This window comes from Mesoterricola sp. JemC181 (assembly GCF_055384585.1).
This window is the reverse complement of record NZ_AP045076.1, coordinates 3,106,917-3,163,080: the sequence shown is the minus strand read 5'-3', so window position 1 is coordinate 3,163,080 and position 56,164 is coordinate 3,106,917. Positions and strand designations below refer to the sequence as shown.

Sequence of the window (56,164 nt, the reverse complement as noted above, 5' to 3'; positions counted from 1 at the left end):
AGAGCTTCTCGGCGGTCTTCTTGCCGACGCCCGGGATGCGGGTGAGGGCCTTGACGTCCCGGGCCCGGATGGCCTGCACCAGGTCCGCCAGGGGCAGGGCCCCCAGGGCCGCCAGGGCGAGCTTGGGGCCCACGCCGTCCACCTTGACCAGCAGGCGGTACAGCTGCTTCTCCTCCCTGGTGGCGAAGCCGAGGAGGCTCAGGTCGTTCTCCCGGAGCAGGGTCTCCACGTGGAGGATGGCCTCCTGGCCCTCCTCCGGCAGCAGGCCGAAGGTGCCCAGGGAAATGGAGCAGAGGTAGCCGACGCCCCCGCATTCCACCATGGCGGAGTTGAGGCTCTTATGGATAAGCAGGCCGCGCAGTCGTCCGATCATGCACCTAGGATAGCCCAGTCGAAGTAGGATTCTTGAAAGGGGTGAAGTATGAAGATCCTGCTCATCGGCTCCGGCGGCCGGGAACATGCCATGGCCATGAAGCTGAAGTCCGGTCCTGATCCCGTGGAGCTCTACGCCGCGCCGGGCAGCGATGCCCTGGCCGGGCTCGGCACCTGCCTCCCCTTCGCGGTGGAGGACGTCTCCGGCATCGCCGCCTGGTGCGCCCTCAACCGCCCCGGGCTGGTGGTGGTGGGACCGGAAGTCCCGCTGGTGGCGGGGCTGGCCGATGCGGTGCGCGGGGAGGGCGTGCCCGTCTTCGGCCATGACGCGGCCACCGCGCGCCTGGAGGGGAGCAAGGCCTTCGCCAAGGACTTCATGGTCCGCCACGGCATCCCCTGCGCGGCGAGCATGACGTTCACGGCCCTGGAACCCGCCGAGGCGGCCATCCGCGCGTGGAGCCTGGGCCTGCCCATCGTCCTGAAGGCCGACGGCCTCGCCGCGGGCAAGGGCGTGGTGCTGGCCGGGAGCCGCGAGGAGGCCCTGGCCACCGTGCGCGCCTTCATGGCCGGCCAGTTCGGCGAGGCCTCGCGCAAGGTCGTGCTGGAAGCGCCGCTGGTGGGCATGGAACTCTCCCTCCACGTGCTGGTGGACGTGGACGCCGATCACGCCGCCTACGCCGTCCTCCCCCCCTGCCAGGACCACAAGCGCATCTTCGACGGGGACCAGGGCCCCAACACCGGCGGCATGGGCGCCTTCGGACCCATCCCCTTCCTCTCCCAAGCCGACCTGGAGCGGCTGCGCCGGGACCTGGTGGAACCCACCGTGGCCGGCCTGCGCAAGGACGGCCTGCGGGCCCGGGGCGTGCTCTTCCTGGGCGTCATGTGGACAGCCCGGGGACCCGAGCTCCTGGAATACAACGTCCGCTTCGGCGACCCCGAGACCCAGGTGCTCATGGAACTCCTCGACGAGGACCTCGCGTCCCTCCTGCTGGAGGTGGCCGAGGGCCGCCTGCGCCGCGATTCCGTGAAGCTCCGCCCCGGCTGCGCCATCGCCGTGGTCCTGGCCGCCGGCGGCTACCCCGAGGGCGCCGAGAAGGACGTCCCCATCGCCCTGGGCGCCCCCGGGGGCGTCAAGGTGGTCCACGCCGGCACCCGGAAGACCCAGGAGGGCTGGGTGACCAGCGGCGGGCGCGTGCTGAACCTGGTGACGACCGCCGCCGACCTGGAGGCCGCACGGGCCAAGGTGGAGGGGGCCGTGGCCGACGTGCACTGGCCCGGCATGCAGAGGCGGCGCGACATCGGGCTGCGGGCGCTGAACCACGCGGCGGCGGGGCGGACGGTGGCGGATCCATTCCTGTAGACTGGCACCATGCTGCGCGCCCTCCTCCCCGCCTTCACCCTCATCCTCCACCTTGCCGCCGCCGACGTCTCCCCCCTGGTCGTCGAGGGGATCATCGAAGCACCGGTGTCCGAGGTGTGGAAGGTCTTCTCCACCCCCGAAGGCTACAAGCTCCTGGGCCCGGCCCAGTGCGACATGGACTTCCGCGTGGGCGGCCTCATCCGCTCCTGCTACAGCGCCACCGCCACCCTGGGCGACCCGTCCACGATCCAGAACCGCATCCTCTCCTTCGAGCCGGGGCGCATGGTCTCGTTCCGCATCGACCGGCCCCCGCAGGGCTTCCCGTTCCCGAACGCCTGGCAGGGGGTGTGGACCGTGGCGACCCTCACCGACCTGGGCGGGCGCACCGGGCTGCGGCTGGCCATGATGGGCTACGCCGCCGACGAGGAGTCCCAGCGCATGCGGGAGTTCTTCAAGTCCGGCAACGCCTGGACGCTCAAGAAGCTCCAGCAGCATTTCAAGTAGGCGGAGGTCCCATGGTGCGATCAACCTTCCTTTTCCTGGCCGCGGTCTGCGCGCTGGCCCAGGCCCCGTTCGGACTCGCCATCCACGGCGGCGCGGGCAACGTCACCACGGCGCGCATCGGGCCCGAGGCGGAGAAGGCGTACCGCGCCGGGCTCGAAAAGGCCCTGGCGGCGGGCTACGCCGTCCTGGACAAGGGCGGCCCGGCCCTGGACGCGGTGGAGGCCGCGGTGCGGTCCATGGAGGAGAACCCCCTCTTCAACGCCGGCGTGGGGGCCACCATCACCCGGGACGGGACCCACGAGCTGGACGCGGCGATCATGGACGGGCGGACCCTCCGGGCCGGCTCCGTGGCCGGCATCCGGCACGTGAAGAGCCCCGTGGGCCTGGCCCGCCTCGTCATGGAGAAGACCCCCCACGTGATGATGATCGGCGAAGGCGCCGAGGCCTTCGGCAGGGCCCAGGGCCTGGAGCTGGTGCCCAACGCCTATTTCCGGACCGCCCACCAGTGGGAGTCCTTCCGCAGCCTGAAGGAGCGCGAGAAGGCCAGGCCCACCACCAAGGACACCGTGGGCGCCGTGGCGCTGGACCGGCACGGCAACCTGGCCTCGGCCACCTCCACGGGAGGCATGCTGGACAAGCTCCCCGGCCGCGTGGGCGACGCCCCCCTCATCGGGGTGGGCACCTACGCCGACAACCGCACCTGCGCCGTGTCCTGCACCGGCTGGGGCGAGTTCTTCATCCGCACGGTGGTCGCCTACGACATCTCCGCGCGCATGGCCTACCAGGGCGCGCCCCTGGAGAAGGCCGCCGCCGCGGCCCTGGACGCAGCCCTCAAGCTGGGCGGCGGGGGCGGCCTCATCGCCATGGACGCGGCGGGCCGCGTCACGCAGCCCTTCAACACCCCGGGCATGTTCCGGGCCGTCAGGATGAGCGACGGCAGGACCTCGGTGGCCCTTTTCGGAAATCAATAATTGTAAAAACCAGATATTATCCACAAATAAAATCGGAATCACCCAGGTCATAATGGAGGCCTCCGCGAGGAAGTCCCATGCCCGGCCCGTCCCGTTCCCGATCCCGTCCCAGTCCCGCCAGCGCGGTCATCCGGGAGATGTCCCTGGCGGACCTCCCCGCCGTCTTCGCCCTGGGGGAGCGCCTGTTCCCCGCCGACAAGTGGCCGGCGCTCTACCGCACCTGGGACGAGTACGAGCTGGCCGTGCACTTCGCCTCCGACGGCGAGACCTGCCTGGTGGCGGAACTGGAGGGCGCCGTGGTGGGCTTCGCCCTGGGCACGGTCCTGGAGAAGCGCGGGAGCGCCTGGAGCTACGGCTACCTGCTGTGGCTGGGCGTGGACGAGGACATCGCCCGCAAGGGCATCGCGGCGCGGCTCCTCGAACGCATCACGGAAGTCTTCATCAAGCTGGGCGCCCGCATGATCATGGTGGACACCGACGCCGAGAACGAGGCCGCCCTGGGCTTCTTCCGGAAGCAGGGCTTCGGCCAGGAGACGCCCCACGTCTTCCTGTCCCGCAACCTCACCTACGACCCGGACTACATCCGCCACCGCGACGGCCCTCCCCCGAAGCGCCGCAAGCCGGCCCCGGCGAGCAGGCCGAACTACGCGCCAGGCAAAGGGTAGATACTGGATCCCGGAAGGGGTTCGCCATGGACCGCAGGCTTGTCGGCATCCTGATCTTCAACGACGTCGAGGTCCTGGACTTCTGCGGTCCCTTCGAGGTCCTGTCCGTGACGCGCCTGGACGAGGCCCGCCGGCGCGAGGAACCCTCGCCCTTCGAGGTGGTGCTGGTGGCCGGGACGCCGGAGGCCGTCACCACGTCCGGGGGCATGCGGGTGATCCCCGCGGCCACCTTCGCGGACTGCCCGCCCCTGGACATCCTTCTGGTTCCGGGCGGCATGGGGACCCGCAGGGAGATGCTGAACGAGCCGCTCCTGGCCTTCGTCCGCGCCCAGGCGGAGCGGTGCGCCCTGGTGGCCTCGGTGTGCACCGGGGCCCTGGTGCTGGGCAAGGCGGGGCTGCTGGCGGGGCTGCGGGCCACGACCCACTGGCGCTCCCTCGGGCTGATGCGGGAGCTCTTTGCGGACGTCGCGGTGGACGAGGCCTCGAATGTGGTCGACGAGGGCCGGGTGATGACCTCGGCGGGGATCGCCGCGGGCATCGACCTTGCGCTGCGCATCGTGCAGCGCTTCCACGGCGAGGCCGTGGCTCGCGCCACGGCCCGCCACATGGAATATCCGTTCCCCGACGGGAACGGGCGCCGGAACTGGACATCATGTATTGGCCCCTCATCGGATGCGGGGCCAATCCATGATGTCTAGAATCCCGTGAACGTGGCCGTCTCCCAGGTGGTCTCCGTCGTGGGATAGAGCGTGAGGGTCGCGCCGCCCAGCGCCGCGGAGGCGGTGGCCGGGGTGAGGTTGCCCTTGATGAAGGTGTCGAGGAGGCGCACCACCTCCAGGGGGTGGGCGACGGGGAACCCGTGGTCGTAGCCCTGGTTGGCGTCGATCATGACCGCGCTGCAGGTGGCGCCGGCATGCTTGAGGTCGTACTTCGTGGTCGCGGTGTAGTTGTCGTAGATCACCTGGTCGCCCCGCCAGTTCGCGAAATCCGTGACGGCCTTGACCAGCAGCGTCTTCTTCCCGGTGAGGAGGGTGCCCAGGCGCCCGTCGCCGGGGATCGTGACGGTGGTGCCGTCGGCGTTGGCCGCGGTGTTGACGACGTTCAGGGGTGAGACGTTGAACTTGTGGCTGAAGTACAGCGACTCGGGCATGTACTGGATGGTGAGGCCGTCTAGCAGGGCGTTGGTGTAGTTCAGGTCGGTGGTGAACGTGGTGTCGGTCACGGCCCCGGGCGTGAAGGCCTTGGTGATGTCGTACTTGAGGATGTCCTCGAAGACCACCAGGTTCCAGGTGGCCTGGATGTTGGCGAAGGTGCGCTGGTCGCCCTGCCAGGAGCGCTGCTGGAAGCCGGCCCCGACCATGCCGGCGGTGTCGTTGGTGACGGTGACCCAGTCGCCGGCCGCCCAGACCTTGCCGGTGGAATCCGTTCCGGCCTGGCCCGCGTTGAAGCTGACCCGCACGCCGCGCGTGCCGATGCCCGTGAGGCTGACGACGTTGGCGTAGCGGGCCGGGTTGGCGATCACCATCTCCAGGGCGACGCCGAAGCCCATGGAATAGCCCACCAGCGTCACGCCGGAGGCGGGGAAGCCCGTGAGCTGGCCCATGGCCTTCTCGAAGTCCAGGGCGAAATCCCGGAGGCCGGTGATCTTCCTGTTGTAGCTGGAGTGGCCGCTGCCGCGGTAGTCGAACGTGTACACCGTGTAGGCGTCGTTCAGGTCCATGTTCGACCTGAAGTGGTCCAGCATGCCCTCGAAGATGGCGCCCGAGGTGTTGTTGCCGGGCACCAGCACGATGGTCTGGGGGCCGTGCCCGACCTTGCGCACGTAGATGCTCTCCTGGGGATCCGCGGGCAGGACGCCGGCCACGACCACCGCGCCCTCGCCGATGGTCCCGATGTTGGTGCCGTTGGTCCCGTTGGTTCCGTTGGTGCCGTTGGTGCCGCTGGCGCCGGTCGGTCCCATGGGCCCGTCCGACCCCTTGCACCCTGGCAGGAGCAGGGCCAGGGTCAGGGCCAAACAACCGAAAATTCTTATATTCATGGTGTCCTCCTGGATGCGTGGCCGGCAGGCCCCGGGCCTGCCACGGATGGCCTGGAATGAGAGGGGATCTGGAGCCTTGGACGAAGTATGGAGCCCGGTGGAAAGCGACGTAATAATGCAAATGTACTATTTGCTGCTAATTTGGCCCCCTGCTAGATTCATTCAGGATTTCACGGGGAAATGAATGTGCGTTGCCGGCCTCGCCCCCGCGGGCCGGGCTGCTTTGTTCCGGGTAGGCCATGGATGCCTTCGTCGCCGATTTGACACGCCTGTACCGCCTGGCCTCGTCGGCGCCCGCCGACGAGTTCCCGCGGCGGGCGCTGGACCTTCTCCGCGACTGGATCGAGTTCGACGGCGCCGTGTTCGGCTTCGGCGAGCCCGCCTCGGGCGAGATCCGCATGGACGGCGTCTGCGTCTACAACCGCGACCAGGCCCTTCTCCCGAGGTACGCCGAGCTGTCCCGCTTCGATCCCGTGACGCGGCATTTCGTGAACAGGCCGGGCGTCATCCAGAACGTGGACACCCAGGACCGGTACCGGGGCAAGGAGAACCAGCCGCTGGCTGCGTATTCGAAGGCGTACGACCTCCGCCACCTCCTCCTCGTGGGCGATGACCAGCCCGACCACCGCCGGCTGCGCTGGGTGGTCCTCTACCGGGGCATCCGCAAGGCCTTCGACGGGTGCGAGGAGCTGCGCATGGCCGCGGCCTGGCGGCACCTCGCCTGCGCCCTGGACCTGAACCGGGCCCGGGTGCTGGATCTGCACGCGCCGCCGGATGGGCGCCGCAGCCTGGCGCTGGTCTCGCGCGGCGGCGTCCTCGAGATCGCCGACCGGGCCTTCATGGGCCTGGCGCGCCGGGAGTGGCGCGACCTCTCCGACACCCGCCTGCCCCCCGCGGCCCTGAAGTCCCTGCGGGAGGGCGGGCCCTACCTGGGCCGGCAGGTGGAGCTCCACTTCTCCGGCCGGGGCGAGCAGGTCGTATGCGAGGCCCGGGAGCGCGGCGCCGTGGCCAGCCTGAGCGCCCGCGAAGCCGAGGTGGCCCGGCTCTACGCCACCGGCCGGAGCTACCGGGAGATCGCGGGGCAGCTGGGCAGCTCCCCCAACACCGTGCGGGTGCAGCTCGCGCGGGTGTACCAGAAGCTCGACATCAACGACAAGGCCATGCTCGCCGCGGCCCTGGGCGGCGTCAGGGACCCGGCTTGACGGCCCCGGGATCCGCGAGGTTCCACCCGCCTCCCAGCGCCTTGTAGAGCTGCACCATCGTCAGGAGCCGCGCGAGCCGCGCCTGGGAGAGGGCGTTCTCCGCGGGGAAGAGCTGCTGCTGGGCGTCCAGGACCTCCAGGTAGTTGGAAAGGCCGGCGGTGTAGCGGAGGTTGGCCAGGGCCACGGCGGACTTCAGGGCCTCCACGGCGCCTGCCAGCTCCTTCTCGGCCTCGGCGTGCTTGGCGTAGGCCACCAGGGCCGTGGACACCTCGCCGAAGGCTCCGGCCACGGCGGCCTGCCAGCGCACCCGGGCCTGCTCCCACTGGGCCACCGCCGCGTCCTTCTGGCGCTGGAGGCGGAAACCCTGGAGGACGGGGCCGGTCAGGGACGCGCCCACCGCCCACTCCTTGCCGGGGCCGGAGAGCTGGCCCAGTTCCGGGGCCACGCCCCCCAGGAGGCCCGTGAGGCTGAAGACCGGGAACTGGCTGGCCTTGGCCACGCCCACGGCCGCGTTGGCGGCCACCAGGCGCTGTTCGGCCTCCCGGAGATCGGGGCGGCGCTCCAGGAGCGTCGAGGGCAGGCCCGCGGGGATGGCGGGGGGCAGGGGCTGCAGGGCCAGGTCCGCGCCGCGGGGGATGGGCCCGGGGTTGCGGCCCAGCAGGAGGCACAGGAGGTTCTCCTGCGCCTGGATCTGCCGTTCCAGGCCGGGGATGGAGGCCGCGGCCGAGGCCTGGGCGGCCCGGGCCCGGGCGGTCTCCAGGGCCGACGCGGCGCCGCCCGCGAGGCGGCGGCTGAAGAGGTCGTAGGTCTCCCCGAAGGCCGCGGTGGTGGACCGGGCGATCTCCAGGCGGTGGTCCAGCTCGCGCAGCTCGAAATAGGCCGAGGCGGTCGTCGCGAGGGTGGCGAGGTACACGCCCCGGCGGGCGTCCTGGGCCCCCAGGTACCCGGCCAGGCCGGCTTCGTTCAGGCGGCGCACCCGGCCCCAGAGATCCAGCTCCCACGAGGCGCCCGCGTGCACGTCGTAGCCCTGGCCCATGTCGTGGCCGCTTACCGAGTAGGTGGACTGCCGGCCCCGGTTGAAGGAGGCCCCGGGCACGATGGCGGGGAGCCATCCGGCCCGCTCGATGCCCAGGCGCGCGCGGTACTCCTCCACGCGCCAGGTGGCGGTGCGGGCGTCGAAATTGCTCTTCAGGGCCTCGGCGACCAGATCCTTGAGGGTGGGGTCGCCGAAGACGTCCCACCAGGGCTGGTCGGCCAGGGACGCGGCCTCGGCCTGGGCCTGGCCCCGGAAGGCGGCGGGGGGCTGGGCCTCGGGGCGGCGGTAGTTGGGACCCATGGCGCAGCCGGCCAGGAACAGCGCGGCGAGGGGCAGCAGGCGGCGGCTCATGGGGCCTCCTCGTCCTCGTCATGGTTGACGCGGGGGTTGAGGCCCTTCTTGCGGGTGGCCAGGCGTTCCACCACGACGAAGAGCACCGGGATGATGAAGACCGCGATGAGGGTGGCCGCCAGCATGCCGACGATCACCACCGTGCCCAGGATGCGCCGGGACACCGCGCCCGAGCCGGAGGCGGTCCACAGCGGGACGCAGCCCAGGATGAAGGCGAACGACGTCATCAGGATGGGCCGCAGGCGGAGCCGGGCGCCCTCCAGGGCGGCGTCCACGAGGTCGCGGCCCTTCTCCAGCTCGTCCTTGGCGAACTCCACGATGAGGATGGCGTTCTTGGCTGAGAGGCCGATGAGCATCACCAGTCCGATCTGGGCGAACACGCCGAAGTCGTACTTGCGGGCCCAGAGCCCGAAGAAGGCCCCGAAGATGGCGATGGGCACCGACAGCAGGACCGAGAAGGGCAGGGACCAGCTCTCGTAGAGGGCCGCCAGGATCAGGAACACGAACACCAGGGACAGGGCGAACACCAGGCCCGTGGTGCCCTCGGCCTTCTTCTCCTGGTAGGAGAGGTCGGCCCAGTCGTAGCTCATGTCCCGGGGCAGGGTCTCCTTCGCCACCTGCTCCAGGGCCGTCATGGCCTGGCCGGAGCTGTAGCCCGGCGCCGCCGAGCCCAGCACCTGGGCGCTGCGCATGAGGTTGAAGCGGTTCGTGTACTCGGGGCCCTGGATCTTCCGGGTGGTGACCAGGGCGCTCAGGGGCACCATGGTGCCGTCCCCGGCCCGCACGTGGAAGCGCGCGATGTCCTCGACCCCCCGGCGCTCCTGGCCCTCGGCCTGGAGGTAGACCCGCCACTGGCGGCCGAAGCGGTTGAACTGGTTCACGTAGAGCCCGCCCAGGTAGGCCTGGAGGGTCTGGTACACGTCGGCCACGGCCACGCCCTGCTTGAGGGCCTTGTCCCGGTCCACCTCGGCAAATATCTGCGGGGCGGCGGTGGAATACTGGGAATTGACCCCGGTGAGCTCGGGCCGCTTGCGGGCCGCGGCCAGGAAGGCCTTGAGGTTGCGGTCCAGGTAGTCGGGGTCGCCGCCGCTGCGGTCCTGCAGCCAGAGCGAGAAGCCGTTGGAGACGCCCAGGCCCGGGATGGCCGAGGGGAGGAAGCCGAAGACGTTGGCCTCGGGCACCTCCTTGGCCAGCCTGCCGTTGAGGCGCTTGAGGATCTCCCCGGCCTCCATGTGCTGGCCCTTGCGGTCGTCCCAGGGCTGGAGGGTGACGAAGGCGAAGCCGTTGTAGGGCGCCGACACCCGGGCCAGGAGGCTGAACCCGATGATGTTGCTGATGTAGCGCACCCCTTCGGTCTCCAGGACGATCTTCTCCACCTTGCGGCCCACGGCGTCGGTGCGCTGGAGGCTGGCGCCGGCGGGCAGCTGGTAGTTCACGAAGAAGTAGCCGCTGTCCTCGGTGGGAACGAAGCCCGACGGCAGGCCCTTGCCCAGCCCGAAGTCCATGGCCGCGAACACGGCCAGCACCACCAGGGGGATGGCCCCCTTGCGGATGAGGCGGTGGGAGAAGTTCACGTAGCCGTTGGTGGCCGAGTGGAACTGGTCGTTGAAGGCCTCGAAGAACTTCGCGAAGCGCCCCTTCATCTGCTCCCGGGGCCGAAGGATCAGGGCGCAGAGGGCCGGCGACAGGGACAGCGCGTTGAAGGCCGAGATGAGCACGGAAATGGCGATGGTCACCGCGAACTGCTTGTTGAGCCGGCCCTGGATGCCGCCCAGGAAGGCCACGGGGATGAACACGCTCGAGAGCACCAGGGCGATGCCCACCACGGGGCCCGCCACTTCCTTCATGGCCTGGACCGTGGCCTCGCGGGGCTTCATGCCCTGCTCGATATGGTGCTCCACCGCCTCCACCACCACGATGGCGTCGTCCACCACCAGGCCGATGGCCAGCACCAGGCCGAACAGCGACAGGGTGTTGATGGAAAATCCCAGCATCGGGAACACCGCGAAGGTGCCGATGAGGCTCACGGGCACGGCGATCATGGGGATGAGGGTGGCGCGCCAGTTCTGCAGGAAGAGGTAGACCACCAGCATGACCAGGATCATGGCCTCGCCCAGGGTCCAGACGATCTCCTTGATGCCCTCCTTCACCGGCAGGGTGGTGTCCACCGACGTGGTGAACTGCAGGTCCGCGGGGAAGCGGGCCTGGAGGTTGCGCATCTCCTTCTTGACGGCGTTGCCCACCTCCAGGGCGTTGGAGCCCGGGGTCTGGTAGACGGCCACGATGCAGCTGGGCTGGCCGTTGAAGCGCCCGACCTGCTTGTACGACATGGCGCCCAGTTCCACCCGGGCCACGTCGCCCACCCGCACCACCGACCCGTCGGGGTTGGCCCGCACGACGACCTGCGTGAACTCCTCGGGCGCCAGGAGGCGGCCCTGGGCGCGCACGGTGTAGGTCATCTCCTGGCCCGCGGGCATGGGCTCGCCTCCGAGCTGGCCGGAGGGGTTGACGGTGTTCTGCTGGGCCAGGGCCCGGTTGACCTCGGCGACCGTGATGCCCAGCTTGGCCATGAGGTCGGGCTTGACCCACACCCGCATGGCGTAGTCGCCCGCGCCGAAGATGTTGATCTGCCCCACGCCGGGCACCCGGTACAGGGGGTCCACCAGGTTGATGGTGGCGTAGTTGCTGAGGAAGAGCGCGCTGTAGGTGCCCTTGGGGGAGTACAGGGCCATGAGCAGCAGGGCGGTGCCCGTGGACTTGCGGATGGTCATGCCGCTCTGGTTCACCTCCGCGGGGAGGAAGGGCTGGGCCTGGGCCACGCGGTTCTGGGTGTTGACCTGGTCCTGGTTGACGTCCGTGCCCACGTCGAAGGTCACAAGCTCGCTCATGGTGCCGTCGTTCGCGTTGGTGGACTGCATGTACAGCATGTTGTCCACGCCGTTCATCTGCTGTTCCAGGGGCGCGGCCACGGCCTGCTCGATGGTGACGGCGTCGGCGCCGGTGTAGTTGGTGGACACCTGGATCTGGGGCGGGACGATCTCGGGGAACTGGGACACGGGCAGCCCGCGCATGCAGACCAGCCCCGCGATGAGGGTGATCACCGCGATGACCATGGCGACGATGGGGCGCTTGATGAAGAATTCGGGCACGGGCTACTTTCCGGGCAGGGGCGTCACCAGCTGGCCGCTCGCGACCTTCTGGGTTCCCTCCACCACCACCCGTTCACCGGGGTTGAGGCCCTTCTCGATGACGACCAGCGGGCCCGCCTTGGCCCCGGTCTGCACCACGCGGATTTCGACCTTGTTGTCCCTGCCCACCACGGCGACCTGCGACGTGCCCTGCAGGTCCCAGATGGCCCGCTGGGGCACCAGGAGCGCGTTGCGGGCCAGGCCCACCGCCGCCCGCACCCTGCCGTACTGTCCGGGCCGCAGGAGCCCGTCGGGGTTGGGGAAGGTGCCGGCCACCAGGATGGTGCCGGTGCGGGGGTCGATGCCCCGGTCGGCCAGCAGCGGGTCGCCGCGCCTGGGGTAGACGGTGCCGTCGGACAGCACCAGCTCGAGGCTGCCCTTGCCGCCGCCCCTGGCCCAGTCCCGGGCCCAGTCGCGGTAGTCCTGTTCCGTGGCGCTGAAGAACACCTTGATCGGGTTGAGGGTGGACACGGTGGTCATCACCCTCGTCCCGTTCACGAGGTCGCCCATCTGCACCTTGGCGATGCCGGCGACGCCGTCGATGGGCGAGCTCACGCGCGTCCATTCGACGTTGAGCGAAGCCTTGTCCAGGGCCGCCTGGGAGGCGTCCACCGCGGCCTGGGCCTGCCGCAGGGACGACAGCGCGTTGTCGAGCTCCTGCTGGGAGATGGCCTTCTGCGCGGCCAGGGGCGTGAAGCGGTCCACGTCAAGGCGGGCCTTGTCCCGGGCCGCCTTGTCCCGGGCCAGCGCCGCCCGCGCCTGGTCCGACGCGGCCTTGAAGGCCCTCGGGTCGATCTCGAAGAGCGTCTGGCCGCGGTGCACGGCGGCACCCTCGCGGTAGACCTGGCGGAGGACGTAGCCCTCCACCTGGGGCCGGATCTCGGCGTTCACGAAGCCGTCCAGGCTGGCGATCCATTCGCGCACCAGCGGCACGTCCTGCTGGGTCACGGTGGCCACCCCCACCTGGGCGGGGGCCGTGGGCTTGCCGGAATGCGTGCAGCCCGCGACGAGGAGGGCCAGGATCAGGGGGGGAAGCATCTTCATCGGGTATCCCGTCGTCCGCTAAGGAGTTGAACCTCCATAGTATTGCGAGGGCTCACGAATTGAAGCAAAAACAGCGGGGGGTGGCCTTCAGCCTCCGCTCACCGGCGGGAAGAGCGCCACCTCGTCGCCGTCCGCCAGGACCGCGGATCGTTCCGCGAAGGTCCGGTTCACCGCGAAGAGTCCGTCCGCGGGCAGGTCCGCCAGGGCCGGATCGGCCAGGAGGGCCTCCAGCGTGGGGGGGGAGGGCAGGGGAAAGTCCCTGGACTGGAATCCGAGGCGCTCACGGTACCGTGCGAATGCTTGTACGTGGATCATTTGGGTGTCCATGTGTAGCGGATTTCCCCCGAGGGCTGCACGCCCTGGACGGTGGTGTCCCCGGGGGTCTGGGAGGAACCGGTGATCTGGCGCGCGCCCAGGGTGAGGACCAGGTTCCCGAAGCGCCACTCCACGTTGCCGCTGACGGTGCTCTGGGTGCCTTCCTGCTTGTAGCTGTAGATCAGGGGCGTGCGGTGGCCGAAGATGTCGAAGCTCTTCTCCAGGGTCAGGCTCAGGTTGGGACCGCCCAGGAGGGAGAAGTTCACCCGGTCCAGGGTGAGGGTCTTGCGCAGGCGCTCGAGGGTGTTGGCCAGCATGAGGGAGGAGAGCAGGCCCGCGCCCTGGCTCAGGATGCCGGTGTTCATGGAGGACTGGGTGGAGGAGGCCCCCAGCGATCCCCCCACCTTGCTCACGGCGGCCGGGTCCACCAGGATGGTCAGGATCTCGTCGGGCCGCAGGGCGGGGGTGGAACTGGGGTGCACGCTGATGGCGTCCAGCGTGCCGTTGATGTCGAGGGTCACCAGGTAGGGGTCCACCTCGATGCGGCCGTGGAGGTCCACCACGGGATTGATCACCGCGGGATCGGTGAACTCCACCGAGCCCCGCTCCAGGACCAGGTCGCCGGCGGCCACGAGGTTGGTGAGGCGGCCCCCGGGCAGGAGGTCCATGCGGCCCTTGAGGCCGGGGTGGGCCAGGGTGCCCATGATCTTGAAGCTCCCCGCGGGGCGGCCCTGGAGCTTGAGGTAGTTGGTGTCGAATTCCCAGGGGCGCGCCATGAACAGGTCCAGGTCCAGGTCGATGCGGGCCAGGGGGTCGGAGGGGTCCAGGGAGGTGAGGAGGCCTGAGCCGCCCGTGGTGGTGGCCAGCAGGATGTCCGTGATGTTGAAGTCGGTCTGGTAGAGCATGTTCTTGGCGCGGATGGTGCCCTTCAGGAGGCCGCCGTCCCTGTCGTTGCCCCGGAGGGTTCCGTTGAAGCCGCCCTGGATCTCGAAGCCCTCCGGCATGTCCCGGAGCTGGAAGTTGTCCAGGGTCGCTCCGAAGTCGTAGTCGGTGAGGCCCCGGAAGCCCCAGGTGAGCCGGCCCCAGGCGGTCAGGGCGCCCTGGGCCATGATCCCCTTCAGGGGCGCGTCCTGGGGAATGGTGATGTCCCGGCCGTGGAAGAAGGCCGCGAAGTCCACGTTCTCGATGCTCTGGGGGTAGGAGCGCGCGGAGAGCCTGCCGCCGTGCAGGTCGAGGCGGCCCTCCAGGGCCGGTTCCGCGGGCTTGCCCAGCAGGTCGAGCTTGAACGTGGCGCTGCCCTCGGGCTTCAGGTCGGCCATGAGGCTGTACGGGCCGGGGTTCAGGGTGTGGTCGAGGATCGCCTTCAGGTTGGAGAGCTCCGCGGCCCCCTCCAGCCGGAGGTCCAGCTTGCCTTCGGGGCTGAAGGGAAGCCAGCCCCCGAGGCTCATGGTGGTGGTGGCCAGCTGGGGCTTGCCTTGGACGGCGGCGGTGCGGCCCTGGACCTGCAACGACATGTCCATGCCGGTGAGGTCGCCCTTGAAGGTGCCCGGGCGGCTCTGGACCAGTTCGAAGCCCTGGAAGCTGCCCAGGAAGTTCCGGAGCTCGCCCTGCCACCGGATCCCCGAGGCGGTCCAGTCGCCGCGGCCGTGGTAGTCGAGGCTGACGTCCCTGAGGAAGCCCTCCGTAAGCCGGGAAGCGACCGGGCCCGTCTCGGCGGAATCGGGCCCCAGGTGCACGCGGAGGTCCCCCGACAACGTTCCCTTTCCCACCTGCTCCCCTTCGAAGGTCACCAGGGGAACGGTCCTGCCCGCCATGAGGAGATGGGCGCCCAGGTGCCCGTCCCGGAAGGCCAGCCCCGCCTGGAAGCCCTCCAGGGAACGTCCCTCCATGGACAGCCGGCCCTGGCTGAGGGTGAAGGATCCTTCGGGCGCCTGGGAGGGCCCCAGGGGCGCCGTGAGGGGGCCGGAGAGGCCGCCTTCGATCCGGCCCTGGACCAGGGGACCCTTCAGGCCCAGGACGCCGGTGTCCACGTCGCCCTTCACGTCCACGGTCCAGCGCTCCCGGTGGGCGTCCATGTCCATGGAGCCCCTCAGGTTCAGGGGGCCCGGGGCGCCTTCGAGGTGGTCGAGGCTGTCGGCGACCCGCACGTCGGTGGTGCGCAGGCGGAGGGCGTTGATGTCCATGTCGAAGGAGGCGGAGGCCGCGGGCACCTTCATCCCGTAGACCACGCCCTGTTCTGCGACGGCCTGGCCTTCCATGACGATGCGGTTCAGCGGCCCGTGAAGGCGAGCCCAGCCGCTGCCGATGCCGGTGATGGGCAGGTCGCCCTGGTCCCCTGCGCGCAGGCCCTCCTCCACCGGGAGCCGGAAGGCGCGGAAGCACATGTCGATGCCCTCGGCGTCGGGGGCGCCCTTGGCCCAGCTGATCCAGATGTCGCCGTAGCCGTGGCCCTCGCCCTTCTCCAGCTCGATGCCGGTGATGCGGATCTCGGTATCCGACAGCGTCACGTCGGCGGCGATGCGGTCGGCGTGGGCGCCGTGCCAGCGGGGGGCGTCCACCTCCACCCGGCCGTCGAGGTGGATCCCGCCGCGGGGGTCCCACTGGAAGGTGGCGCGGGCGTTGGCGGGGCCGGACATGTCGAGCTCGGTGACCTTCCAGGCGGTGAGGGCCTGGGCAACGTCGGCGGCGTCGGTGCGCACCTCGCCTTCGGCCTCGATCCGCGCCAGGCCCCGGCGGTGGAGGACGGCCGTGGCACTGCCCCGGAACCCGGCCCCGGGCAGCTGGAGGTCCAGCGAGGTGGCCCGGAACGCGCCGTGGGCGAGGGCGAGCTCCATCGTCCCCACCTGCTGGCCGTCCTTGGTGAACTGCCCGCTGCCCGTGAAGGCCAGCTTCTCCAGGTCGGGCGCCACCCAGGGCGGCGTGGCCATGGAGGCCGTGCCCCGGAAGCGCGCGGAAAGGCCTTTGAGGAGATCGGACCGGGCATAGGCGGCCGCGGGAGCCAGGGAGACGCCTTCGGCGGCCAGTTCCAGGGTGGTGCCGCCCTGGCGGGTCCAGGAGCCCTCGCCCGAGAGCTTCCCGTCGGCCGAGTCCCAGGCGATGCGCTCCACGCGGATGCGCCCCGGATTGCCGGAGGCGTTGACGTGGAGCGTGCCGGGGTGGAGGGGCGTGCTCCTGGCCTGGAGCTGGCGCCCTTCCACCGACAGGGTCCAGACGGGGGTGGTGGCCGGACCCTGGACCTTGGCCTTGAAGTCCAGGAAACCGGCGGCGTGGGCGGGTTTTCCGGGCAGGAAGCGCAGGGCCTCGCCCAGGTTGAGCCCGCCCGAGGCCTCGGCCTTCACGGCCTGGGTCTTGAACTCGTACGAGCCCAGCACCGCCAGGGAGCTGTCCCCCAGGTGCGCGCGCACGTTGACGGTGTCGATCCCCTTGTCGGTGAGCCGGAACTTGAGGGAGGCGTCGCCCAGGGCGCGGTCCGGGTCCTCCCCGAACTCGGCCCGCGGGATGCGCACGTCGAGCCACTCCTGCCGGGGCAGGCGGCCCCGCCCGTCCACCTTGAAGGTGAAGACGCCGCCGCGGATGCCCCAGGCGGGCTCGTCCACCTGGGCCAGGCCGTCCAGGATCTCCACGCGGTCGATGCGCCACGTGGGGCTTTCGGCCTTGGGGTCGGTTTCGCGCAGGCGGATGGCCGAAAGGCGCGCGGCATCCACCACGAGCCTCGGGCTCTGGAGGAGGATCCGCTTGAAGTGGTGGGTGCGCAGGAACGTGTAGAGGTCGATCTCCACCTCCAGGAGCGGGGCCTGGAACAGGTCGCCCCCGAAGGAGAAGTTGTGGAGCACGATCCGGCCCTGGAAGGGGTGGATCTCCAGCCGCTCCGCGGCGAACCCCAGCCCGGTCTCCTTGCGCAGGTAGGCGTCGGCCTTTCCCACGATCCAGGCGTCCACGTAGGCCTGCTGCACGGCCCAGCCCATGAGCCCCGCCAGGGCCGCGCCCGAGGCCAGCACGTAGGTCAGCCGGCGCACCCACCTGCGGGACCAGGTCCGTTTCAGCAGGGATGGGGGGGCTTCCTCGTTGGTCAATTCTTCTCGCCGCAGGCAGGGCAGGTCACTGCAGTCCTTGACAGGGGTTTATAGCAGAACCTGCAGAGCCGCGCATGGGTCACCACCGGGCTGCGCGGGGCATGGCCGGGCGTGTTGAGGTGCGCGGCCAGCACCGCGGTGCCCAGCGGACGGGTCTCCCGGGCCACCCCCTCGCGCAGCGGCCGGAGGGCCTCGAGGAATTTCTGGGCCGACAGGTAGCGCTCGCCCAGGTTGATGGCCAGGGCCTTCATCACGGCCTCGCTGAGGGCCTTGGGCACCGCCGGGTTGCGCAGGTGGGGCGGGACGATGGGCGTGCTCTGGAAGGCCTGCGCGATCTTCACCGGGTCCGCGTCATAGAAGGGCACCGTGCCCGTGAGCATCTCGTAGATGGTGATGCCCAGGCTCCAGAGGTCGCTCTGGAACACCGCGCGCCCCCGGAAGTGCTCCGGAGACATGTAGGGCGGCGACCCGATGCGGGTGCGGGCGAACTCCTCCTTCTGCAGCTCCAGGATCCGGCTGGTGCCGAAGTCCGTGACCTTGGCGACCCCGTCCCGGGTGATCAGGATATTGGCCGGCCGAAGGTCCCGGTGGATCACCTGGTGCGCGTGGGCAAAGCCGATGGCCGAGCAGACGTCGGTGGCGATCTCCAGGGCCCGGGAGGGCAGGATGGTTCGTTCCCGGCGGATGACCTTGTCCAGGCTTTCGCCGTCGATGTACTCCATGACCATGAAGAACAGCCCGTCCTTCTTCTCCGCCGTGATCAGGTCGACGATGTTGGGATGCTTGAGCTGCACCATGATCTGCGATTCCAGAAGCATGTTCTGGTCGTCGGTCTGGTGATGGGGCACCTTCAGGGCGACCTTGCGATTCAGGAGCCTATCCTGAGCAAGGTAAACAGTTCCAAATCCGCCTGCGCCCAGGCGGTCGAGAATCTGGTATTTCCCCAGCATCTGGTCTTTGGACAGCACGTTTTTGCCTCTGGAATGAGCGTCATGTAGGTCGACCGGGAAGTCAACTGGTCACTTTGGCCGGGACCGGAGGACGGGGCCGGAGGGTCCGCCGGGCCGCTGGCCCTCCTTCACGGGAACGTCGTCCCGACGAAGGCGCCGGTTCCTCAAGCGCTTGTTTCGCCGGGGATGAAGGGGCTGGACGGGGATGATTCCACCGGGGCTTGGGCGCCCTGGCGGAACCGGGTCGGAGCCCGCTCCTCCGGCGATCCCATCCCTGTCCATCCCCGGCAGCCAAGACCATTCGAGCCGCGGCGCCCCTGAAAACGGAAGCGGGGAACACATGCCTGCGCATGCATTCCCCGCGTTTATCCGAACTCCGGCCCCTAACCCAGGAATGCCTTCAGGGTCTTGGAATACCGGGGATGCCTGATCTTTCTCAGGGCCTTGGACTCGATCTGCCGGATGCGCTCGCGGGTGACGGCGAATTCGCTGCCGACCTCCTCCAGCGTGTGCTCCGAAGCCTCGTCCCCCACCCCGAACCGCATGCGGAGAACCTTCTCCTCCCGTTCGGTGAGGGTCTGGAGCACCTGGTTGACGGTCTCCTTCAGGCGCTGGCTGACGACCTGCTCCACGGGGGAGACGACGCCCTTGTCCTCGATGAAGTCCCCGAGGTGGGAATCCTCCTCCTCGCCGATGGGGGTCTCCAGGCTGATGGGCTCCTGGGCGATCTTCATCACCTTGCGGACCTTGCCCACGGGCATGTCCATGGCGTGGGCGATCTCCTCGCTGGAGGGCTCCCGGCCCAGCTTCTGCACCAGCTCGCGCTGGGTGCGGATCAGCTTGTTGATGGTCTCGATCATGTGCACCGGGATGCGGATGGTGCGGGCCTGGTCCGCGATGGCGCGGGTGATGGCCTGCCGGATCCACCAGGTGGCGTAGGTGGAGAACTTGAAGCCGCGGCTGTACTCGAACTTGTCCACGGCCTTCATGAGGCCGATGTTGCCCTCCTGGATGAGGTCCAGGAACTGCAGCCCGCGGTTGGTGTACCGCTTGGCGATGGACACCACGAGCCGCAGGTTGGCCTCGATCAGCTCGGCCTTGGCGGCCCTGCTGATGCTCTCGGCCTGCTTGAGGGTGTTGTAGTCCGCGTGGAACTGCTCGCTGATCGTCTCGAACTTGGCGAAAAACCGCGCCATCTCCGCCTCGATGTGGGCGATGTCGTTGGTGTAGCGCTCCTTCATCTTGGCGAAGGCGGGGTTCCTGAGCCGGTCCTTCAGCTCCCGGAGCTTGCGCTCCCCGTTCATCACCTGGATGTGGTGGTGGGTGATCTTGTCGATGAGGCGGGTGACGGCCAGGCTGTTGAGGCCCAGGCGGCGGATCTGCCGGCTCACGCGGCCCCGGGCCATGAGGATCTCGCGGTCCAGGTGGCGCTTCTTGGGCAGGACCTTGCCGCTGGCCTTGAGCTCCAGGAGCTCCTGCAGGGCCTGCTCGTAGACCAGGAGCTTCTCGAACTGGTGGTGCACGTGCTGGGTGGCCGAGGTGTTCTCGGCGTCCTCGTCCTCGTCCACCTCGTCGGAGAGGCCGACCACTTCGCGGATCTTGCCGGGATTCTCCTTGAGCATCCGGCCGATGTCGATGAGGAGGCTGGAGGCCAGGCGGGACCGGGACAGGGCCCTCATGACGCTGCGCACGCCCACTTCGATGCGCTTGGCGATCTCCACCTCGTCCTCGCGCTTGAGGAGGGGGACCGTGCCCATTTCCTTGAGGTACATGCGAACCGGGTCGTTGAACTTGTCCCCGTCGGGCCCGTCGATGTCGATCTCCAGGTCCTTGTCCAGCTTGGGCGGGGCGTCCACGAAGACGTTCTCCGCCTCGGACTGCTCCCGGGCCATGAGCGCCTCGGCCTCGGTCGCGCCGACGCCGATGGCCAGCTTGGCGAACATACCCATCAGGTTTTCGAGGTCCACGGGGGAGGATGCGGAGCCCGGGAGGAACGAGTTGAGCTCGTCCACCAGGACGTATCCGCGGGTCCTACCCAGGGAGATCAGTGCTTTCGTGAGCTGGTAGTAGCTTTCACGGGCCGGGTTTGGGACCATTAATACCTCAAAGAACCACGGGATCACAGGATCCAAGGTGTCTGTCGCGTATTGATTCCTCGGGACCGAGTCGAGGGCAGAGTTAACCCATCGTGACAAGGCACCTAGAATTACTCAGTATAGGAAATCAATCCCCCCAGGCAAGGGGGAATTACAAATTAGATGCGGGAATCACCGGAAATGTTTACCTCGAGAAGGATTTCCTTCTCAGCCCGGTCAGTTCCTTGCCCAGCCTCGCCCCGCGCTGGAGCAGGTCGTTCACCGTGAGGGTCAGCCGCCGGGAAAGCTCGGCGTCCACCATCACCGCGGGATCCAGGAGCTGGCGGCTCAGGGCCTGCTTCTCCCGTTCCACGAAGGCCATCTCCAGCTTCAGGAACACCTGGTCCGGCATCAGCTCGGCGTCGTCCTTCACGCTCCACCGCGCCTCGAGGTGCCTGAGCTGGGCCAGGGCCTCGGGGGGGATGTGGGACTCGTCCCCGGAGGCGTCCAGCAGGCACTGGAGGAGGGGGGCCCCGGTGAGGGACTCCCACCAGGCCGGGGGGGTCGAGGCGAGGCGGGCCAGGAACGCGGGGTCCTTGGCCAGCAGGAGCAGCGGCCTCAGCAGGTCGTCCACCTCCGCCACCGGGGGGGCGGCCACCACCTCCTCGGCATGGGGGGCCTGGGCCCGGGCCTTGATGGCCTTGTCCAGCTCCTCGAGGGGGATCTTCAGCTCGTGGGCCAGGCTGGCGAAAAGCTCCCGCTGCTCGGGGGTGTGGGGCAGGTAGGCCAGGAAGCCCGCCAGCTCCCGCAGGGCCTCCATGCGCTCCGCGGTCCGGCGCAGGTCCTTGCCCTCCAGGGCCCGGTTGATGATGAAGTTCGTCCAGTCCGGGGCCTTGCCCATGAGCTCGCGGAAGGCTTCGGCCCCCAGGGTCATGCACCAGGTGTCGGGGTCCTCCCCCTGGGGCAGGAGCAGGAGCCGCACGTCGAAGCCCATGGGCAGGGCCAGCTTGAGGCTCTTCTCCATGGCCCGCAGGCCCGCGGCGTCCCCGTCGAAGCAGAGGATGAGGCGCCTGGTGAACCGCCCCACCAGCTGCAGGTGACCCTCCGTGAGCGCGGTGCCCAGGGGGGCCACGGCCTGGTGGATGCCCTGCTGGTGGAGCTGGAGCACGTCGAAGTAGCCCTCCACCACCAGGGCGCCGTCCCGCAGCTGCCCCTTGGCCCGGTGGAACCCGTAGAGGACCGAGCCCTTCTGGAAGAGGGAGGTCTCACGGGTATTGAGATACTTGGGCTTGGAATCGCCGAAGGCCCGGCCCCCGAAGGCGATGACCTTGCCCCGGGCGTCGAAGATGGGAATCACCAGCCGGTCCCGCAGGAAGTCCAGGAAGCTGCCCCGCTCGCTGCGGGACACCAGCCCGGTCTGCTCCAGGAGCTCCAGGGAGAAGCCCTGGGCCTTCAGGTGGGTGACCAGGGCCTCCCAGGCGTCCGGGGCGTAGCCCAGGCCCGCCTCCTGCATGAAGGCGGGGGTCATGCCCCGGCCCTTGAGGTAGTCCATGGCCTTGGGGGACTCGGCCAGCTTGCGCTCGTAGAAGGCCTGGGCGGTCTCCAGGGCCAGGCGCAGGCGGGCCTCCAGATCCAGCTCGGCGGCCGGCCGCTCCCGCTGCCGGGGCAGGTCGATGCCCGCCGACCGGGCCAGCTGCTCCATGGCCTCCGGGAAGGGGAGGCCCTCCCGCTCCATTAGCCAAGTGAAGGCATCACCGTGCTTACCGCATCCGAAGCAGTGGTAGAACCCCCGGTCGGCCACCACCTGGAAGCTGGGGCTGCGCTCGCTGTGGAAGGGGCAGAGGCCCACCCAGGCGGAACCCTGGCGCCTCAATTTGACGGCCTGTCCCACCAGCGCCACCAAGTCCGTCGCGTCCTTGATGCGTTGCACAAGTTCCCTGTCCCGCATTCCCCGAGTCCCCTTCCTCCAGACTGCTTGAGAAGCCCGCCGGAGGCAAGGGCGGTGATGTCGAATTCAAAAAAGGCACGCTAGAGATTCATGGATCAAACTCCAATAAAGGGTCAAAAAAAGAAATTCCCGGGAAACGATCCGTATTACCATGGGTTCCGTAATCTTCAAGGAGCGCTATGCCTACCATCGAAATCAGTTCCCAGACCGGCAAGGACTTCTCGGGCGACGTGCTGATCGTTCCGGTGTTCTCAGGCCGCGAACGTCACAGGCTGCCTCTCGCCATCAGCAAGGTCGCAAGACAGGTCATGGACGAAAGCGATTTCAAGGCGGACTATCTTGAAGTTGTGCCGCTCCACCACCCCAATGGAGTGAAAGATTGCCGCTGGATGCTTCTCGTCGGCCTGGGCGAAGAAGAGGCCGTTACCCACAACAAAATCCGCAAGGCGGTGGGAACTGCCGCCCGCAACGCCCTCAAGAAGGGCTGGAAGCGGGTGGGCATCGTGAGCCCGTCCACCTCCTCCCTGGACCACGACGAGGTCCAGGTGGCCGTGCTGGAAGGCGCCCTCCTGGCCGACTACGACTTCGCGGCCTTCAAGGGCAAGCCCGAGCCCAAGCGGTTCGAGAGCCTGGACGTCTTCACCAACGGCGACGACACCCGCAAGGCCCGGCGCCGCCTCCCCCAGATCGAGGCCGGCGTGGGCGCCTGCCACCGCGTGCGGGACCTGGCCAACACCCCCGCCTCCGACCTGCACCCCGAGTCCTTCGCCGCCGAGGCCCAGAAGCTGGCCAAGGCCCACAAGCTGGGCATCGAGGTCCTGGGCCCCGACGAGCTGGCCAAGGGCAACTTCAACGCCGTGCTGGCGGTGGCCAAGGGCTCCGCCCGCCCCGCGCGCGTCGTCAAGCTCGAGTACAAGCCCAAGGAGAAGGCCAAGCGCCACATCATCCTGGTGGGCAAGGGCGTCACCTTCGATTCCGGCGGCCTCTCCCTCAAGGACGCCGGCGGCATGGAGACCATGAAGGACGATATGACCGGCGCGGCCATCGTGCTGGCCACCCTCGTGGCCTGCGCGCAGCTGGAGGCCCCCATCCAGGTCACCGGGCTCATGGGCCTGGTGGAGAACATGCCCTCGGGCACCAGCTACAAGCCCGGCGACGTCATCCGCGCCCGCAGCGGCAAGACCATCGAGGTCCTGAACACGGACGCCGAGGGCCGCCTGGTGCTGGCCGACCTCCTGGACTGGGCGTCCGGCATGGGCGCCGACCACATCGTGGACCTGGCGACCCTCACCGGCGCCTGCGTCGTGGCCCTGGGCGACGGCGTCTCGGGGGTCATGGGCACGGACCAGAAGCTGGTGGAACGCCTCCTGGACGCGGGCTCGCGCTCGGGCGAATACCTCTGGCAGCTGCCCCTGGTGGAGGAGTACAAGGAGGCCCTGCGCAGCAAGGTCGCCGACGTGAAGAACATCACCGGCACCAAGTGGGGCGGGTCCATCACCGCCGGCCTCTTCCTCTCCGAGTTCGTCTCCGCGGGATCCTGGGCCCACGTGGACCTCTCGGGCAACTGGTCCACGTCCGAGCGCGATTTCCGTCCCCACGGCGCCACCGGGGAAGGCCCGCGCTGGCTGCTAGACTGGATCCTCGGCTAATCAGCGATTTATCACTCATATAAAAAAACCGGGAAGGCTTGGCCCTCCCGGTTTTTTTATGCCTCGGCATTTGTGCTATTGACGTATTCCGGGATCAGAGGATCTTATTGGTGACACGTACCCCCATCCGCGTGCCCGGAGACATTCATGGAAACGATGGAAACCCTCACCAAAGCGGACCTCTCCAAGCATCTCATCGAGAATCTCGAGATGGCCAAGAAGGACGCCGACCTCATGGTCAATTCCTTCCTCGACAGCATCGTGGAATCCCTCCACCGCGGCGAAGGCGTTGAACTGCGCGGCTTCGGCTCCTTCCGCCTGCGCGACCGCAAGGCGCGCCAGGGCCGGAATCCCCGCAGCGGCCAGTCCATCCACGTTCCCCCCAAGCGGGTGGTCTACTTCAAGCTCGGCAAGGAGCTGCGCAGCCGGCTCATCGACGACTAGGTATCCACGATTCGGTGGCCGCCCGCACTTCGTCCCCGTAGCGGCTGCCCAGGATCTCGGAACAGTGGAGGTGCCAGGTCGGCACCTCCACGGACCGGTTCACCTTGAAGCGCGAGGCCACCCAGCGCTGCACCGGGGGCGGGGCCAGGCGGTCCTGGGAGGCGATGAAGCAGAGGCTGGGAGTCCGCAGGCGCATGTCGTCGACCTGCAGCTTCAGGTCGGTCGCGTCGCGGTCGTAGCCGCCCTTCGCCGCCGCCCAGGCGCTGCCCAGGCTCCCGATGGCCGGGGCCAGGAACGGATGCCAGAAGCGGTCCTCGGGGCCGCGCACGAGGCGTTCGGCGAAGTCCCTGCTGCTGGCGGGGGCGCCTTCCCAGATGATCCCGCCCAGGGGGCCCCGGTCCTCCCTCTCCAGCTGGGCCAGGGCCAGCAGGGCCACGCTGGCGCCCAGGCTGCGGCCCAGCAGAAGGATGTGCCTGCGGGGGTAGCCCTTCGCCTCCAGGGCGTGCACTACGCCGGCCACCTCGCGGGACTCCTTGGCGCCGAAGGTCACGGGCGGCGCGGGGCGGCCTTCGCGCATGGCGTCGTCGCGGCCCAGGTACGTGAAGATCGCCGCGTCCAGGTGCGGGAACTGCCGCAGGGCGGGGCTGGTGCCCCAGCGGTCGTCGCCGAAGCCGTGGAGCATGAGCACCACGCCGGGCGCGGGTTCGGCGCGGCGCAGGAACCAGACCCTGCGGGGCCCCGCGTCGAAGGTCTCCCACGCGCCGCCCGGGTCGCCGAAGCCGCCCTTGGCCAGGTCGCGGTAGGTGGCCTCCACCCGCTCCAGGGGCTGGACATGGTAGAAGGGCGGGTCCGTGAGCTCCCGGGCCACGGACCGGGCCCTGGAGACCACGAACACGCCCAGGACCGCCAGGGCCAGGAGAGCCGGCCCCAGGACGAGCCGGTACTTCGGCGCCATCAAGGTTCGAGCCGCGCCACCACTCCGGGAATGCCTTCGGCCGTGGGGGTGGGTTCGGGCTTCCCGTAGAGGACCGCCTTGAACTGCTGGGAGTAAAGCACATGGAAGACGCCCTGGCCGGGCGTGATCTCGATGTCGAGCTGGTCGGGCCCGAAGGCGTCCAGGGCGCTGAGGAGCACCACGTGGTGCTTGCCGGCGGGAAGCCCGGTGAGGGTCAGGCGCTTGCACTTCTTGCCGGACTGCTGGACGGGGATGCGTATGCCGTCGATGGTCAGGTCCACGGGGCCGTCGACCTTCTTGGTGAACTGGAGCATGACCGTCCCCGCGGGAACGGGCTTGCTCGGCTTGATGGCCTTGGGCTTGCCGCAAGCCAGGCTGGCCGCGAGGATCATGCAGCCTGCGAAGGCGGCTCTACTCAGGGATCCCATCATGGAAACCTCCAGCCTTGAGACTACCTATTTTGAACCCTCGCCGCCACAAGCTATGCTGGTTGTTTGACCCGAGGAGCGACCATGACCCGCGTGAAACTGACAACCAGCAAGGGCGACATCAATGTGGAACTGTTTCCGAAGGAAGCGCCGGGCACCGTGGCCAACTTCGTGAAGCTCTCCAAGGACGGCTTCTACGACGGCCTGGCCTTCCACCGCGTGATCCCCTCCTTCGTCATCCAGGGGGGCTGCCCCAACACCCGCGAAGGCGCCGGCGGCGCCCCGGGCACCGGCGGCCCGGGCTGGAGGATCAAGTGCGAGACCGCCGGCAACCCCCACAAGCACGAGCTGGGCGCCCTGTCCATGGCCCACGCCGGCAAGGACACCGGCGGCAGCCAGTTCTTCATCGTCAACGGCGACGCCTCCAACGTCCGCCACCTGGACGGGGTCCACACCGTCTTCGGCAAGTGCGTGAGCGCCGAGGACATCGCGGTCGTCCAGGCCATCAGGGCCAATGACCGCATCATCAAGGCCGAAGTCACCGAGGAGTAGGAATCGTGTCGGAACGCTGCTACATCACCACCCCCATCTACTACGTGAACGACCGGCCCCACATCGGCCACACGTACACCACCGTCCTGGCGGATGTGATGGCCCGGCACCGGCGGATGATGGGGGAGGAGGTGTACTTCCTCACCGGCACCGACGAGCACGGCCAGAAGATCGAGAAGGCCGCGGCCGCCCGGGGCATCACCCCCAAGGCCCTGGCCGACGAGGTCGTGCCCAACTTCGAGAACCTGTGGACCCGCATGGGCCTCACGCACGACCACTTCGTGCGCACCACCCACGCGCAGCACAAGGCCACCGTGCAGGCCAAGTTCCAGCAGCTCCTGGCCTCGGGCGACATCTTCAAGGACACCTACGTCGGCCTCTATTCGGTCAGCGACGAGGCCTACGTCACCGAGACCCAGGCCAAGGAGCTGCAGGCCCAGGGCCTCGCCCACCAGCTGGTGGAGCTCAAGGAGGAGAGCTACTTCTTCCGCCTCTCCGCCTACGAGAACTGGCTCATCCAGCTGTACGAGAAGCACCCCGAGTTCGTGCGGCCCGAGTTCCGCCTGAACGAGGTCAAGCAGTTCGTGGCCCCGGGCGGCGCCAGGGGCCACCTGGAGGACCTGAGCATCAGCCGCACCAGCATCACCTGGGGCATCCCGGTGCCCGGGGACGAGAAGCACGTCGTCTACGTGTGGTTCGACGCGCTGCTCAACTACCTCTCCGCGTGCCGGGAGGGCTTCTGGCCCCCCACCTTCCAGCTGGTGGGCAAGGACATCCTGCGCTTCCACGCCATCTACTGGCCCGCCTTCCTCATGGCGATGTTCCGCGAGGAGGGCGACGACCTCCAGGGGGAACTGCCCGCGCGCATCCGCGAGCTGCTCCCCCGCACCATCCTGGCCCACGGGTGGTGGCTCATGGGCGAGGACAAGATGTCCAAGTCCAAGGGCAACGTCGTCCGCCCCGACGAGCTCCTCACCTTCGGCGTGGACGCGGTGCGCTTCTTCTTCATGCGCGAGATGACCGTGGGCCTCGACCGCAGCTTCTCCTTCGAGGGCTTCATGGACCGTCTCAACGCCGACCTCGCCAACGGCCTGGGCAACCTGGCCTCGCGCACCCTGAGCATGCTCCAGCGGTACCGCGCCGGCGTCGTGCCCACCCCCTCCGTGCTGGACGCCCAGGACCGGGAGGCCCTGGAAGCCGGGCGCCTGGCCGCCGCCGCCTACCTGGAGCGGGCCGAGGCCAACGACTTCCACGGCGCCCTGGAAGGCCTCTGGACCTACCTGCGCCAGCTGGACGGCTACATCGTCAAGGCCGAGCCCTGGAAGCTGGCCAAGGACGACGCCAACAAGGACAAGCTGGACACCGTGCTCTGCACGCTGTACCGGGCCCTGCGGGCCACCGCGATCCTGGTGGCCCCCGTCATGCCCGGCCTGGCCCAGACGCTCTGGGCCTGCCTGGGCCAGTCCGGCCCGGTGGCCTCCCAGCGGTTCGCGGACTTCGCGTACGACGCGCCGGCCCCCGGTCCCGTCCTCGCCCCCGAGCCCCTTTTCCAACGCATCGACAAGGAGACAGTGATGAACGAGCTCGCGGGGTCCGACCCCGCTCCCGCCGCCCCCGTGGTGGAGGCGCCCCTGGAGGTGCCCCCCCTGAAGGACGTGGTGGAGTACGACACCTTCGCCCTGACCGACCTGCGGGTGGGCCTGGTGCTCACCGCCGAAGCCGTCCCCAAGAGCAAGAAGCTCATCAAGATGACCGTCGACCTGGGTTTCGAGAAGCGCACCATCCTGGGCGGCATCGCCGCCGCCTACACCCCCGAGGAACTGGTGGGCCGCAAGGTCGTGGTGGTGGCCAACCTGGCGCCCCGGGCCCTCATGGGCATCGAGAGCCACGGCATGCTCCTGGCCGCCAGCGACAACAACTCCAAGCCCTACCTCGTCGCGCCCCCCGACGACGCCCGCCCGGGTTTCGTCGTCCGATAGCAATGAAGACACCCGTTTTCCGATTCCAGGAGGAGGTCCTGACGGACGCTCCCCTCGACCTTGTGCGCGAACGGCTCCAGGCGGGTCTTCCCTGCCTGCGGGCCTGTCCCGGGCTCCACCCTCCCGAACTCGCCGGCGAAGGCGTCGTCCTCCGCTGGCAGCACCACGCCCTCGGCACCGTGGAGGAAGGAACCCTGCGCGCCGAACCCCATGAGCAGGGCGCGCATCTGAGCCTGGACGGGAGGCTCCGGGGCTGGGGAGCCTTCCTTCTCCTGGGCTGGATGCGCTGGCGCACGGACCGTCTCCTGGACCGCATCGTGAAGGAGTTGACTTGAAATTCTTCAGCTGGAACGTCAACGGCTTCCGCGCCGTGCTCAAGAGCGGCTTCATGGACTGGCTGGAGAAGGCCGATCCCGACGTGCTCTCCCTCCAGGAGATCCGCGCCGACTGGGACCAGGTGGACCTGGGCGTGCGCCGGGACCTGGAATGCGCCTTCGACGTGGCCTGGTTCCCCTCCACCAGCAAGAAGGGCTACGCCGGCAGCGCCACCCTCACGAAGAAGGAACTCGGCTTCAAGCACACCCACGGCATGGGGCTCGAGCTCTTCGACCAGGAAGGCCGGATGGTCATCAGCACCCGCGGCGACCTGACCTTCATGGCGGGCTACTTTCCCAACGCCTCCGCGGGGCTGGTGCGCCTGCCCTTCAAGCGCCAGTTCGCGCGCGACCTGGCCGCCGACATCAGGGCCCGCCACGCCCGTGGCGAGAAGATCGTCCTCACCGGCGACATGAACGTCGCCCCCGAGGACATCGACCTGGCCCGCCCCAAGGACAACCGCATGAACCCCGGCTTCACGGACGAGGAGCGGGAGGACTTCCGGCTCTACCTGAAGGAGGGCATGGTGGACATCCTGCGGGAGCGCAATCCCGGCGTCCCCGGCCTCTACACCTGGTGGACCGCGAGGGGCGGCGCGAGGGAGAAGAACGTCGGGTGGCGCATCGACAACTTCCTGGTGAGCAGGGACCTCGCTCCCCGCGTGAAGGACGCGAAGATCCACGCGGACGTGATGGGATCGGACCACTGCCCGATCAGCATCGATCTGGACTAGCTGTCAAGCGCGTTGCGGACCATGCAGAGCAGCTTGGCGCGGTCGAAGGGCTTGGAGATCAGGATGCTCTCCGTCCACACCTCGTCGGGCGCGGCCAGGGCGTCGGGGTAGCCCGACATGAAGACCACCTTCGTCCCCGGACGCAGGCTCCGCACGGCGTGGGCCAGCTCCCGGCCGCCCATGCCGGGCATCACCACGTCGGTCAGGAGGAGGTGGACGGGTTCCCGGAAGGAATGGAGGACCTCCAGGGCCAGGGCGGCGTCCGGAGCCTCCAGCACCCGGTAGCCCGCGGCCCGCAGATGGTGCGCGGTGAGCTGGCGGACCCCTTCGTCGTCCTCCACCAGGAGGACCGTCTCGGTGCCCGTCCCGGGCTCCGGTTCCGGAATGATGCCGGCCTTGGCCTCCAGGTCCGTGGCGAAGGGCAGGCTGACCGTGAAGGTGGTGCCCAGGCCCGGGGTGGAGTGCACCTCCAGGGTCCCGCCGCTCTGCTCGACGATGCCCAGGGCGGTGCTGAGGCCCAGGCCCGTGCCCTTGCCGACGCCCTTGGTGGTGAAGAACGGCTCGAAGATCCGGCCCACCACCTCGGGGGGCATGCCTTCGCCGGTGTCGGTCACCGAGAACGTGGCGAAGCCGTCCTTCCGGCGGGTCTCCAGGGTCAGGGTGCCGCCCCTGGGCATCGCGTCCCGGGCGTTGACCACCAGGTTCATGATCACCTGCTCCAACTGGCCATGGTCCGCCTCCACCGGACCCAGGCCAGGCTCCAGGTCGAACGCCAGCCGGATGTCCTCCTTCACTACCCGCTGGAAGAACTTCTCCATTTCGCGGAAGAGGGCGTTGAGGTCGAGGATCTCCGGGGCGAGCACCTGCTTGCGGCTGAAGGCCAGCAACTGCCGGGTGAGGGCCGCTCCCTTCTGGCCGGCCCTCTGGATCGTCTCCAGGTGCCCCCGCAGGGGATGGTCCGCGTTCAGGCGCTCCAGGGACATTTCCGAATAACCGTTGATGACCTGGAGCAGGTTGTTGAAGTCGTGGGCGACGCCCCCGGCCAGGGTGCCGATGGCTTCCATCTTCTGGGCGTGGCGCAGCTTCTCCTCGCTCTCCCGCAGGGCCTCAAGGGCCCGGTCGCGGTCCAGGATCCGCGCGGTGAGCGCCTCGTTGGCCCGCACGAGATCCGCGGTGCGCTCCTGCACCCGCTGTTCGAGCTCATCGTTGAGGCGCTTGAGGTCCTCGGTGCTTTCCCGCAGGGCCTCCTGGGCCCTGCGCTCGGATTCCCGCAGGCGCAGGGTGAGGATTCCGTGGGCGAGGTCATCCGCCAGTTCGCCCAGGACCCGCACCTGGGCCTCGGTGAACGCCTCCGCCTCCGCGGAATAGACCGTGAGCGCGCCGAAGACCTCCTGGCCGTTCATCAGGGGCAGGCCCAGGGACGACGCATAGCCGCGGGCGCGGGCCTCCTGCCGCCAGGGCGCGAAGTTCGGATCGGTGTCCATGTTCCGGCAGAGGCTGGGCTGGCCTGAGCGGATGGCCGTCCCGGTGGGCCCCCGGCCCCTTTCCTTGTCCGCCCAGGTGAGCCCGAGGGTCGACAGGTAGCCGTCCTCGAACCCGGCCCAGGCCATGGGGCGGATGGACAGCTCCGAATCGTGGATCTTGTAGCCGATCCACGCCAGGAAGCAGCCGCAGTCCTCCACCACGATGCGGCAGACCTCGTCCAGGTAGCCCGCCTCGTCCTGGGCCCGGGCCATGGCCTGGCTGCTCCGGCTCAGGGCCTGGACCACGCGGTTCAACTGCTGGAGGCCCCGCTCCCGGATCCTGCGGTCCGAGACGTCCCGGGCCAGGTGGACCGTGCCCCGCAGCCGCCCCTGGCCATCGAAGATGGGCGACGTGCGCACCTGGTAGTCCCCGCCCAGGCCCTCCACCCGAACCTCGGCATCGTGGGCAAGGCCGTCCCTCTGGGTCTCATGGAGCGGACAGTTTTCCGGCGGTTGGCCAGCCTGGTGGAAGACCTCGTAGCAGGGCCTGCCCAGGACCTCCTTCCCGGCGGGACCCAGCCGGCTCAGGAGGGCCTTGTTCACCTGGAGGAGGTTCCGGTTCTCGTCAAGCACGGCCAGCAGGTCGGGCACCGCATCGAAGGTGCTCCGCCAGACGAAATCCATTCCCGAGAGCACATCCCCCGGCCCGGGGTCGGCCTTCGGCTCCCCCTCGAGGGGCAAACCCTTGGCTGGATGCCGATCCATGACCATGAAAATACCGTCTCAGGGCGATTGCCTTCATCAAGGCTCGATCACCGGAAAGGACGTGTCCAGCCTTTTTAATGAAAAACTTACACCATTCAACGGAACAGATCGGTCCTGCGGATCCCCTTGGGAACCTTTTCTCCTGGCGGGCGCTTCTCCCCAGGCCGGAAGGGGATCAGGAAACTGAAACGCTTGAGCCGTGGGCTTACGATTTCCTCATCGAAGTAGACCACGAGCTGGGGGGACAGCACACAGGAAGACTGTGAGGACAGGATCATCCACGCCTCCGGGTCGGACGGATTGTCAGGATTCACGCTCATGAAGAGTGTCCTGACCCCCCGGCCGGTTCCCGAAAAATTTGTAGTATCAAATAATGCCTGTTTTTCCCTGGTCCGAGCGATGCGGGAATGGATAATTCCTTTGTCGCCCTTCCGCGCATCAGACTCCCCATGGCCGCCACCTCCCGTCAGCTTGCCCGCCAGGGCCTCAACAGGGCCCTCGATGCGGCCATGGCAGGTTTCCAGACCCGGATCCAGATCCTCGCCCCGGAAACCCAGGCCCTGGCCATGCAGTGCGCAGAAGGCATCCAAGCCTGCCTCCGCGACTTGGCCGAAACCCACGGGACCGCCCAGTCCGTCCAGGAAGCGCTGACCCGCCTGATCCACAGCCATGCGGACCCCGACCTGGTGGGCGCCCTGCGGGAATTCGCCGAGGTCCTCATCCTTCACCTGTCGGAGGCCAGGGACCGCCTTCGGCCGACGCCCATGGGACGCCGGGATTCCTAGCCAACGATGAAAGCTGGAAGCCTCAGGAAGCCTGGTCCACCTTCCACCGAACCAGGGGCCGATCGCTAAGGTCCCAGACCTGGAGTCCCCAAGGCAGCCTGCGCACGCCCAGGCGCCGCCGAATTTCCGTCCGGGCCGCATCTTCGCTTGCCGCGGCGATGGGACCGTATTCCATGAAGTAACCAGGAAGCTTGTAACCGAAGGACTTGGACATTGGAAACCCCCGAAATGGTCGAGTGCTTGAACCTTCCACAGGACCAATTTCGCTTTTTGTCCGTACTTCGTCAAGGGGTAAAAGCGAAAATAACAAAAAAGTAGAACGGAATTTCGGGAGAAAGTGGAGAAATGCGGGAAATGCTCGGGTTTGGCCAAGGGAGGGGGTGGCATCAAATCTGGCACGGGATCCGGTGACTGGCACCGGGGTGGTGGGCGGGGAGAAATTTGGGAGACGAAAAACGAGGGCGGGGAGGAACCCTGTTGGATTGGAAGGGGCGGGCAGGGGTGGGGGAAGGGGGGATGAGGTGCTTGGAATCCCATGCCCCTTGTTATCCTCATGGTCAATCCCAGGCGTATCGGTACGAAATCATTCCCTCCTCTGTTCTGCAGGAAACGCATGGAGCCCTTGAGCAACACCTTTCGTTCCATCCTGCTGGGCACCGCTGTTTCGGTGCTTTGTGGGCAATCGGGACCAGACGGTTTTCGAACGAACCGGCTCCAACCCATTCCTGTCCTGATGCCCCCGCCGGCGAGGGAGCCTTCCGAACTGCTTGCCCACCTCCGATACATCGCCCTTCGCAAGTCCTTGGACCACATTCAGGCGGTGACGCCGGCGGAGCTCACGGGCTTCTACGGAAATGCCTGGTGGTTCCACAACCATGCAGGTCAAATCGATCTGGTGCTCACGCAGGATGAGATCAAGGCCTTCGGCGTTGAGGATGTGGAGCGTCGCGGCTATCTGGCCTCAGGTGTCAGCAAAGCGCGACTGGATGCTGCGCTGAAGGGGGATCCTCTCCTGTTTCCGGAGGAATTGAAAGGACCCGACCCTACGAAGCTGGACAACCTTCCGGGGAACAAGGATCCGGGCCAACGTGAGGACTACCTGGCTGCCTCGGGCCCTCTGCTCCGGGGCCTGTTTGATTCCGGGTTCTATCGGCTACTCAAAGGCATTCCCAGGGACCTCTGGGACGAGGTGGAGGTCATTGAAATCAGGAAGATGTCGGGAAACGACTTGGATCGGCTGGTCATCCTCGGCTTCCGCGGGAATCCCATCTTGGAAATGACGGCCCGGAGGAAGGCTGATCTTACCTATGTGCTCATCTACTTCCATTACCTGGTCTACCCAAAGCGTTTGTATTCCCTGTCCTCGACGCCAACTCCGTGACAGTAGGAGCCTGTTGATGGGGGAGGTTCACTGACGCTGGGTGGAACCTGGTTGGATTGAACGGGGTGGGGGAACAGAGGGGAAGGGGAGCCTGGATTCCGCCGAGGGAGTGCGCGCTGTCCATGGTCACAATCAGAGGGTTCAGGCCTGCCTAGTAACCCCGGGGTCGAAGATAATTGGCTGGGAGTTCGTGGGGCGATAAGCTGGCGTCATCAAATCTCAACCACCCTCCGCTTCAAAGGGCTTTTGTCATGAATCTAGACAGCCTCCTGGGGCAACCCCATGCCACCTTCCATGATGCTGTTATCGAACGGATTGAGGTGGATTACCTGAGGAAGGTGGCGGTGATCCATCTCCAGATTGATGAGTGGAATCCAGATGCATCCTCATTGGAGGATCGCGAGAGGAAGATCCCGGGCACCCTGACTGTCTCGGGGCTTCTGTACTTTGTGATGGAACCGCCGGACGAGAACTATCCCTTCCAGGCCAACGATGGACTTTGGATCTCAGAAGATGAGATCACTCCCCGTACTCCGGGGGTCAGCGCCAGATTGCCCTGGAACCTGCCAGAGGAAGCCTTCGTGCATCGGCTATTCGTGAACGAATGGAACAGCTTCATTTACCTGGCGGGTACCCATGCCGAATCCGTCTGGAAGTGAACTCCGGATTGGAAGTGAGAGGATGATGAACCTGGATCCTCCCAAGCCTCCAAGCATCCTTCGGCGACTGGTAATTGGGTTTGCTTCTCTGATGATCCTGCTGGGGCTTCTATTTTGCTACGCCTACCTGCACGAGGAGACCTTCAACAAACCTGCGCCAGGGTCTGATTTTGGTCCCAAGCGATACTGAATTCCATCATGGTGAAGCATCAAACCGCCCTTTCGGAAAATACTTGCACAATGACCCAGCCCAAGCCCGCCCTCATGCTTTTCACCGCATTGGTATCCTTACCGATGCTTCTGAACTGCCACGAGGACACTGCCAAGCTTGAAACGGTCAAGAATTCGAAGGAGATCCTGGCGATGAGCCCATCCCCGGTAATACCGAAGGAAATGGCCGAGAAGATCATGTGGTTCAATTTCCTTCACAACATCAGTGGCTGCGGGTTTCCGAGCGAGCCCGTTGAGGAGGGAGAATACTGGACCTCAATCCCCCGGATTGGTGACGCCGGCCAGGCCGACAAGGACCCCATCCGCCTTCATATGCGGTCCGGAGCTATCTCATGGGGCCACGGACCGGCATTCAAATCACTGAAGGCGATGGTAAAGGCTGCCAGAACATGAATGTGCGCGGATTGATGATGTTCCTGCTGGGCGCATTTTTCTGTTGTCCGGGGAAAGGGCAGGGGTTACCAAGCCAGCTGAGCTTTGGTGGGGTCCAGTTGGGCCAATACTTGAAGGCTGTTGGGAAGAAATTCGGCGAGCCCTACGAAACCAGGACAGCGGAGGATGGTGCACTGATTAAGGCGTTCAGGGCATCGGTAGGACGGGAGACTCTGCCCCCGAGGAGGCCATGGACCAGGTCGTCTACGTAGACTCCCACGCCGGACGATACTCCTTCTGGGCTGCCTCGGTAGATTGGAACACTGGGACCTTCACCGGGTATTCGAAGAATAGCCTGGCTGGCCCCGTCGGCAGGTGGGGGCAGTGCACCCTGGAGGCCCTGTGTAGGATCCGGATCCCCGTGCTAGTGGAGGGCTAGGTCCTCCATGTGCGCCTTGGGAGGGATGCGGACTTCCTCCCCCAGCTCCATCGGGATGCCGTTGGGGGTCTTGAAGGTTGATGGGGATTCTTGAGATTCCGAAGCGGATCTGGGAGGAGTAAACTTCATAGCGATACTCCACCATCAACTCTCTCCTCCTCTTCTCCGCGGACCACCACGGCGCGTTGAGTCAGATCTTCTGAGCTGGTCTTTAGCCATTCGACAGAGGGAACCATGAACAACGACGAACAACACCTAAAGCTTTTGAAGATTTTCCATTACGTTTTGGCTGGCCTTTCCTGCTTCTTCTCATCGTTCTTTTTAATACATGCATACATCGGCTGGTCTCAACTGCATGGGCGTGGGCTCTTCCATGAGGCAGCGAAGAATCCGCCCCCACCTGAATTCGGATGGATGTTCTTCATCGCCGGCATCGTTGCCGTGGCATGCGGATGGCTGTTCGGGGCTGCAATTGCCTATGCCGGCCATTCGATCGGAAAACGAAAGCACCACCTCTTCATCCTGATCATGGCCGGATTGATGTGCGCCATGTGCAATCCCGTTGGAACAGTCTTGGGTGTCTTCACCTTCGTTGTCTTGCTCCGGCCATCCGTAAAGGAACTCTTCGAACCAACCACTCCCAAGACCGAGTGACAGCGTCACTTAGTGCCCCAATCACACTGAGGAATTCCGTTCCAGCAACCTGCACTAGATCCCTTGGTGATATTGTCTTTTCAATCTTCCATCTCCCCCGCTCCCGCCGCTAGGTTGGGGCCGACTCAACTTCGGCGTTAGGCTGGACACAAAAGCTCATCAATTCTAGATCAGGCAAAAGCAATGGGCCCTCAAAGGCAAGGTACTAAGACCAAATTCGGCGTAATGATAGCGATCATCGGTTGGGCATGGACTGGTTTCGGGGGATTGATCCTTTTGATCAGCGTTTTTTCCTGTCTGATCGGGATCCTGCAGCGCCAATTTCATATGCCAAACATGAACCCTCCCTCCATCAAGCATCTCTTATTCGAGTCCATGATTTTATTTTGTACTGGTGCGCCAATAATCGTTGCTTCACAGTTCATGATCAAACGAAATGTATGGGGATTGATCACATTAAGATTATTTATTGCCCTATTTATTCTGTACAACTTATACGGGTTGATCTTTGGTCATCAATTTCCGACCTACCAATCTCTTCATAGCCCAAATGAGCCACCTCTTATTGCTCACATCTCCGTTTTCTTTTCATGGCTAGTAATAAGCATTTGGGGGGTCTTTTTTGCCGCTTCTCTCACGATTTTAAGTCTACCTCGGATTAAGGGAGAATTTACCCAGAAGCCATTTGATGCCTAACCTTGCGCTCGACCCCGGACCCCAACCTCAAGCGAACCTGCCCATGCTGAAGTCAAACCCTATCCATCCTCCCTCGTTCACGCCGCCAGGTTGGTGCCACCAAACGTTTGCGTTAGGCGCTCACCATCTACATCGAGTAGAATTTTCATCGGCAGAACCTATAGGAGAAAACCATGGGAATCAAGCCAGGTCCAAAAAGAATCGCCAAATCAACAGGCAAGCCAGACAAGCGTCAGCATGACAACAAGGAAACTCCAAATAATACGCCAACGCTCAAGCCTCACAAGCACAAGAAGGGCGATTAGCTCGTGTGTTAGGCGTTCTTTCGCTCCCGATATTCCGTATGGCGGCACTCGCGCTCTCCCACCATCGCGCCGCCAGGTTGGGGCTGACTCAATTTCGGCGTTAGGAACCCTATGAGCCGCGACGTATTCGTCCAGGACCTCCCGAAGGACATCCGTACAGTGGGTGAAATCTATGAGGATTTCTACCCTGGTCCAATTGGGCGTCGAGCCTCGGTAATTGACGCGATTCTCCAGGCCTTCCCTGAAGCAGATGTTTCAGATCCAACCTGGGTTCGCCTAGTTAAACCCAACGTTTATTACATCGAGGTGAGTCTTGGAGAAACAGAAGACCTTGATTCCTTTGCTTTTCATGTCAGCGGCGGTATCGAGGCCGATCAACTAATCTCCCGCATCCTGAAAAAACTCTGCCTTCGCGCGATCGATCCTTCTACCGATTCTGGGTTGTTTCAATTCGTCTGAAAGTAATGGCCCTCGCTATCCACTGAACCACCGCACTGTCCCAACGAGGTAATATTCAAGCGCCGGTCCTAACCCAGCGTTGATATGTTTTGGCCTGTCAAGGGGAGCGACAGCCAATTATTTCTCTGTAGCCGGGCAGTGGGTGAGGAGCAGGACGAGCGGTGTTTCCGACGGTTGCTCAGTTGAACGAAGCTGCGTTCCGCAGCGGGGGAGGAGCGCGCCGGTCCCTGGTCCGCTCGGAATTGGCTAGCGGGAATCGCTGAAATCAGGCTCCTTGAATGTGGCGGTGTTGCTGCACCGGCCCCACATTCAAGGAGGTACTACATGAGCCACAGCTCTGCTTTGGCGCGACTCGAGTCCGATCTTGAACGAAGCCGCTTCGCGGCAGGGTGAAAAACGCCCGTCCAGTCCGGTCGCTCACCGGGGGACTTGCGGAAGTATATAAAAGCAGGCTCCTTGGTTATGGCGGTGTGTCAGCACCGTCCCCATAACCAAGGAGGAACTGCATGCGTGCAGATAGTGTTGTCAACCGACTTAAGTATTGAGCAGCCAGGCGTCATAAGTTCTGAGCACCCCCCCTTTGAGTGTTAATGCCCGGCAAGTGCCGGAATGGAAGCGGCCAGCGCAGCGCCCGCCGTCCCAAATTCAATGAACCAATTAAGCTACTGATGCTCGTCCTGCGCAGGGGCGGGTGTGGGAAACGCCAGAGCGTTTTCCAGGCGCAGCCCGGTGGGGTGGATAGGTTGTTGACCCGGAGGGCGCCCCGCAGGGGCGTTGCCTGTTGACCCGGAGGGCGGGCCAGAGGCCCGTTTCGCGCAGCGAAATCCATCAGGCAATCCATCAGCCTTTCCATGCCGCCGCACCCGCCCCGGGGGGTGGGTCGCGGCCTTGGGGCCATCGATGCAGGCGCACCTGGTTTCCTTTCTGGGTCGGCGGCGGGATTCAGGAACCCAGCCCCTCCCCCTTGCGGAGCAAGCCGGACAGGCGCTTTTCACGCAGCCGATAGCTCTCGCCCTTGATGGAAATGACGTGGCTGTGGTGGAGCAACCGGTCCAGGATGGCCGTTGCCAGGACGTTGTCACCGAACACCTGACCCCAGTTCCCCACCGGCTGGTTGCTGGTGAGGATGATGCTGCCCTTCTCGTAGCGGCGGTTCACCAACTGGAACAGCAGATTCGCCGCCTGACGCTCAAAGGGCAGGAACCCGACCTCATCGATGACGAGTACGGCAGGCTTCGCCAGGTGGGCCAGGCGCTCCTCCAAGCGGCCTTCCATCTCGGCCCGCGTCAGCTGCGCGACGAGGCCCATGGCGGGCACGAACAGGCAGGTGGCGCCCTGCTCGATCACCTTCCGCCCCAGACCAATGGCCAGATGTGTTTTGCCGACGCCTGGGGGGCCGAGCAGGAGTACGTTCTCGCCGTTGGCGATGAACCGGCCGGTCTCCAGCTCCCGCAGGAGCTTCCGGTCGATGGAAGGCTGCTGGGTGAAGTCGAAGTCATCCAGGGTGCGCTTCAGCGGGAAGTGGGCAATCATCGTCGCCATGCGGTTCCGCTTTTCATCCTTGGAGGCCACCTCATCAGTCAGGACGGTGTCCAGGAAATCCATCAAAGTGCCGTCGGCTTTGGCAGCGCGCTCGAGAATCGAGGCCAGTCTTTCCCGGGTCGACGTGAGCTTGAGCCGGGTCAGGTGCCGGTTCACCCGTTCCATCTGGGGGTCCATCATGGTCATTCCCCCACCGCCAGGGTGTAGTCCTGGAGTGACCGCTCCAGCTCGTTCGGCCCCGGCATGTTGTGGGTTTTGCGCACCAGGCCCTCGAGGTGACTGGGCACTTGGATGGTCCCGAACCGGCCCGGCAGAATGTCATGCTCCGCGACCAGCTTGCCCCGCCAGAGAACAGTCATTTCGCCGCAGACCACTTCCAGGTTCACGGACTGCCCGACCAGCTCGTAGGGGATGCTGTAGCGGTTCGTGTCCAGCTCCACCCGGCAATCGCTGGTGACCTTTCGGATCAGGCGCCGGACCTTCAGGTAGCTGGCATGGTTCCCCAGCGGGAGTAGCTCCGCGGCCTCTCGCTCGAAACGGTCGATGGGTCGCTCCTGCGTAGTGCCGTGGATCCGCACATCGGCAATCTCGGCCATCCACCAGTCCAGGTGGGCGTGTACGGCATCCCAGCTCGTGTAGGCGAGGCGCCCCAGGGCATTGCCTTTGACATATTTGACGCCGCTCTCCACCTTGCCTTTGGTTCGAGGCCGGTAGGGCCGGCAGGCCCGGGGCCGCATGCCCCAGTGGGCGCAGAACGCCTTGAACTCGGGGTGGTAGTGCGGCTCGTCGTCCTTCCAGTGGATGACCAGGGCCTTGGCATTGTCGACGAGACACTCCTTCGTGGCCCCGCCGAAGTGCTGCATGGCAGCCTCCAAGCCCTCCAGCCAGTGCTGCTGGCGCATCGCCGGGTAAATCCGGGCGAAGGTCCGGCGGGAATAACCGAGGGTCGCCACGAACACGAACGCCTTCACCCGCGCCTCACCCACCACGATCCACTTCTCCCCGAAGTCGATCTGGAGCTGCTCGCCGGGATCCGTCTCGAATCGGAGGGTGGCGGCTTCGGCCGCGCGATGCTCCTGCCGCCAGGTCTCGACGGCCCTCTCCACCGTGCGCAGCCCGACCTCCACGCCTTTTGCGGCCAGTTGCTGCCGCAGGACATCGGCGTTGCGGACCCCGCAGGTGAATTCGCTGCGGAGGTAGTTCTCCTCCTGGGCCAGCTTCCGGGGCCGCCCCATCACAGGCCGGTTTGTAGGAAGGCCGCGGTCGAGCCAGCCCCGGATCGTGTTTCGGGACCAGCCCCACTCCTTGGAAATCGCTTTCACGCTCCAGCCTCGTTTATGCAAGCTGAAGAGGAGCGCTACTTGCGATTCATCCAACATCCGAACTCCTGGGCAGACCTCTCCCAGGTTGTTATAGATTTGCTCCATGACCTCTCCTTGGCGTTCAGGGGGGTCAGAACTTATGACGCCAAGTGCTCAGTTTCCGATGTCGCCCGACAAGTGTATCTCTGTCCAGATTTTCCGGCGATCTCCGAATGGCGGGCCGGGCGGAAAGAACCATCGAGTTGTATGTCGCTTCGGCCCGGCGTTTCGAGGAGTTCCTCGGCCAGGACCTGCCGGATGCGAGCCAGGAGGCGGTTCGGCGCTGGGTTGACCATCTCCGCGGCCAGGCGGTCGGGGCGTCCCGGCTTGGGCAGCATTACTCGGCCCTGAAATTTCTCTATTCAAGGACACTGGGCCAGCCGGAGAAGGTGGCCTGGATCACCATCCCCAAGGCCAAGGCGCACCTGCCCTCGATCCTCGGCCGGCCTGAGATCCAGCGGCTCCTGGACGGGTTCACGACCGCCAAGTACCGCATGTTCTTCACCCTGATCTATGCCACCGGCTTGCGTATCAATGAGGCCAGCCTGCTGGAAACCCGTGATATTGATGCCATGCAGAAGGTCATCCATGTCCGCCATGGCAAGGGTGGCAAGGAGCGGATGGTGCCCATGGACGGCAAGCTCTACGGGTTGCTGCGGACCTACTACAAGCACGAGCAGCCGCCGAAGCCCTGGTTGTTCGCCTCCAAGTTGGGCAACCCCATCTGCCCTGAGACGGCGCGCCGGGCCCTGTTGTGCGCGGCAGCCGCCTCCGGCATCGGCAAGATCGTGGGTCCGCACATGCTCCGCCACGCCTTCGCCACCCATCTGCTGGAGAACGGGGAGGACCTGCGCCGGATCCAGGTTGTCCTGGGCCACGGCAGCATCCGGTCCACTCAGATCTACACCCAGGTCGCACCAAGCCAGGTTGCTGCCATCCGCAGCCCGTTGGAAGACCTGCCGGATTGAGGCGTGGGGCCCCGGCCCCGGTTCGACATCGGCGAGATCGTCCGCAGGCACCGCCCCGCCCTGGAGGCCAGGCATCGCCTTGCCCCGGGACAGAAGAAGGTGCTGACCGCGATCAGTCGTTGCCGCACCGCCGCCCTCGGCGGCCACAAGCTGGTCTGCGAGCACGGCGACTATGAGCGGATCGCCTACAACTCCTGCCGGGACCGGCACTGCCCGAAGTGCCAGGCCCTGGCCCAGGAGAAGTGGATCGCCGCGCGCAGTCGACGGATCCTGGCCATTGGCCACTTCCACGTGGTGTTCACCCTGCCGGCTGAACTGCGGGCTCTGGCCCGGCTCCACCCGGCCGAGGTCTACCAAGCCATGCTGCGCGCCGTGGCCGATACGCTTCTGGAGCTGGGCAGGACCCGCAAGGGCCTGACCTTTGGCCTGACTCTGATCCTGCATACCTGGACCCGGGAACTGGCCTTCCACCCCCATGTCCACGCGCTGGTCAGCACCGGCGGCCTGAGCCTGGATGGCGGCCGTTTCATCCGGCTCAAGCACCGCTACCTGTTTCCCCTGAAGATGCTGGGCGACGTGTTCCGCGGCAAGGTCCTGGCCGCCCTGGGGGCCGCCCGGGATGGGGGCAAGTTCCCGGAACGTACCGTGGCCGCCTACGCCCAGTTGATCGCACAGGTGAAAGAGAAGCGCTGGATCGCCTACGTCAAGAAGCCGTTCCGCAAGTCCGGCCACGTGCTCCATTACCTCGGGCGCTATACCCACCGGGTGGGCATCGCCAATTCCCGGTTGGTGGATGTCACGGACGACCAGGTGACCTTTCGCACCAAGCACGGCCTCACCGCGACCCTGGAGCCGCCGGAATTCCTCCACCGCCTGGTCCAGCACGTCCTCCCCCCGGGCTTCCGAAAAATCCGCCACGCCGGCCTCTACGCCGCCGCCCAGCCCGGAGGTCTGTTGGACCAGGCCCGGCAGGCCCTGGGCGAGACCAAGGTCAAGGCAACTCCATCCCCGGTGACATGGCTGGAGCAAGAGATGCGCGCCTGCCCTGTCTGCGGCGGCATGCTCCACCGGGTCCGCCTGGATCCCACCGCCCCCCGGGCACCTCCCGAAGTTGACGCCCCATGCTGACCGTCCCCACAACGACCAGGCTTTCTCGCGCCGCAACCTGCCACCACGGTGGGCTGGAGAGGGTCTGCTCATGGACAGGAGCGGAACCATCGCGGCCAGAACAGAGCGTGAAATCGAAGGTCAGGGAGACGATGGCCAAGGCGTTTCCACCATCCTCAGGCGGCCTGCCAAGCTCGATTTGCCCATAGCAGCCCAGTCGCGCCGGCCCCTGCCGCTCCGGGCTTGTTCAAGACCGTAAATCGGGTTGCGCGTCATCGCACCGACCCAGCCGAAGGCCTGGGTTCCGCGAACCCGATTTACTGACTATTAAGATGGCCGGGCGTGCCTTGGGAACCCGCCAGCAGTATCTGGCCTCACTTCGCCGGTTCGAGGAGCGGATCGGGAAATCGGCCGACCAGGCAACTCAGGAGGAAGTCCGGAGTTGGGTCGAGTGGCTCCAGACTCAGCCCATCGGTCCCGAGCGCCTGCGCTGCCACTACTCGGCGCTCAGCTTTCTGTTCAAAAAGACGATAGGCCGGCCCGAGGTGGTGGCCTTCATCTCCATGCCTCGAAAGGACGCCCCACTCCCAGTGATCCTCACCCCGCTGGAGGTCAAGCGTGTCCTGGAGTGCTTCACCGTGGCCAAATACAGCATCTTTTCAGCCTGATCTACGCCACGGGCCTGCGGATCAACGAGGCCCGGCACCTTGAGACCCAGGACATCGCGATGCCCTGCGGGGCGTCATCCATGTCCGGCACGCCAAAGGCGGGGGGCAGCGCATGGTCATGCTTAGCGCCAAGCTCCTTGGACTTCTCCGGGACTACTGGAAATACGACCGGCCCACGCCGCCCCTGCTGTTCTCCACCCGGAAAGGGAACCCCCTCTGCCCGGAGACGGCTCGCCGGGCCCTGCTGTGCGCCTCGGCCGTAGCGGGCATCGGCAAGGTCGTAACCCCGCACATGCTGAGGCACTCGTTCGCGACCTCGCTGCTGGAGAACCGCACGGACCTGCGCGCCATCCAGACCCTCCTGGGCCATAGGAGCATCCAGTCCACGACCATCTCCACCCAGGTTTCCACCAGCCAGATCGCCGCCGTGCAAAGCCCTCTGGACCGTCTGGATCCATAGCGGCTCCGTGGCCCATCCGCGGCCCCGGCATGACATCGCGGAGATCGTGAGACGGCATCTGCCAGACCTGGAAGGGGAAACCACCCCCCTCCAGCGGAAGGTTCTCACGGCCATCAGCCGTTGTCGGACACCCGCCCTGGGCGGGCATCTCGACGTGTGCCTGGAATGCGGCCGGGAGCATCCCAGCTACAACTCCTGCGGCAACCGCCACTGCCCGAAATGCCAGGCGCTGGCCCAGGAACGCTGGATCGAGGCCCGGGCCAAGCGGCTCCTGCCCGTGGAGCACTTCCATGTGGTGTTCACCCAGCCCGCGGACCTGCGGCCCTTGGGGCGGAGCCGGCCGCGCCTCCTCTACGGCATCCTGTTCCGGGCCTCCAGCGATACGGTCCTGGAACTGGGTCGGACCCACCTGAAGGCCACCCTGGGCGCCACATTCCTGCTCCACACCTGGACCCGGGACCTCCGCTTCCACCCCCACGTCCACGGTCTGGTTCCCGCCGGTGGCCTCGCCCTGGACGGTTCAGGCTGGATCCCCACCGCCCAGAACTTCCTCTTTCATGTGAAGCGGATGGGCAAGCTGTTCAAGGGCAAGTTCATGGCCCTGCTGCGCGAGGCCCAGGCGAAGGAGGAACTGGGACTCACGGAGGTGGCCTTCAACGTTCTCATGGCCCGGTTGGCCAAGCAGAACTGGAGTTGCTACGGTTCAGAGGGATGGAGCATGGAAATCCCGATTGGCTGAGGCCACGGTGGGGCCGGCGCCGCCCATGCAGGGAAGCAAATGGCGTCGGCTATGTTGCCCGCGAATTTTGGTTGTGGCATGCAGGGTGAATTGGTCAGAAAACCTGTGGCGGAGTGCCGGGAACGTCCAGGTCTGCGGGTGTGTCGGTGACGGGGCTGATCATATTACTTTCATGAAGGCTCTTCTGCCTTCCCTCGTGAACTGCCCTCCGCCTGAACGGCGCGGGGAGCCCCTGGCTTTGTCCATCGAACACGTATCGTCGAGGACTGGACGCGAAATTTATTCCGAGGCAATGCGCGCCACAGAACCTATAATTTTCATGGAAGCGGCACTTCTTGTTTCCGCAATAATGGCAGAAACGGTCCTCAACGCAATGACATGAAGAGTTGTCATGAATTGCGCGCCTTGGCCAGTCAACGCTGTAATTGTCATTTTGATGTATGGTCAGGCCGCACTGTTTACAATGGAGGAGGCCTGAATGGGGAAAAATGGTCAGAATGAGAAATTCACTTCGTCAGTATTGCTGACTTTGATTGATAAGGGTGTGCTCGCAATCATTATAATATTTGTTGGTTTTTATTGTAATAGAATGTTGGAAAAATATAAGCTCGAAATGCAACAGAAATTCGAAATGGATAGTGCCCGGGCAAAAGCCGATTCCGATCGTGAAATTATCAGGATCAAGCACGAACAGGAACGGGAAATTCAAGGGATTCGAAACCAGGAAGAACGGAATCTGGGAATTCTCCAAAGCGCTTTCCGTTATCAGGGGGCCCTTGCAGAACACCGGTTGACGGCCTACCAGGAAATTTACACTTCGGGGATGGAACTGGCAGAATTCATGGTTCCTATCGTGAGTGGGAATATCAGTGCTGAAGAAAAGATGAATTTGATCGGATTAAACAATAAATTTATTGCAATAACGATGAAAAATACCATGTATCTTGACAGAAAGAGCGAAATAGAATTTAATGATCTAAAATTAGATGTATTGAAACCTAACCATGAAATGACATCAGATGAGGTAGTTAAAATTTTTAACGATGATCTATTCAACAAATTGAGCGAATTTTTGGGAAACCTCCGCAAACGAATTTATCATGATCTTTCTCCGGATGCGCATCTGCGTTGAGATGGTCGTTCAATCGTACAAATGGTAATTCTGTTGTGAATTATTGTGCTTGCATAATTTAAGTAACAAACTATTTGATTCTTCCTGGATTTGGACAAAATATGCGCCCTTTTGTCGAGGGACACCGTAAATTGACCCCCCGTCAGAATTGGTGTCGTCAGGGGGGTGAAATCTGGTGTCGCTTGACAGCTTGGGTTTCTCCATCGCCTCCCCCATGCTCTTCAGGTCCTGTTCATAGTAGAACTTGGCGGTGGTGCTCGGAGAACTATGGCGCATGATCGCGGCGACCTTGATCAGCGGGATACCCCGGTTGAGGAGATTTGTGGCCAGGGATCCCCTGAGCCGATGATGGCTCCAGGTCGTATAGCCCATTGCTGCCGCGGCCTGCTTCACCACTTGGTCCGTATACCCCTCTCCATGGATGGAGTCGTGCCTGTTTCGGGGGCACATGTTGCGGCCGAGTCGGGGTAGCCGGGCGTGTCAACGGGCCATCTCCTCCACCACTTCACCCGGATCCGGGAAGTGCCGAGAAGAAGGCTCCAATTTCGCGCGCCAGGCGGCCAGGATCCTCCGCCGGGCCAAAATGGCCCCCGTGGGGCATGGCGGTCCAACGGTGCACGTCATAAAGCCGCTCCGCCCATTCCCGGGGTGGGGCCCCTTCGGAAACAAAGTTGTTGTCGAAGTTAGCGAATCCCGTGGGCACCCCTATCCGGACCCCAGGCTGGATTGCCGCTCCGTTCCACCGGTTGTCGAAATAGTCGCGCATCGACGGCGTGATGGACTCCGTCGCCCAGTAGAGGGTGAGCATCGTGAGGAGGAAATCCTCGGGGAAGTGCTCCTCGAGGTTACCGCCCGAGTCGCTCCACGCCCGCCACTTTTCGAGGATCCAGGCCGCGAGTCCGGCAGGCGAATCGTTCAGAGCATAGCCCAGGGTCTGGGGCCTTGTGGACTGGATGGCGGAATAGCCCCGCTCGACTTCGTCCCATTGGCGGATCCGGTCGACATAGGCTCGTTCGGCCCCGGTCAACGGGGGAGTCCCGACACCCAGCGGCGGCCAGAGTTCCATCGTGGTCAGATGGAGGCCGATCATGGGCGCCGGATTCTCGAGCGCCATGTAGCTGACCACCCCTGCGCCGAAATCTCCGCCCCCGGCCCCATACCGCCCGTAGCCGAGTCCCTGCATGAGCTCATGCCACATCCGCGCGACGGTCAGGTAGTCGGCCTGTGCTGGCCGCTCCGAGAAGCCGTATCCCGGAAGGGACGGGATGACGAGGTCGAAGGCCGGGCCGTCGATACCGTTGGCTTCCGGGCGGGTCAGGAGGGGCACCAGCGGCAGGAATTCCAGGAACGAGCTTGGCCAGCCATGGGTCAGGACCAGGGGGATCCCTTTTCCCTCCCGCGCACGTTCGTGAACGAAGTGGATCGCGACGCCACCGATTTCAGCGCGAAAGTGCTTGAAGGTATTCAAATGGCGTTCCTGGGCCCGCCAGTCGAAACGATTGGCCCAGTGGTCGAGGAGGCGCTTCAGGTAGGCCAGGTCGGTTCCCTGCGCCCAGGGGGCTCCCGGGGCCTGTCCAGGCCAGCGGGTGTTGAGGATGCGGTTCCGGAGGCCGGACAGGACCTCATCGGGAATACGGATCGTGAAGGGCGTGATCTGCATGAGGCACTCTCTATTCGCTGCGCTGAAGATCATAGGCCTGGCACCTGCCGCCTGTCGCGAAAAACGGACAGGCCCAGCCTCGAACCGCTCCCGGGGCCCCCCGCCATCAGGGGTTGGCCGGGAAGTCCGCGATCCTGGCGCGGCTCATGGCGCCGACCCCTGCACCCTGGGATGGCCCATTGGATTCTCCCCGGGATTCAAACCGGCTGGTGCAACGGGAGAAATGCGCCGACAACCAGCTGAACCCAGTCCTGGCGCCCGGCTTCGGTCATTGCGGGAAGCCCGAAGAGCGCACGCCGGCCATGGAGGCCCTGGGCCATGCCCGGGAACCGTTCGGCGGACCAGGAGGAGGGCATTTTCGTTCCGCCCTTGCCTTACGCCTGCCTATTTATCAAACAATTAACCATTCAAGCCCTGATTTCGACCGTTCGAAGGAATTCTCTATGCCGTGGCGCAAGCCGGTACAGAGTGGTAGGGTTCGTTTATCCGATCACCCGACAGCCTATGGGAGTTCCACGGATCTCCCGCATCCAAGGAGGGACCATGCAGCTGTTCGCCCGCCCATCGCTGACCCCTTTTCTGGCTCGGTTCGGCCTGGTGGCGAGCCTCGGTCTCGGGTTGCTCCAGGCACAACCCGCCGGCCAAGGGCGGGAGGGCGATGCCCCTTCTGCGCCTCCGGAGCTGAACGAACCCCGGTCCCTGGCCGGCATGAACCTGGATTTCACGCGAGGGGCGAAGCTGGGCGAGGTCTTCCAGAGCCTGGGCAAGCAGTCGGGTGTCAGCATCAACCTCCACGCCTCGGTCTCGGCCCAGGATCTCTCCACCACGGCGGATCTCCGGGGCATGGGCTTCCTGCGGGCGCTGGACACCCTCATGCTCCAGAACGATCTCTTCTACAAGGTGACGGACCCCGCGTCCCTCATGGTCTTCAAGAAGACGCCCCAGAACCTTCAGGAATTCGAGACCAAGGCCCTCCGCACCTTCTACCTCGCCAACGCCGGGGTGGACACCATCCGCCAGACGCTCAATGCCCTCATGCCCCACCTGCGGGTGTTCACCGACAAGCGGCTCAACGCCGTCACCGCCCTGGGCAATGCCGGCGACCTGGCCAAGGCCCGGCAGATCGTCACCAGCCTGGACCGCCGCCAGGGCGAGGTGAGGCTTGTGATGGAGCTGGTCGAAGTCTCGCGCAAGGCTGCGGTGTCCGCCGGACTCCTGCGGACGGTGGAGACGCCCGCCAGCCCGGGCGCGAACGCCGTGCCCGCCGAACAGGCCCTTGCGCGCGTGATGCAGGACGGGAGCAGCAGGCTTCTGGCAAGCCCGGACCTGCGGGTGCTCTCCGGAGAATTCGGCGAGGTGCGGACCAGCTGGAAACCCGCCCCGAATCCGGAGGCAGGCCTGGCGAAGGCCCCCAAGGCCGCTCCCTCCGGCAATTCCGGACCCGGACCCTCCGCCCAGGCGGACATCCTGGGCGCGCGGATCAAGGTGAAACCCAGGCTGTTTCCCGACCATGAGGTCACCTTGGAGGTGGAGTGCGAAATCACGGACCCCTCCAAGGGCGGCGAACCGTCCGGACCCGGCGCCAGCACGCAGAGCCTGAAGACGTCCGTGCGCATCAAGGACGGCGAGACCGTGGTCTTCGGTGGGCTGCTGGAGGAAGAGAACCACGCCAGGCTGGCGGCGGGCGCCCGCGGCGGCAAGGACCGCCTGCTGGTCGTGAAGGCCGTGGTCGTGCGCGCCGGCGAACAATAGGCCGGGGCGCTCATGCCTTTCCCCCCGGCGGTCACGAACCTTGTGCGACCGGTCCTGCTCCTTCTCCCGTTGACCGTGGGCACCGTCCCGGCGGCCGCGGACCACGTCGTGACCCTCAAGGACGGCCGAACCCTGACGGTCCGCACCCGCCTGGGGGCGCCGGTCCACTGCAACAACGAATTCATTAAAATCATCGAGATCGCACCCAGCTTCGGCCGGGCTCCGAACTGGAGGACCTTTTCGCTCTCGTGGGCCTTCGAATATGACTACACGAGCGACTTCGACGGCATCTTCTCGATCTCGATGCCGGGTACCAAGGCGTCCGTGAACTCCTTCATCACCAGGGACCGCCCCACCGTCCAGACCAACCGGAATGAGGTCTTCTTCAGAAAATTACAGATCCTGGAGCAGAGTGAAAACCCGGACGCCTGGTCCTGGATCGACGAGCCCGGGGACAGCTGGATTCCCTTCCGGATCACCGCATCGGATGTCAGGAAGGGCAAAACGCTCACCTACGACGACTGCGCCCGGGTCACCGAAACGGCCAAGCATGCGCTTCGGCGAAACCAGGAACGCATCAGGGCCTTCGAGGCCGACTTCCAGACCCGCGAATGGGCCCTCCCGGATGGGACCCGGCTCGCCTTTCGAACCCGGGATGGATCGCCCCTGCGGCATGCCTCCCGCACGCTCCAGATCGACGGACTTGCGCCCACGGCCTCCCTGGATCCGTCCACGGGAATGCCGGGGCCGCCGTACTGGTTCATGGTCGGCCGCTACCGTGGCGGGGAGCCCATCACGCTGAGCCTCACGGCGCCCTGGATCGACCCATCGTTCAAGCACGTGGTGAAAGTCCAGGGCGAGGGTGTCTTCACGGTGCGGTTCGCCCCCCGGAGCACCCATCCCGGATTCTGGTCCTGGGTCGAATCACCGGAGGATTCCTGGCTGCCCATCAAGGTCTCCGTGAAGCCGGAGAATTCAGGGGTCCTCGCGGAATTCGTGGAGGTCGCCCAATGCACTGAGGCGGTTCGCGACGCGTTCCGGAAACGCTGATTCCCGGGATCAGTGCGGCCGTTCGGATCCCCCTTCCGAACCCTCGGAGGAATGGAATCGGGGTTTCAAAACCGTAAGACCAGCCTCCACAGGCTGGGCGACAGGAAGGTCCCGACCGGGCCCATCAACGGAAAGCCCGGAGCCCTGCGGTCCAGGAGACCTGGCATGCGGCCTCGCCGTCCCTGGCCCGCCCGGGAGGGGTGCCCATAAGGGCGGCCCAGGCAAGAGCGAGGAGGCGGGCCCTGCCGCTCCGAAGCGGTCCAAGGCGGAAGGGGGCCGTTTCGTGGGAGGATCTTTCAAGGAACTCGAGCTGGGGATCAAGGCTTGTGCGGTGAACCCCGGCTTGGAGAGCAATCAGAGGATATTCATGAAACTGGATCTTCCAACCCTGGTAATGATTCTGAGTCTGGTCGGGATCACCCAAGTTATTGCGATTTTTATCCAATATAAAGTCAATAATACCTACCAGGGTCTCGGCTGGTGGCTCCTGGGTTCCCTGGCCATGGCGCTGGGGTTCATGACACTCTCCCTCGCGGTCGTTGACGCGGTTGCGGCCGTGTCTGTGGTGAGCATCCCTCTGCTCATCCTCGGACGCATCTGCCTGTTTGTCGGGACCAGCAGGTTTCTTGGGGAGAGGCTGCATCGGGGGCTTTTGTTTCTTGCATTTTTCGTTTTTTCGGGGGTGTATTACTATTTCCTGTTCTTTAATGATAATATTTCAGTCCGTACGATCAGCGCTTTCGCCGGTATAGCCGTGTTCTCGCTTCTGAATGCCCGGATCCTGTTCAGAAGCCGCCGAAGGCGTTTTTCCGCAGCTTCCCTGTTCACTGGGACCGTCTTCTTGTTTTCTGGATTGCAGTTGATATTTGTTATTATATTTACGATAATTTCTGGGCCGATGCAATCCTATCGCGACTATGCGCTGCCCCAGATAATGACATTCATTGTCCCGACTATCACCAGCATTTTATGGACTTTTGGCTTCATTTTGATGGTCAATCAGCGCCTGGTTTCCGACAACCAGGACGAGAAGGAGAACCTGCGGCGCATGTTCAACGCGGGCCCGGATGCGGCCTTGCTTATCCGCATGGAGGATGGGGTCCTGGTGGACGCCAATGAAGGCTATTTGCGGATGACGGGTCAAACCCGGGGCGAAATCCTCGGCAGGTCGTTCCAGGAGGTGTGCAGGTGGCTCTGCCCCTCAGAGCACCGCGCCTTCATGGCCACCATGAAAGAGCATGAAATATGCGAGAACCTGGAATTCGTATTTCAGGGCAAGGATGGCACGGAATTCATCGGGATGATTTCCGCCAGGACGCTCCTCATGCAGGGCGTCCCGCATATCATCAGCGTCACCCGCGACTTCACGGAACGCCGCAAGGTCGAGCGGGACAAGGCCGAACTGGAGGCCAAGTACCAGAAACTGCAGAAGGCGGAAAGCCTGGGGCGGATGGCCGGGGCGATCGCCCATCATTTCAACAACCAGATGCATTCGGTCATGGCCAATCTCGAGATCCTGGGTCATCCCGCCCGCGGAACGGACCCCGGCCGGGTCCTGGCCAGGGCACGGCAGGCAACTGAACGCGCCTCGGAGATGAGTCGCCTGATGCTGGTCTATCTGGGGCAGACCTCGCTGGAAAAGGATCCTCTCGACCTTTCGGAACAGGGCCGGAAGGCCCTGGCTGCGTACGCGGAACAGGTTCCCGGAACCGTGGCGGTGACGGAGGCTTTCCCTTGCCCGGGCCCAAGGGTTCTGGCCAACGGCGACCAGATCAGGCAGGTTCTGTTCAACTTGATGAACAATGCGATCGAGGCTTTGGGACAGGCGCCCGGCACCGTCCAGGTCCGGATCCGGACCCTCCCGGCTCCGGAGATTCCGGTCGAGCACCGCCTCCCCATCAACTGGCAGCCCCAGGCCCAGGACTACGCGTGGCTGGAGGTGGAGGACAGCGGAAGCGGAATCCCGGAAGCGGAGCTCGAAAAGCTGTTCGATCCCTTCTACACAACCAAATTCACGGGCCGGGGCCTCGGCCTCCCGGTGGTCCTGGGCCTGGTTCAGGCCCATGGGGGGGCCGTCACCCTGACCAGCCAGGAGGGCGGGGGCAGTGTCTTCCGGGTTCACCTTCCTTTGATGTCCCCCGATCACGAGCCGGGTGCGGGTCCTGGCCCGGCCTGAAATCCCTTCGATTCCTTTCTAGACCCGGTAGTTGGCGACGGCATCACGAAGCTGCTCCGCCGCCTTGGCCAATTCATCGGCCGTGCGGGTGACCTCCTGGATGGAGGCGGACATCTGCATGGTGGCAGCGCTGTTGTGAGCCACTTGGCCGCTCACCTTCTCCAACTGCCGGGAAACCTCCTGGCTGGTGGTGGCCTGCTCGGTTATGGCGGTCTCGATCTCCTTGGTCATGCCGGCGATGACCTGAGTGGATTCCCGGATGCTGTCGAGCACCCGCACGGAGTCCTGGACCCGGTTCACCCCATCCTGCACCGCTCCGTTGGTGCGGGTGATGAGGTCGGCGATCTCGCGTGCGGCCTGGCCCGACCGTTCCGCAAGCTTCCTGACCTCCTCGGCGACGACCGAGAAGCCCTTGCCCAGGCTCCCGGCCTTGGCGGCTTCGATGGCCGCATTCAGGCTGAGCAGGTTGGTCTGGCGGGCGATGTCCTGGATCACCGTCACGGCCTGGACCATCAGCTCATTGGTTTCCCGGATGGAATTCATGGCCTGGCTGCTGGCGCTCCCGACGTTCGTTCCCTCGATCACCGCCAGCTCGGCCCGTTCCACCTGGCCCCTCGACTGGCGCACATGCTGGCTCACCTGTTCGATCGAGGCCGCGAATTGAAGCATCGCCGAGGCCACCTTCTCCAGGGCGTGCCGCTGCTCCTCGGAGGAATGGCTGATTTCGCTGCTCGCCGAAGCCATCTGCCCGCTGGCGGAACTGAGTTCGGTGGAGCCGCTGGCCACCTGCAGCGCGTTGTTCCTCAACCGCGTGAAGGCCGTGCGGAGGGAGGCCATGGCCGTGTTGAGGGCCGAGCCCATCTGGCCGAACTCGTCCCGGGTCGCCACGCCGACCTTGCCCGTGAAGTCGCCTTCCCCAAGAAGGGCCACGGTCTTCTGGAATTCCTTCAAGGGCACCGCGATGCTCCTGATGCACCAGAACATGGCCATGATGCCCAGGACCAGGGCGGTGATCAGGATGGTTCCTTGGATGATCCAGGCGTTGCGAACGCTGGCTTCGGTGTCGGCCCCGGCACGGATGGCCTGTGCCTGGACATGCTCGTCAAAGGCTTTCAAGGCATCGAAGAAGGCCTTCCTCAAGGGTTTGATGGTGGCCAGAACCTGGTGTGCATCCGCCTTCCGGCCCTCCTGCACAGCCTTGATCAGGACATCGCGCATTTCTGCATAGGGGGTCCTCTTGTCGATGATCAGCTTGTAGAGGGCCCGGTCCTCCTCGGTGCGAAGCGACGCCTTCAATTTCTCCATGTTCTCGAGCGTGCTTTTTCGGCTCAACCCCGTCATCGCCAACTCGGCCCGGGCGGCGACGAGGTCCGTTTCGAGAAGCGCGTCATCGATGTAGACGGCGCTGGCATAGACGTTCATGGTGATTTCCTTGGAGCTCTGCAACTGGGGCAACCTCAGCAAGAGAAGGTTGTTGATATTGGAACGGAGGGAGGAAATGGCCAGAAGTGCGGCGATGGAGACGCCGAGCGCGGAAACCAGGACGATTCCGAAGCCGACGAACAGTTTGGTGCTTAGTCTCATGGCTGCTCCAATCCACAGGCAATAAATGAGCCTTAAATGTCTGTAGGCAACGACCTCAAGATCCAGTTGGGAACCGCCACACGAAGGGTCGGAAACTCTGGGCTCCCCGGTGGGGGAGGACATGGTACAGCAGATTCCTCAGGGCCTACCGAATAGACTTCAGCCACCCTTGCCGGTCCTTCAGGCTTTAAACCGCTTGGGGGAACATCCGACCATGCGAGTGAAGGCTGTACTGAAAGCGCTCGAAGAGTGAAAACCCACGGACAAGGCGATCTCCCCAACGGTCTTGATTCCGTGGGAGCGTTCGTCTTTCGCCAAGGCGATTCTTGCAAGACTTGCCACCGTCCATATCCGGGCGACCTCGCGATGCATTGCGGTGAGCGATTTCGCCATGGCCGGGTCGGCGAGGCCGGATGAATCCGGTCCCCCAGGGAGAACCTGCCTGGCACAGTGCAAGGCTGTGCTCGAACACCGCACTCGCTTCGAGTGCCACACCAAAGGAGAGAGACATGGTTGCCTTTTCACCTGCCGCATTCGAGACCTTCCTGGCGGGAGACGATGACTCACCAGTCGTGATGCTGAATCTTCCGCGGTTCGCGCCCGATGGCGGCCGCGAGAACCATCGGGAATACATGCGAATGGCGAAGCCGATCCTGGCTGGATTCGGCGCAGAAATCCTGTTCGGCGGCGACGGCCTGCCGGTGCTCACCACCGGGGAAACGAAGGGGTGGGATGCCGTCGTGCTCGTCCGGTATCCGCGACGGTCGACGTTCAAAGCGATGGTCGAGGATCCCGAATACCAGGCTGCTTTCAAGGTCGGGCAGGCCGCGGTCGCCGATATCGTACTGCAACCTGTGAAGCCCAGCGAGAATATGATCTGAGCGCGGGCACGTGATGCCGAGTCGAGCCCTACAGCAAGGGCTTGTCGAAGGAGGTCACGCCAAAGGGCATCCGTGTGGTGCGCGTCTCTCCGGGGTGGATTGAGACCGAGGCATCCGTTCGGCTCGCCGAGCGGCTTGCGAACAAGGCTGGAACCGACTACGAGGGTGGGAAGAAGATCATCATGGATTCCCTTGGGGGCATCCCGCTCGGCCGCCCAGCTCGGCCTCACGAGGTAGCCGACCTGATCACGTTCCTGGTCTCGCCTCGCGCCGCCTCGATCAAGGGCACCGAGTATGTCATCAACGGAGGGACCGTGCCGACGGTGTAATCGGGATGGAGCCGCGTTCCCTGACTGTTCGATCCGAGGTGTCGGAATAGCCTGCGCAGCCATCATCCTTCTTCACTGAGGTCAGGAGGCGGCTCGTTCGTCGATCGGGCGACGGCGCAGGTTTGGCTGCCTTCGGGCTGCCGGTTCCTGCCACACCAGCGGCTGCCGGGAAGGGCAGCCGAACGGAAGCGGACCGGGTGTCAGCCTTTCCGTGAGCAAACGGGTCCGTAAGCGGCTGAAGGGCGGCCCCAGGAAGGAGCTGCAGGTCCCCACCCGGGCCGGCGAGCCGTTGGCCCAGGTGCAGCAGATCGTGAAGGCTTTGATTGTGCGCCGGGGCGAGGGTTAGGCCCACAGGTCCTTCGGGCGTTAGCTTGGTGTTATTGTGGAAGGTACACCCCCGAGTGAGGCTGCCCATGATCCGCGCGAGCCTGGCCCTCCTGCTGCTCTTCCTCTCTGCTGCGGTCCAGGAGGCGGACCGTGGTGTGCGGGTGGCCGAGGCCCAGCCTGAGCGGCGCATCGCCCTGGTGATCGGCAACGGCGCCTACGCTGCAGCGCCCCTGAAGAACCCGGTCAACGACGCCCGCGCCATGGCCGGCGCCCTGGAGCGTTGCGGGTTCGCCGTGGCCGAACTGGAGAACGCGACCCGGGACCAGATGGTCAAGGCCCTTCGCCAATTCGGCAGCGACCTCCAGGGTGGCGGGGTCGGCCTGTTCTATTTTGCCGGCCACGGCATGCAGGTGAAGGGCCGCAATTACCTGATGCCCGTGGGCGGGGACTTCTCCGGCGAGGAGGAGGTGGCGTACGGGGCCCTTGACGCCGATGCCGTGCTTGCCAAGCTGGAGGCTGCCGGCAACCGGCTCAACCTCATGATTCTGGACGCCTGCCGCAACAACCCCTTCGCCACCGGCTCCCGCGGCGCTTCGGCGGGGCTGGCCCAGATGGACGCGCCTGCGGGCAGCTACATCGCCTTCGCCACGGCCCCAGGCCGCACCGCCGCCGACGGGACGGGGAGCAACGGGCTCTACACCCGGCACCTGCTGGCCAATCTGGAGGCACCGGGCTTGAAGGTGGAGGACATCTTCAAGCGGGTGCGGAACGGGGTCATGGCTGACACCCAGAACGTCCAGGTGCCGTGGGAGAGCAGCAGCCTGCGCAGCGACTTCTACTTCGTATCGGGAGCGGGCTCGCCCGCTCCGGCCATGGCGCCGCCATCCCCCCTGCCGGGGCCCTATCTTGCGGGCGCTGCGGCGGAACGAGCCCTGTCCCAAGGCGTTTTCGAGACGCCGGCAGAAGCCGCCGCCCGGTTGGCCGAACTGCCACCCCTCCGGGTGGGCACGGC

At 65.4% G+C, this 56,164-nt stretch carries 50 protein-coding genes and 2 pseudogenes (2 of these 52 only partly in view); 32 read left to right on the top strand and 20 right to left on the bottom strand.

Features of this window, described 5'->3' with window-relative positions; translation table 11 throughout:
* Positions 1 to 373, bottom strand: the 5' portion of a protein-coding gene (gene ruvA / locus ACZ5MC_RS13910; RefSeq protein WP_464516077.1) for a Holliday junction branch migration protein RuvA. Its footprint begins 218 nt before the window's first position; only the first 373 of its 591 coding nucleotides appear in the window; its start codon is at positions 371 to 373; its stop codon lies beyond the left edge, outside the window.
* A gap of 48 nt (positions 374 to 421) precedes the next feature.
* Here ruvA and purD point away from each other — a divergent pair, with 48 nt between their 5' ends.
* From purD to ACZ5MC_RS13885, 5 genes are all read left to right on the top strand, one after another.
* Positions 422 to 1,732, top strand: a complete 1,311-nt coding sequence (gene purD, locus ACZ5MC_RS13905) for a phosphoribosylamine--glycine ligase (RefSeq protein ID WP_464516076.1) — start codon at positions 422 to 424, stop codon at positions 1,730 to 1,732.
* A gap of 9 nt (positions 1,733 to 1,741) precedes the next feature.
* Positions 1,742 to 2,236, top strand: a complete 495-nt coding sequence (locus ACZ5MC_RS13900; protein WP_306601093.1) for an SRPBCC family protein — start codon at positions 1,742 to 1,744, stop codon at positions 2,234 to 2,236.
* A gap of 11 nt (positions 2,237 to 2,247) precedes the next feature.
* Complete coding sequence (locus ACZ5MC_RS13895; protein ID WP_464516075.1) at positions 2,248 to 3,207, top strand: isoaspartyl peptidase/L-asparaginase family protein; 960 nt, start codon at positions 2,248 to 2,250, stop codon at positions 3,205 to 3,207.
* A 77-nt stretch (positions 3,208 to 3,284) separates the two neighbouring features.
* On the top strand, positions 3,285 to 3,872 hold the full coding sequence (locus tag ACZ5MC_RS13890) for a GNAT family N-acetyltransferase (protein ID WP_306601091.1): 588 nt from the start codon (positions 3,285 to 3,287) through the stop codon (positions 3,870 to 3,872).
* A 26-nt stretch (positions 3,873 to 3,898) separates the two neighbouring features.
* Positions 3,899 to 4,570 (top strand): DJ-1/PfpI family protein, encoded by a 672-nt coding sequence (locus ACZ5MC_RS13885; protein ID WP_306601090.1) that lies wholly within the window; start codon positions 3,899 to 3,901, stop codon positions 4,568 to 4,570.
* Here the strand turns inward: ACZ5MC_RS13885 and ACZ5MC_RS13880 are convergent.
* Positions 4,567 to 5,910 carry an alpha/beta fold hydrolase gene (locus ACZ5MC_RS13880; protein ID WP_464516074.1) on the bottom strand — a complete coding sequence of 448 codons (1,344 nt, stop codon included), beginning with the start codon at positions 5,908 to 5,910 and terminating at the stop codon, positions 4,567 to 4,569. The two genes, ACZ5MC_RS13885 and ACZ5MC_RS13880, sit on opposite strands and share 4 nt — an antisense overlap.
* A gap of 239 nt (positions 5,911 to 6,149) precedes the next feature.
* Here ACZ5MC_RS13880 and ACZ5MC_RS13875 point away from each other — a divergent pair, with 239 nt between their 5' ends.
* Positions 6,150 to 7,112, top strand: coding sequence for a helix-turn-helix transcriptional regulator (locus tag ACZ5MC_RS13875; protein WP_464516073.1), 963 nt, complete (start codon positions 6,150 to 6,152; stop codon positions 7,110 to 7,112).
* Here the strand turns inward: ACZ5MC_RS13875 and ACZ5MC_RS13870 are convergent.
* From ACZ5MC_RS13870 to dnaG, 8 genes are all read right to left on the bottom strand, one after another.
* The gene (locus ACZ5MC_RS13870) at positions 7,096 to 8,499 is read right to left on the bottom strand and encodes an efflux transporter outer membrane subunit (RefSeq protein ID WP_306601086.1); all 1,404 of its coding nucleotides are present in this window, start codon (positions 8,497 to 8,499) and stop codon (positions 7,096 to 7,098) included. The two genes, ACZ5MC_RS13875 and ACZ5MC_RS13870, sit on opposite strands and share 17 nt — an antisense overlap.
* Positions 8,496 to 11,648 (bottom strand): efflux RND transporter permease subunit, encoded by a 3,153-nt coding sequence (locus tag ACZ5MC_RS13865; RefSeq protein ID WP_464516072.1) that lies wholly within the window; start codon positions 11,646 to 11,648, stop codon positions 8,496 to 8,498. Before ACZ5MC_RS13865 ends, ACZ5MC_RS13870 begins: the two co-directional genes overlap by 4 nt.
* A 3-nt stretch (positions 11,649 to 11,651) precedes the next feature.
* Positions 11,652 to 12,731, bottom strand: a complete 1,080-nt coding sequence (locus ACZ5MC_RS13860) for an efflux RND transporter periplasmic adaptor subunit (protein ID WP_464516071.1) — start codon at positions 12,729 to 12,731, stop codon at positions 11,652 to 11,654.
* Between the two features lie 87 nt (positions 12,732 to 12,818).
* The gene (locus tag ACZ5MC_RS13855) at positions 12,819 to 13,046 is read right to left on the bottom strand and encodes a MoaD/ThiS family protein (protein ID WP_306601083.1); all 228 of its coding nucleotides are present in this window, start codon (positions 13,044 to 13,046) and stop codon (positions 12,819 to 12,821) included.
* A complete protein-coding gene (locus tag ACZ5MC_RS13850) occupies positions 13,043 to 17,119 on the bottom strand; it encodes a translocation/assembly module TamB domain-containing protein (protein ID WP_464516070.1) in 4,077 nt (1,358 codons plus the stop codon). The genes ACZ5MC_RS13855 and ACZ5MC_RS13850 overlap by 4 nt, the downstream gene beginning before the upstream one ends.
* On the bottom strand, positions 17,116 to 18,069 hold the full coding sequence (locus ACZ5MC_RS13845) for a serine/threonine protein kinase (protein WP_306602282.1): 954 nt from the start codon (positions 18,067 to 18,069) through the stop codon (positions 17,116 to 17,118). The genes ACZ5MC_RS13850 and ACZ5MC_RS13845 overlap by 4 nt, the downstream gene beginning before the upstream one ends.
* A 383-nt stretch (positions 18,070 to 18,452) precedes the next feature.
* Positions 18,453 to 20,165: an RNA polymerase sigma factor RpoD gene (rpoD, locus tag ACZ5MC_RS13840; RefSeq protein ID WP_306601081.1), complete on the bottom strand. Its 1,713-nt coding sequence runs from the start codon at positions 20,163 to 20,165 to the stop codon at positions 18,453 to 18,455.
* Between the two features lie 184 nt (positions 20,166 to 20,349).
* The gene (dnaG, locus tag ACZ5MC_RS13835) at positions 20,350 to 22,074 is read right to left on the bottom strand and encodes a DNA primase (RefSeq protein ID WP_464516069.1); all 1,725 of its coding nucleotides are present in this window, start codon (positions 22,072 to 22,074) and stop codon (positions 20,350 to 20,352) included.
* A 197-nt stretch (positions 22,075 to 22,271) separates the two neighbouring features.
* Between dnaG and ACZ5MC_RS13830 the strand changes: the two genes are divergently transcribed.
* Together ACZ5MC_RS13830 and ACZ5MC_RS13825 are read left to right on the top strand one after the other, a co-directional pair.
* The gene (locus ACZ5MC_RS13830; protein ID WP_306601079.1) at positions 22,272 to 23,741 is read left to right on the top strand and encodes a leucyl aminopeptidase; all 1,470 of its coding nucleotides are present in this window, start codon (positions 22,272 to 22,274) and stop codon (positions 23,739 to 23,741) included.
* A gap of 147 nt (positions 23,742 to 23,888) precedes the next feature.
* Positions 23,889 to 24,185: an HU family DNA-binding protein gene (locus ACZ5MC_RS13825; protein WP_306601078.1), complete on the top strand. Its 297-nt coding sequence runs from the start codon at positions 23,889 to 23,891 to the stop codon at positions 24,183 to 24,185.
* Here the strand turns inward: ACZ5MC_RS13825 and ACZ5MC_RS13820 are convergent.
* Both ACZ5MC_RS13820 and ACZ5MC_RS13815 read right to left on the bottom strand, forming a co-directional pair.
* A complete protein-coding gene (locus ACZ5MC_RS13820) occupies positions 24,172 to 25,140 on the bottom strand; it encodes an alpha/beta fold hydrolase (protein WP_464516068.1) in 969 nt (322 codons plus the stop codon). The two genes, ACZ5MC_RS13825 and ACZ5MC_RS13820, sit on opposite strands and share 14 nt — an antisense overlap.
* Positions 25,140 to 25,532: a hypothetical protein gene (locus ACZ5MC_RS13815; RefSeq protein ID WP_464516067.1), complete on the bottom strand. Its 393-nt coding sequence runs from the start codon at positions 25,530 to 25,532 to the stop codon at positions 25,140 to 25,142. The genes ACZ5MC_RS13820 and ACZ5MC_RS13815 overlap by 1 nt, the downstream gene beginning before the upstream one ends.
* Before the next feature lie 120 nt (positions 25,533 to 25,652).
* Here ACZ5MC_RS13815 and ACZ5MC_RS13810 point away from each other — a divergent pair, with 120 nt between their 5' ends.
* Genes ACZ5MC_RS13810 through ACZ5MC_RS13795 form a run of 4 tightly spaced genes read left to right on the top strand, consistent with a single transcriptional unit; the run spans position 25,653 to position 29,207 of the window.
* Positions 25,653 to 26,120 carry a peptidylprolyl isomerase gene (locus ACZ5MC_RS13810; RefSeq protein WP_306601075.1) on the top strand — a complete coding sequence of 156 codons (468 nt, stop codon included), beginning with the start codon at positions 25,653 to 25,655 and terminating at the stop codon, positions 26,118 to 26,120.
* A 5-nt stretch (positions 26,121 to 26,125) separates the two neighbouring features.
* A complete protein-coding gene (metG, locus tag ACZ5MC_RS13805) occupies positions 26,126 to 28,099 on the top strand; it encodes a methionine--tRNA ligase (protein ID WP_464516066.1) in 1,974 nt (657 codons plus the stop codon).
* Positions 28,100 to 28,101: 2 nt separating this feature from the next.
* Positions 28,102 to 28,434, top strand: a complete 333-nt coding sequence (locus ACZ5MC_RS13800) for a hypothetical protein (protein ID WP_306601073.1) — start codon at positions 28,102 to 28,104, stop codon at positions 28,432 to 28,434.
* Positions 28,431 to 29,207, top strand: a complete 777-nt coding sequence (locus ACZ5MC_RS13795; RefSeq protein ID WP_464516065.1) for an exodeoxyribonuclease III — start codon at positions 28,431 to 28,433, stop codon at positions 29,205 to 29,207. The genes ACZ5MC_RS13800 and ACZ5MC_RS13795 overlap by 4 nt, the downstream gene beginning before the upstream one ends.
* On the opposite strand, the gene ACZ5MC_RS13790 is transcribed toward ACZ5MC_RS13795, so the two are convergent.
* Positions 29,204 to 31,354, bottom strand: a complete 2,151-nt coding sequence (locus ACZ5MC_RS13790; protein ID WP_306601071.1) for an ATP-binding protein — start codon at positions 31,352 to 31,354, stop codon at positions 29,204 to 29,206. The two genes, ACZ5MC_RS13795 and ACZ5MC_RS13790, sit on opposite strands and share 4 nt — an antisense overlap.
* A gap of 176 nt (positions 31,355 to 31,530) precedes the next feature.
* Complete coding sequence (locus ACZ5MC_RS13785) at positions 31,531 to 32,025, bottom strand: hypothetical protein (RefSeq protein WP_464516064.1); 495 nt, start codon at positions 32,023 to 32,025, stop codon at positions 31,531 to 31,533.
* 15 nt (positions 32,026 to 32,040) lie between these two features.
* Between ACZ5MC_RS13785 and ACZ5MC_RS13780 the strand changes: the two genes are divergently transcribed.
* From ACZ5MC_RS13780 to ACZ5MC_RS13750, 7 genes are all read left to right on the top strand, one after another.
* Entirely contained in the window at positions 32,041 to 32,220 is a 180-nt protein-coding gene (locus ACZ5MC_RS13780; protein ID WP_464516063.1) for a hypothetical protein, read from the top strand.
* A 622-nt stretch (positions 32,221 to 32,842) separates the two neighbouring features.
* Positions 32,843 to 33,601, top strand: coding sequence for a hypothetical protein (locus ACZ5MC_RS13775; protein ID WP_464516062.1), 759 nt, complete (start codon positions 32,843 to 32,845; stop codon positions 33,599 to 33,601).
* A 251-nt stretch (positions 33,602 to 33,852) separates the two neighbouring features.
* Positions 33,853 to 34,260 (top strand): hypothetical protein, encoded by a 408-nt coding sequence (locus ACZ5MC_RS13770; RefSeq protein ID WP_464516061.1) that lies wholly within the window; start codon positions 33,853 to 33,855, stop codon positions 34,258 to 34,260.
* Positions 34,261 to 34,500: 240 nt separating this feature from the next.
* On the top strand, positions 34,501 to 34,884 hold the full coding sequence (locus ACZ5MC_RS13765) for a hypothetical protein (protein ID WP_464516060.1): 384 nt from the start codon (positions 34,501 to 34,503) through the stop codon (positions 34,882 to 34,884).
* Between the two features lie 652 nt (positions 34,885 to 35,536).
* Positions 35,537 to 35,956 carry a hypothetical protein gene (locus tag ACZ5MC_RS13760; RefSeq protein ID WP_464516059.1) on the top strand — a complete coding sequence of 140 codons (420 nt, stop codon included), beginning with the start codon at positions 35,537 to 35,539 and terminating at the stop codon, positions 35,954 to 35,956.
* Between the two features lie 869 nt (positions 35,957 to 36,825).
* Positions 36,826 to 36,957: a hypothetical protein gene (locus ACZ5MC_RS13755; RefSeq protein ID WP_464516058.1), complete on the top strand. Its 132-nt coding sequence runs from the start codon at positions 36,826 to 36,828 to the stop codon at positions 36,955 to 36,957.
* A gap of 111 nt (positions 36,958 to 37,068) precedes the next feature.
* Positions 37,069 to 37,416, top strand: a complete 348-nt coding sequence (locus ACZ5MC_RS13750; RefSeq protein WP_464516057.1) for a hypothetical protein — start codon at positions 37,069 to 37,071, stop codon at positions 37,414 to 37,416.
* 942 nt (positions 37,417 to 38,358) lie between these two features.
* Here the strand turns inward: ACZ5MC_RS13750 and istB are convergent.
* Both istB and istA read right to left on the bottom strand, forming a co-directional pair.
* Positions 38,359 to 39,123, bottom strand: a complete 765-nt coding sequence (istB, locus tag ACZ5MC_RS13745) for an IS21-like element helper ATPase IstB (RefSeq protein WP_464517770.1) — start codon at positions 39,121 to 39,123, stop codon at positions 38,359 to 38,361.
* 17 nt (positions 39,124 to 39,140) lie between these two features.
* Positions 39,141 to 40,280 (bottom strand): IS21 family transposase, encoded by a 1,140-nt coding sequence (gene istA / locus ACZ5MC_RS13740; protein WP_464516056.1) that lies wholly within the window; start codon positions 40,278 to 40,280, stop codon positions 39,141 to 39,143.
* 149 nt (positions 40,281 to 40,429) lie between these two features.
* Here istA and ACZ5MC_RS13735 point away from each other — a divergent pair, with 149 nt between their 5' ends.
* From ACZ5MC_RS13735 to ACZ5MC_RS13710, 6 genes and pseudogenes are all read left to right on the top strand, one after another.
* Complete coding sequence (locus tag ACZ5MC_RS13735; protein WP_464516055.1) at positions 40,430 to 41,287, top strand: tyrosine-type recombinase/integrase; 858 nt, start codon at positions 40,430 to 40,432, stop codon at positions 41,285 to 41,287.
* A gap of 3 nt (positions 41,288 to 41,290) precedes the next feature.
* Positions 41,291 to 42,415, top strand: coding sequence for an IS91 family transposase (locus ACZ5MC_RS13730; RefSeq protein WP_306598613.1), 1,125 nt, complete (start codon positions 41,291 to 41,293; stop codon positions 42,413 to 42,415).
* Positions 42,416 to 42,726: 311 nt separating this feature from the next.
* On the top strand, positions 42,727 to 43,062 hold the full coding sequence (locus tag ACZ5MC_RS13725) for a phage integrase N-terminal SAM-like domain-containing protein (protein ID WP_464516054.1): 336 nt from the start codon (positions 42,727 to 42,729) through the stop codon (positions 43,060 to 43,062).
* A 112-nt stretch (positions 43,063 to 43,174) separates the two neighbouring features.
* Positions 43,175 to 43,522, top strand: coding sequence for a tyrosine-type recombinase/integrase (locus ACZ5MC_RS13720; RefSeq protein WP_464516053.1), 348 nt, complete (start codon positions 43,175 to 43,177; stop codon positions 43,520 to 43,522).
* A gap of 7 nt (positions 43,523 to 43,529) precedes the next feature.
* Positions 43,530 to 44,237, top strand: a pseudogene (locus ACZ5MC_RS13715) (IS91 family transposase); the annotation flags it as partial.
* Between the two features lie 502 nt (positions 44,238 to 44,739).
* A complete protein-coding gene (locus tag ACZ5MC_RS13710) occupies positions 44,740 to 45,393 on the top strand; it encodes a hypothetical protein (RefSeq protein WP_464516052.1) in 654 nt (217 codons plus the stop codon).
* Between the two features lie 9 nt (positions 45,394 to 45,402).
* Here the strand turns inward: ACZ5MC_RS13710 and ACZ5MC_RS13705 are convergent, their stop codons facing one another.
* On the bottom strand, positions 45,403 to 45,786 hold the full coding sequence (locus tag ACZ5MC_RS13705) for a tyrosine-type recombinase/integrase (protein WP_464516051.1): 384 nt from the start codon (positions 45,784 to 45,786) through the stop codon (positions 45,403 to 45,405).
* Between the two features lie 112 nt (positions 45,787 to 45,898).
* Positions 45,899 to 47,053 carry an epoxide hydrolase family protein gene (locus tag ACZ5MC_RS13700; protein WP_464516050.1) on the bottom strand — a complete coding sequence of 385 codons (1,155 nt, stop codon included), beginning with the start codon at positions 47,051 to 47,053 and terminating at the stop codon, positions 45,899 to 45,901.
* A gap of 543 nt (positions 47,054 to 47,596) precedes the next feature.
* On the opposite strand from ACZ5MC_RS13700, the gene ACZ5MC_RS13695 reads away from it, so the two are divergent.
* The 3 genes from ACZ5MC_RS13695 to ACZ5MC_RS13685 all read left to right on the top strand — a co-directional run bounded on the left by ACZ5MC_RS13695 (position 47,597) and on the right by ACZ5MC_RS13685 (position 52,031).
* Complete coding sequence (locus ACZ5MC_RS13695; RefSeq protein WP_464516049.1) at positions 47,597 to 48,805, top strand: secretin N-terminal domain-containing protein; 1,209 nt, start codon at positions 47,597 to 47,599, stop codon at positions 48,803 to 48,805.
* Positions 48,806 to 48,817: 12 nt separating this feature from the next.
* The gene (locus ACZ5MC_RS13690) at positions 48,818 to 49,855 is read left to right on the top strand and encodes a hypothetical protein (protein ID WP_464516048.1); all 1,038 of its coding nucleotides are present in this window, start codon (positions 48,818 to 48,820) and stop codon (positions 49,853 to 49,855) included.
* Positions 49,856 to 50,222: 367 nt separating this feature from the next.
* Positions 50,223 to 52,031: a two-component system sensor histidine kinase NtrB gene (locus ACZ5MC_RS13685; RefSeq protein ID WP_464516047.1), complete on the top strand. Its 1,809-nt coding sequence runs from the start codon at positions 50,223 to 50,225 to the stop codon at positions 52,029 to 52,031.
* 18 nt (positions 52,032 to 52,049) lie between these two features.
* Here the strand turns inward: ACZ5MC_RS13685 and ACZ5MC_RS13680 are convergent, their stop codons facing one another.
* Positions 52,050 to 53,738: a methyl-accepting chemotaxis protein gene (locus tag ACZ5MC_RS13680; RefSeq protein WP_464516046.1), complete on the bottom strand. Its 1,689-nt coding sequence runs from the start codon at positions 53,736 to 53,738 to the stop codon at positions 52,050 to 52,052.
* A gap of 57 nt (positions 53,739 to 53,795) precedes the next feature.
* Positions 53,796 to 53,987 (bottom strand): helix-turn-helix domain-containing protein, encoded by a 192-nt coding sequence (locus ACZ5MC_RS13675; protein WP_464517789.1) that lies wholly within the window; start codon positions 53,985 to 53,987, stop codon positions 53,796 to 53,798.
* Between the two features lie 137 nt (positions 53,988 to 54,124).
* Here ACZ5MC_RS13675 and ACZ5MC_RS13670 point away from each other — a divergent pair, with 137 nt between their 5' ends.
* The 4 genes and pseudogenes from ACZ5MC_RS13670 to ACZ5MC_RS13655 all read left to right on the top strand — a co-directional run.
* Entirely contained in the window at positions 54,125 to 54,496 is a 372-nt protein-coding gene (locus ACZ5MC_RS13670; protein WP_464516045.1) for a DUF1330 domain-containing protein, read from the top strand.
* Positions 54,497 to 54,525: 29 nt separating this feature from the next.
* Positions 54,526 to 54,825, top strand: a pseudogene (locus ACZ5MC_RS13665) (SDR family oxidoreductase); the annotation flags it as partial.
* Between the two features lie 211 nt (positions 54,826 to 55,036).
* A complete protein-coding gene (locus tag ACZ5MC_RS13660; RefSeq protein WP_464516044.1) occupies positions 55,037 to 55,171 on the top strand; it encodes a hypothetical protein in 135 nt (44 codons plus the stop codon).
* Between the two features lie 67 nt (positions 55,172 to 55,238).
* Positions 55,239 to 56,164: the 5' portion of a caspase family protein gene (locus ACZ5MC_RS13655; RefSeq protein WP_464516043.1), read on the top strand. The gene runs 583 nt beyond the window's last position; 926 of the gene's 1,509 nt are visible here — the first part of the coding sequence; the start codon lies at positions 55,239 to 55,241; its stop codon lies off the right edge, out of view.

What these genes read in the sequence shown, in the direction of transcription:
- purD (WP_464516076.1), top strand. Translation starts at nt 422, where the DNA reads ATGAAGATCCTGCTCATCGGCTCCGGCGGCCGGGAACATGCCATGGCC.
- ACZ5MC_RS13900 (WP_306601093.1), top strand. Translation starts at nt 1,742, where the DNA reads ATGCTGCGCGCCCTCCTCCCCGCCTTCACCCTCATCCTCCACCTTGCC.
- ACZ5MC_RS13895 (WP_464516075.1), top strand. Translation starts at nt 2,248, where the DNA reads ATGGTGCGATCAACCTTCCTTTTCCTGGCCGCGGTCTGCGCGCTGGCC.
- ACZ5MC_RS13890 (WP_306601091.1), top strand. Translation starts at nt 3,285, where the DNA reads ATGCCCGGCCCGTCCCGTTCCCGATCCCGTCCCAGTCCCGCCAGCGCG.
- ACZ5MC_RS13885 (WP_306601090.1), top strand. Translation starts at nt 3,899, where the DNA reads ATGGACCGCAGGCTTGTCGGCATCCTGATCTTCAACGACGTCGAGGTC.
- ACZ5MC_RS13880 (WP_464516074.1), bottom strand. Translation starts at nt 5,910, where the DNA reads ATGAATATAAGAATTTTCGGTTGTTTGGCCCTGACCCTGGCCCTGCTC.
- ACZ5MC_RS13875 (WP_464516073.1), top strand. Translation starts at nt 6,150, where the DNA reads ATGGATGCCTTCGTCGCCGATTTGACACGCCTGTACCGCCTGGCCTCG.
- ACZ5MC_RS13870 (WP_306601086.1), bottom strand. Translation starts at nt 8,499, where the DNA reads ATGAGCCGCCGCCTGCTGCCCCTCGCCGCGCTGTTCCTGGCCGGCTGC.
- ACZ5MC_RS13860 (WP_464516071.1), bottom strand. Translation starts at nt 12,731, where the DNA reads ATGAAGATGCTTCCCCCCCTGATCCTGGCCCTCCTCGTCGCGGGCTGC.
- ACZ5MC_RS13855 (WP_306601083.1), bottom strand. Translation starts at nt 13,046, where the DNA reads ATGATCCACGTACAAGCATTCGCACGGTACCGTGAGCGCCTCGGATTC.
- ACZ5MC_RS13845 (WP_306602282.1), bottom strand. Translation starts at nt 18,069, where the DNA reads ATGCTGGGGAAATACCAGATTCTCGACCGCCTGGGCGCAGGCGGATTT.
- rpoD (WP_306601081.1), bottom strand. Translation starts at nt 20,165, where the DNA reads ATGGTCCCAAACCCGGCCCGTGAAAGCTACTACCAGCTCACGAAAGCA.
- ACZ5MC_RS13830 (WP_306601079.1), top strand. Translation starts at nt 22,272, where the DNA reads ATGCCTACCATCGAAATCAGTTCCCAGACCGGCAAGGACTTCTCGGGC.
- ACZ5MC_RS13825 (WP_306601078.1), top strand. Translation starts at nt 23,889, where the DNA reads ATGGAAACGATGGAAACCCTCACCAAAGCGGACCTCTCCAAGCATCTC.
- ACZ5MC_RS13820 (WP_464516068.1), bottom strand. Translation starts at nt 25,140, where the DNA reads ATGGCGCCGAAGTACCGGCTCGTCCTGGGGCCGGCTCTCCTGGCCCTG.
- ACZ5MC_RS13815 (WP_464516067.1), bottom strand. Translation starts at nt 25,532, where the DNA reads ATGATCCTCGCGGCCAGCCTGGCTTGCGGCAAGCCCAAGGCCATCAAG.
- ACZ5MC_RS13810 (WP_306601075.1), top strand. Translation starts at nt 25,653, where the DNA reads ATGACCCGCGTGAAACTGACAACCAGCAAGGGCGACATCAATGTGGAA.
- ACZ5MC_RS13800 (WP_306601073.1), top strand. Translation starts at nt 28,102, where the DNA reads ATGAAGACACCCGTTTTCCGATTCCAGGAGGAGGTCCTGACGGACGCT.
- ACZ5MC_RS13790 (WP_306601071.1), bottom strand. Translation starts at nt 31,354, where the DNA reads ATGGATTTCGTCTGGCGGAGCACCTTCGATGCGGTGCCCGACCTGCTG.
- ACZ5MC_RS13770 (WP_464516061.1), top strand. Translation starts at nt 33,853, where the DNA reads ATGAATCTAGACAGCCTCCTGGGGCAACCCCATGCCACCTTCCATGAT.
- ACZ5MC_RS13765 (WP_464516060.1), top strand. Translation starts at nt 34,501, where the DNA reads ATGACCCAGCCCAAGCCCGCCCTCATGCTTTTCACCGCATTGGTATCC.
- ACZ5MC_RS13760 (WP_464516059.1), top strand. Translation starts at nt 35,537, where the DNA reads ATGAACAACGACGAACAACACCTAAAGCTTTTGAAGATTTTCCATTAC.
- ACZ5MC_RS13755 (WP_464516058.1), top strand. Translation starts at nt 36,826, where the DNA reads ATGGGAATCAAGCCAGGTCCAAAAAGAATCGCCAAATCAACAGGCAAG.
- ACZ5MC_RS13750 (WP_464516057.1), top strand. Translation starts at nt 37,069, where the DNA reads ATGAGCCGCGACGTATTCGTCCAGGACCTCCCGAAGGACATCCGTACA.
- istB (WP_464517770.1), bottom strand. Translation starts at nt 39,123, where the DNA reads ATGGAACGGGTGAACCGGCACCTGACCCGGCTCAAGCTCACGTCGACC.
- ACZ5MC_RS13725 (WP_464516054.1), top strand. Translation starts at nt 42,727, where the DNA reads ATGGCCGGGCGTGCCTTGGGAACCCGCCAGCAGTATCTGGCCTCACTT.
- ACZ5MC_RS13720 (WP_464516053.1), top strand. Translation starts at nt 43,175, where the DNA reads ATGGTCATGCTTAGCGCCAAGCTCCTTGGACTTCTCCGGGACTACTGG.
- ACZ5MC_RS13710 (WP_464516052.1), top strand. Translation starts at nt 44,740, where the DNA reads ATGGGGAAAAATGGTCAGAATGAGAAATTCACTTCGTCAGTATTGCTG.
- ACZ5MC_RS13700 (WP_464516050.1), bottom strand. Translation starts at nt 47,053, where the DNA reads ATGCAGATCACGCCCTTCACGATCCGTATTCCCGATGAGGTCCTGTCC.
- ACZ5MC_RS13695 (WP_464516049.1), top strand. Translation starts at nt 47,597, where the DNA reads ATGCAGCTGTTCGCCCGCCCATCGCTGACCCCTTTTCTGGCTCGGTTC.
- ACZ5MC_RS13690 (WP_464516048.1), top strand. Translation starts at nt 48,818, where the DNA reads ATGCCTTTCCCCCCGGCGGTCACGAACCTTGTGCGACCGGTCCTGCTC.
- ACZ5MC_RS13685 (WP_464516047.1), top strand. Translation starts at nt 50,223, where the DNA reads ATGAAACTGGATCTTCCAACCCTGGTAATGATTCTGAGTCTGGTCGGG.
- ACZ5MC_RS13680 (WP_464516046.1), bottom strand. Translation starts at nt 53,738, where the DNA reads ATGTCCTCCCCCACCGGGGAGCCCAGAGTTTCCGACCCTTCGTGTGGC.
- ACZ5MC_RS13675 (WP_464517789.1), bottom strand. Translation starts at nt 53,987, where the DNA reads ATGCATCGCGAGGTCGCCCGGATATGGACGGTGGCAAGTCTTGCAAGA.
- ACZ5MC_RS13670 (WP_464516045.1), top strand. Translation starts at nt 54,125, where the DNA reads ATGGTTGCCTTTTCACCTGCCGCATTCGAGACCTTCCTGGCGGGAGAC.